The following is a 57,671-nucleotide window of genomic DNA, read 5'->3' on the forward strand; positions in this document are numbered from 1 at the left end:
CTCCTGAAGGAAGTTCAAATTCAATCCTACCATTTTCACCAGTCTTAAAAACATTATGCAAAGCATCATCCCATAAATCAACCATATCCTTCGGAAACCCAAGCTCTTTATGAGTTTTACCTATAAAATCCTCAGCTGGAATCCCTGTCACTTTTTCTGCATTGGGGTTGACATACAAATGCCTTAAATCTGAATCAAAAAGCATGATAGTATCCAACGAATTCTCAGTAAATGATCTAAACTTACTTTCACTATCTCTTAACGATTTTAGAACTTTTTCACGTTGAGAAATATCCCTAGAAAATGTGTATATCATCTCTTTTCCATGAAAATTCATGTAATTGGAATTTATCTCTACCGGGAAAATCCTTCCATCCTTAGTTTTATGACGAGTTTCAAAGGAAAATGAACCTTTCAAACGCAAATCTTCAGCAAAATTCTTCCATGTTTCCTGACTAAAATCAGGGACAACATCAAAAACATTCCTAGACAAAATTTCTTCCTTTGAAAAACCTAAAGAGTCACAAGCAGATTTATTAGCATAAATAAAATCACCATCCATATCTACCCAGTAGATTTCATCAGAAGCATTTTCAATAGAAAACTGACTAATTTGAAGATCTCTCTCCGCATCTTTACGTTCAGTGATGTCTGTTAATGTTATCAAATCTGCTGGTTGGCCATCGTAGATGATAAATCCTGCTGAAAGGTCAATGTTACGAACATCGCCAGATTTAGTTATAAATCTAACTTCATATCTGTTTGGGACTTTTTCTCCCTTTAGTCTTGCCTTTATACTTCCCATCATCAATTTTTGATCATCAGGATAGAAATTATCCCACAAATTCATTGTGTACAGTTCTTCTTTACTGTATCCACTCATCTGTACTGCAAAATCATTGGCATAAACCACTTTATCCCTTTGATAGACAACTATAGATATTGGAATATTATCTGCTAACACGCGAAACTTTTCTTCGCTTTCTTTCAACGCATTTTCGGTTTTTTTGCGTTCAGTTATATCCACCATTATTCCAATTATACCGGCAAGTTGGCCTTTTTCATTTTGAAATGTGGTTTTATTAAAAAGTACTAAATGCATAGTGCCATCGGCATATGGAACATATTCCTCATAGAACTGTGAACCTGGATTTTTAAATAGTTCTTTATCCTTTTCATGAGACATGTCAGCCGATTCCTTTAGAGTGATATCATGAACTGTTTTTCCCACAATTTCATCCTTAGGCAATCCAATTATCTCTTCAAATCGCTTATTACAACCCATATATACATAATTCATGTCTTTATAAAACACAGGGTAAGGTATGGTGTCTATTAAATGTTGTAAAAAACGATATTGATCTATTGCAGATTTTTCAGCCATTTTACGAACAGTGATATCTTTAATAGTTTCTAAAGATCCAATGATTTTTCCTTCAGAATCCTTAATTGCAGCTGCAGTGAGGTGTAACCATTTTCCTTCACCCACATGAGGGAAGAAATCTTCAATTTCATATGCATCTTTTAAATGTTCAGATTCTTTGAATTTACCTGAATAAAACTTATTAAGTTGATCTAAATTTCCTTGGACCATCAAATCAGCTAAACAAGGTCTTTTTTCACTGTAAAATGCTTTCCAATGGTTATTAGTTCCAATTATTTCTTCAGATGAGATTCCACTATAATCTGCCATTGCTTTGTTCCAATACATTACACGGTGATTTGTATCTATTACAAATTGTGGAACTGGGGAGCCATCAATTATGGCATTTAATTGACTTTCCCTATTTTTAAGCTCTTTTTCCATTTTTTTGCGATGAGAAATATCTGTGAACATGGCAAATGAACCGACAAAATCCCCATTATCATCCATTAATGCAGTTACAGAGATGATTGTGGAAACTTCAGAACCATTTTTATGCTTAAATCTTCGTTCATAAGTTTCAGGATGCCCTTTAATTCGTTTTTCAATATGTTTTTCGGCTTCTGGAATATCTTCTTCAAAAATGAAGAATGTCACATGTTTTCCTAACATTTCTTCCATAGTATAACCCAACATTTCAGCTAATTTTGGGTTAACATAATTTATATTGAAATTAGCATCTGTAGCCCATATACCTTCATTTGCAGTCTCTACAATAGATTTGTAACGTTTTTCACTTTCTTTCAACTTTTTTTCCATCTGATTTTTATAAAGAGCAAGCTCAATAGCGTATCTTAGTTCAAAAGGATCATAAGGTTTGATTAAATAACCATAAGGTCCAGTTACTTTTGCTTTTTGAACTGTATCCTCTTCAGAATGAGCTGTTAAATAAATTATGGGAATTTCTAATTCATTTATTTCATTAGCAGCTTCTATGCCATTTAACTCACCTTTCAATATTATATCCATTAAAATAAGATCAGGTAATTCTTTTCGTGCCTTTTCCACAGCCTCTTCACCACGTGAAGCAGTGCAAGGAACCTCATAACCAAATGATTCTAGGGTCCGCTTTATATCCATGGTTTCGATTGCATCGTCCTCCACTAGAAGGATTCTTTGTTTTGCCACCAAAATCACCGTTTTGTTCGCTGGTAAGTAAAAAATTTCCAAATATGAACTTTAACTTTCTAATAATACCTTTGTCTTTAATATTTTGTAAATTCTCTTATTTGATTTTATGTAAAAAAAGGAAAGTTAAAATAATCGAATATCATCTCCAGTTTATTTCCTATTTATAACTTAATAAATATTGAAAAGTAAAAAAAAATCATAGAAGCGTGTTTTTTGTCAAATTTACTAATATTAATTAGACTATTCCATTCCATTTTGTTTCAGGTAAAATCTGTTACAGATTTTCACGTTCAAAATCTAATATTTTTGAAACAACCATTCCAGGATCCTTCAATTCTTCTAAATCATAATAACGGCCACCAGCTGCCAGTGCAAGTTCCATGTTCACTTCATGACCATAACGTACTGATCTTTCGAAGTTTATTACAATAGTGTGAATTTCTTTTTCTTTAATCTTCTCTGCAATGTTAAGGGCATCTTTAATAGGGCCGTCCTCTAAAGCAACATTGGGCATGCCATCAGAGAGTATGAGCAGCATAGGTACGAATTCATCCTTTAATTTCTCTTTTTTAAGAAGTTCATAACTTTTTCTCATTCCGGCGGCAAGTGGAGTTGTTCCTCCAACTCGGATATTTTCTATTTGTTCTCTAAAGGATGTGGCCCGGCGGGTGGTGGGGATAATTATCTCTGCTTCTTCTCCTTTAAACCCTATCACACTAATTCTGTCCTGATGACGATTAGTGTCCTCAATAACACTATTTAATATTCCTTTTAATCTGTTAGCTTTCTTATCAGAAAACATTGACCCACTTATATCCACTAACATGACTATAGAAGCTTTAGCACCATGTTTACGAATTTTATGACGCAAGTCTTCACTTTTTACCTTAATCTTTCCTTTAGAGCTTAAAGCAGCAGCTCGTAGTGTTGCGTCAATTGCAACATCACCAGAAGAGTTTTTGGGAAGTTTACTTTTGATATAACGCCCTTTCTGTGTTTTTGAATCAACTCTCGTACCGTAACGGCGATTTTTCTTTTTTCCCTTCATTTTCAAGAGTTTTTTGACGTCCACTTCTTCTTCTATGGCTTCAACCTTTTGTTCCTCTTTGTTGAGGGTTTTAAGTTTCATCCCTCTCTTTTTTCCTTCATTTTCTAACTGGTTTGGGACTTTTTTTTATCATCCCCCTTATTTTCGTGGGATAGTTCATCAGCAGCAATTTCTATCTGTTTTTTAATTTTTTCTTCATTTAATTTTTTTTTCTGGAATCTTTCACCTAAAACCAGGGCAGCTGCCTCCTCAACATCAATAGATTCAACTTCCTGATGTTTGTAATATGCGGCAAGGGTTTTAGCAGTTTTTAGAATGGCAATGTCTGCTCTATGTCCATCAACACCCATATCAACACACAATTGGGCTATTACTTTCATGGTTTCTTGTGAAACATTTACTTTATCTAAAAACTTCCGGGCTTTGATTATGTTGTCCAATATCTGGTCTTGATATTTTTGAAATTCCTTCCGGAAGGAGGTGGGATCTTTTTCAAATGCTTCCCTTCTTTCCATGATTTTCACACGGTCCTCAATGTCCATAATACTCTGAACTGAGATTTGGAGCCCAATTCTATCAGACAGTTGAGGTCTGAGTTCTCCTTCTGCGGGATTCATAGTCCCTACCAGTATAAAGTTAGATGGATGGACCAGAGAAATGCCTTCTCGTTCGACTGTGTTTATTCCGTAGGCTGCAGCATCCAGAAGCACGTCTACTAGATTATCGTCCAGAAGATTAATTTCATCAACATAAAGTATGTTGCGGTTTGCATCTGCCAGTATTCCTGGTTCCAATGCTTTCATTCCTTCTTTTAGGGCTTTTTCAATGTTGATAGAACCAACCACTCTATCTTCGGTGGCTCCTAAAGGAAGTTCCACCACACGCATTTTCTTTTTTTCGATTTGAATATCTTCTGATCCGATATTTTTGCATGAATCACAGAGAGATTCGAAATCATCTGGATCACAATTGAATGGGCAACCTTTAACAGTTTTTAATGGGGGCAATAAATCTGCCAATGCACGTACTGCAGTGGTCTTTCCAGTTCCTTTATCACCTTTTATTAACACCCCACCAATTGAGGGGTTAATTGCATTTAAAACTAATGCTTTTTTAACTCGTTCTTGGCCAACAATAGCTGAAAATGGAAAAATCAAGTTTTTCAATAGTCTCACCAACTTAACAAAAAATCTTTCTTGAAAATAAATATTTATAGTTTTTTTATAATCAGACTTATATTGGATTTAATGGAATAAATAATGTGTGTTAACACCAAAATCCCCTTTTTTATGACTTTTCTTTTATTTATAGCCCTTAAATTATCCTAAAAATTAAATAATATCAAGAGCATAGAACTAGTGGTGATGCAAAATGTGTTCAGTTGGAGGCCCAATGGCTGATATTAAAATGAAAAAACTTAAAACCAAAAGATATCGATGTTTGGATTGTGATAATGAGTTTAAAGGGATTGGAAGGAGAATAGTGTGCCCAGCATGTCAATCTGACAATGTAGAGGAACTAGAGTAAGATTATGGTGCAGAAAATTTCTCTCCAAGATGATGAAATTATTTTTTTGAAAGGAAAATCTGGAACTGTAGGTGTGGCTAAATTTGCCAAAAACGGACACATATTCATAGGAACCCCTGACAAAGAAGAAATTGTGATTTTTCTTGAAAAAAAAGATATTATTGCAGTTTCTTCCTTTAATTCAGGCCCTGTAGCCGAAAATGGAATTAGGTCACTGATTTTTCTTTTAAGAGAGTTGGGATCTCCGTTAGTGGTTTTGCCAGAAAATCATCCCACCTCTCAAAGACTACCACTGGTTGCCAGTTGTGGGGAAAAAGTTCGCTTGGACTGTAACATCACCCCAGGGACCCATCCTGAACAGAACATACTATGTGCTTGTGATGATCTTTCCGGAGTTGAAATAAAAGCATCAAATGAAGGAATACAGATCAATGGATCATTTAAAAACTTCAAAATCGATAAAATCAATTTTTAGAGAAATTCTTTTCAAAAATTATCTTTAATTCTACCTCGTTGCATGATTTGGAAGAATTAAGTTTTGTTAATATTAAAATTAACTGGAATAATAACTAAATTAATATAAGATAAGCAAGAAAATTTATGTAGAATATCAAAATACATTCATTATACACTATGTATTTTTACCATTAATATTATCCGAATTTTAATGAAATTTTAATTAAGATACTAACTGATGATAACATGACTATCGCTGAATTTTACCAGATATTTGGCCAAGTTGTTTTAGCAGCTGGAATTCTTCTCTTAATTCTTCTATCAGTCACCCTCATACTAGGCCGAATGCTAATTGAAAAAGACCGCCTTGTTTTTCCTAAACTACTACTTTTCACCATGGATGTTTTTTATGGACTTTTCAAAAAATTCTCTGAAAGCATGGGTGTTGACGGAAAAATTGTTGATCATATTGGTGTAGAAGTACGAAACAAAGTCAATGAAAAACATTTCAAAAAAATTGAACCTAAAGACACAATATTAGTATTACCCCACTGTTTAAGACACTTGGAGTGCGAAGCAAAACTGGAAACATCAGGTTTAGCTTGTGAAAACTGTAAACGCTGTGTTATCGGTGTTTTAAAGGAAAAAGGAGAAAAGATGGGTTACACTGTATTTATCATTCCAGGTTCCACATTCCTAAAAAAAATTGTGGAACAAAACAAGTTCAAAGCCGTTATTGGTGTGGCTTGCTTCCAGGACCTTAATCTGGGTATGATGAAGCTTTCCAAATTCTCATGCCAAGGGGTGCCCCTACTCAGGGACGGCTGTGTTAATACCAAAGTTGATAGCCGTGCAGTGCTGGATACAATGGGTGTTAAGCTCAAAGAAGCTAAAAAATTAGTTCCAAAGAGTTCTTGTAGCGAAATTCCCGAAAAAAGAGGATCAATATAACTTCTTTTTATTTATTTCACTTTTTTTCTTTATTAGTTCCATACTTACTAATTGTTTATTAAATTCGGGTCGTGAAAATTAGTTTCAAGAATTAATTTTTGTCTTTGGAAGAAATGAATGTTTTCATTGGCACCATAATCACATTGTTCACAAATCAGGGTTATAGATAAAAATATCCTCAATTTGGACTTTAAAATATTTAGCTATATTAAAAGCTAATTTAAGAGATGGATCGTACTTATTTTTTTCGATGGCGATAATTGTTTGTCTGGTTACTCCTAATGCCTTTGCCAGATCTTCTTGTGTAATATCATTCATTGCACGAAAAACCTTCAATTTATTTTCCATAGTTCCGCCATACTCCTTCACTGAATTAATTAAGCTATTTCATCTTATAATAGTCCTCATAATGCTGTGTTTAAGATACTTGATAAATATCTGCAATAATGGAGACGCATTTATCATGTGAATAAACCATTTATACAAAATAATTTGCTTTTTCTTTATTTTAGAAAATTGTTTCATTACATACCCCCATCAAACATCATTTACTGAGCTAATTTTTTTTTTAGTTATTATACAATGTTACCTTACATTACTGGTTTTTTTGAATATTTCCTATCATAAGTCAATAATCCAATGTTAACAATTGCCATTGCAATGAAACCTGCCAGTCCTGTTGAACCCACAGTTAAATCACTGCCCCCTGTGGTGAAAAGTAAAGATAATCCAGCTGTTCCGTTTAGGCACCCATGCATAATAGCTGCGGCAATAACTGATCCTGAACGGATGCGGACATAGGCAATTAGCGGAGTGAAAAGTACACAAAAACCAATCATCATAAATACGCCTATAACTGGGTTTTGAGGATAATTATAACCCTGAATTATTATGGGAGCATGCCATAATCCCCAAATTATCCCAATTACCAGAGACATTTTCCAGAAATCCATATAACTACATTGTTTTAGTAAAAAACCTCTCCATCCCAACTCTTCACCAAACGCAGCCACAGCGTTAATGGTTGGACCAAATATTAAACCTTGAATTAGGGTAGAAATAAAAATTAGGTAAGGTGCACTTGCAATTTGTGTTTTGAATAGTTCTAATTGTTCTGAAGTCATAGATCCACTAAATCTAGCTATGAATCCTTCCATACCTGACGAATAATGGACACCCGGCATTATTAAACTAATCCCAAATGATAACAATGCTAAAAATAGTGGTAAAAGCCATGCTATCATCCACCATCGGTTAACTTTGAAATTTATGCCTAATATTTTCAATGAATCTTTGTAAATGAATTTTTGAAGGATAATGACCATAATCATTGGGATGAACATGTATAATATAGCCATATAAATAAATCCGATGTTATTTATCCTGCCACCCAATATATAGTATGTTGCAGCTAATAAATAGCTAAAAAAGAATGTTAAAATTATAAAAAAAAGCGCTTTCTTTTTCATTACTCTGAGTTCGACTTTGGATTCTGTTCTTTCAATATTGGAAGTATTATCCACAAAAACACCTTTAATTATTTCATTTCATATTTTTTTGGTCAAATTAGCTTTGATCAATATTTACGTTTATAATAAACTGTAGATAAGAAATAAATTACTAAAAATAGTGCTGTCACAGCAAATAAAGTATATCCTACTAGGGTAAATTGAGGGTAACTGTTTCTTAATGCCACAATTACTACACCCGCGTAGATGATTATTGCCAAGGATATTCCTAAGGCCATGTTTGATGCTTTTTCATATATTAAACGCGTTCTTTCATCTTCTATGATGAGATCATCTTTACCCTTGAACATTTCATCCAATTTATCCCTTTTAGCATAAACAACCGGAATTATTATAATTAGCATTACAATAGCCAGAGCAACTAAGTAAATATTTCCTACTATTAATCCTACCACCCATAAAGCGGTGATAAATCCAGATGTTATCTTTAAAGCATTTCCTAAAGTTTTCAAATTCATGACCTCACCACGTATAACATACTTTACATTATGTTATATAAACATTACTAAAAGTAAACTATGTTTACCATATTGGCATGAAAATTGAGAAAAAGAAAAAATGGCCATATAAAAAAAAATGTAAATGAACTATAAATGAGAAATATAAATGGAAAATCTAATTCATTTACCATAATCTTAAAGAATAATTCAAACAAATATTATTATAAATAATCCTAATTTGTTATAAAATACCCTAAAAATTTGAATATATTTTAGGATGGATTTTTTAATGAATAAAAATGCTGAAAATCTTGTAAAACTTATAAAAAACAATTTTATCCCGGAAAAAAGTAATCTTAAAAAGGGCACTAATTATTTTAATAATTTTTATCTTTCTTTCAGTTCTGATGGACCTTTAAAAATTCTGAAGGAAAAAGACGCCCCTGCACAGTCATATTGGATTGTAACCCCCAAAAGCAGTCCTGAAAAACTTATCTTATTTTTCCATGGTGGTGGTTTTAACATGGGATCTACCCATGGTCACCAAGACCTCTGCCAGATGTTATCCAAATACACTGGTTTATCAGTATTTAGCGTTGATTACCAACTTAATGAAGAAAATATTTTCCCTGCCGCAGTTGAAGACTGCTTGCAATCATATTTATGGCTCCTTGAAGAAGGTTTTCAAGGTAAAGACATAGTAATGGCTGGCATTTCATTTGGGGGTAATCTTACACTTTCCTCCCTGCTTGCATTAAAGAAAAAAGGGCTTGATTTGCCTTTTTGTGCAGTTTGCATGTCTCCTGTGGTGGACCTCACATTTCCGGTTGTATACAATCATTTGAAGGATGTAAAGGACTGGATCGACCATGAACAATTGGACAAATTCCGGGAATTCTATTTAAAGGACATGGATCCAAAAAATTCCTTGGTATCACCAATATACGGAGATTTAGAAGGCTTTCCACCCCTCATGCTCCAAGCAGGTAGCAAAGAACTTCTTTTATGTGACATAAACCGTTTCAGAGATCTTGCAGTTGAGAAAGAAGTGAAAGTGAATTTAGAAGTATGGCAAGACATGTTCCATTGTTGGCAGATGTTTCATTCTCATCTACCAAGTTCCGAAGCATCCATAAGGAGTATTGGAGAATTTGTAAAGACCTTAAGAAAGAACCAGCTCAAATAATCATTACTATAATTTTAAAAAATAATCGATCTATAGAAAAATTGAAAATATTAAGCGGTGTGAAAATGAATCTGGAACAATATCGTTACTTTTTAAAGGACTCCATAAGGAAAACTATAGATTTTTCTAAAACAGACCAGAGCAAGGGGATAAAAGCGCCTCCAATTGAGAAACCTTATTCAGCGAAATCTAACCGGATTGAACTTATCACTGCTGATTGGAAAAAAATTTTTAACACTAGTCTTTCAGAAGCCATTAAAAACAGAGAAAGTCGTAGGAATTATAATCAAAACCCCCTAACTCTCATAGAATTGTCATTTCTATTATGGGCAACTCAGGGAATCCGCATGTATGCTGGAAATTATGCTTTCCGCAATGTCCCCTCAGCTGGTTGTCGCCACGCCCTTGAAACATACTTAGCGGTTTTTAATGTTGAAACTGATGAATCCGGGGAAAAAATCGAACCCGGAATATATCGTTATCTTCCATTGACTCATGAACTGCTCTTTGAATTTTCGGAAGAAAATCTTAATGAAAAGATGATTAAAGGAACTTTCGGGCAGATATTTGCAGGAAAATCCGCAGTAACCTTCATATGGAGTGCTATTCCCTACCGGATGGAATGGCGCTATGGTTTAGATTCTCATAAAGTTATAGCCATGGATGCCGGACATGTGGGTCAGAATTTGTATCTGGCTTGTGAAGCTATTGGAGCTGGTACTTGTGCCATAGGGGCCTATGACCAGGAATACTTGGATGACTTGCTCCGTTTAGATGGTAAAGATGAATTTACTATTTATTTAGCCCCTGTTGGAAAAATTGATTGATATACAATCAGTGATAAAAAATGTTTCAATTTAACGAGGAAATCTATTATGAAGAAAGTTCTAATATTGTGCGCCAGTCCCCGTAAAGAAAGTAACACAATGCAGGTTTTGGAGGAATGTGCAAAAACTATAGAAGAAAACGTATTGAAACTGAAATAATATCCATAAGGCAAATGGAAATCCGTTCTTACATTGCTTGTGGAAAATGCTCAGAAATATATGAATGTGCTCTGAATGATGGTGTAAACGAGATTATTGAAAAGATAAAAGGTTCAGGTGGCTTCATTGTTGGATCCCCAGTTTACTTTGGAACTGCACGCGGAGATTTAATGTCCGCACTGCAAAGGATTGGAATGTTTAGTCGGTCCTCAGGAAACTTCTTATCTTGGGAAGTGGGAGGCCCCATTGCTGTAGCCCGTAGAGGTGGACACACAGCTACCTTACAGGAAATGCTAATGTTCTTCTTCATTAACGATATGATAGTCCCTGGAAGTACCTAATGGAACATGGTCTTCGGACATCAATCGGACAAGTGGAAGAAAACACAGATGGTATGGAAACCATCCGTAGATTTGGATACAACATTGCTAAACTCATAAAAAAGATAAACTAGCGGATAATAAAGTTAGTGCCTTAGAACTGATATGTTAAGGTAATAATAGAAAAGAAGAATAAATTAGGAAGAAAAGGTAAAATGGCAGAACAGGCACTTTACCGCAAATATGCCCTTTATTACGACCTTATCTACCAGTGGATGGATTATCCTGGTGAATCAGAATTCATTTTAATGGTTGTAAAACGATACAAAAAATCGGAAGGAATGGATCTTCTGGATGTGGCTTGTGGGACCGGGGGACATACCCAATATCTTCAAAATTATTTCAATATATTGGGATTGGATATAAACCCTGAAATGCTGGAGATTGCCCGAAAAAAAGTTCCTAAAATGGAATTCATTCAGGGAGATATGAGGAAAATTGATCTTCAACAGAGGTTTGACACTATTATCTGCCTTTTCTCGGCTATAAACTATCACAACACTTTGGATGAACTTAAAAAAACGTTCAAACGATTTTATGGTCATTTAAAACATGGAGGGGTTCTTATATTTGATCTGGGATTTTGTACTGAGAACTGGGAAGAAGGCCGGGTGTTTGTTGACGCAGTGGTTGAGGGAGATCTGCAACTGGCCCGGATATCACAAAGTCGCCTATATAATGGAGTTTTCGATGCTAATTTCTTATTTCTGATTAAAGAAGATGGTAAAATAGATTTTGAGATTGATAAACATCAAATTGGAGTTTTTTCCACACATGATGTTCAAAAAACTTTGGAAAATCTGGGTTTCAAGTGTCTGGTCTACGGTGGCTACCAAGAACAGTCATGGGATGAAGATGCTAATGAAAGACCAGTTTTTGTCTGTTTTAAACCATAAATTCGTGATTAAGGTTGATAAGTCTGTGAAATTATACCATTATTAATAGATGTTCTATTAAATCCTTGATAGGATATAACATTAATGAAATAGGAGGAATCAAATTATGAAGATTGCCGTTGCAACATCCGACCAGATCAATGCAGATCACTTTGGTAGAGCTAAAGGATTTGCCATATACCAGTGGGATGGGAATGATCCAGAATTTATCAAATACATTAAAACTAACATCGACCCTGAAGAAAAACACCAATGGCAGAAGGGACTCAGTTTGCTGGAGGACTGTGAAATCATAATCGCAGCTCAAGCTGGGATGAAAGCCAAATATGGGATAAAAAAAGCGAATTTGAAGCTGGTTGAGGAAGAAGGTACTGTGGAGGAAGTTCTGAAACGTTTCATAGATCATGAAAGATTCATGAGTAAACCCATCTAAAACCGCACTTTTCTGAATTATAAAATCGGCATAGTATAGTTTTTTCAATTATTTAGTATTTTTGTAGTTGCAAGTGGAAAATTGAACGAAACACTATTAAATCATGCAGATTTAAAGAACTTACTAAGGAATGATTTATCCTTCACTCACAGTTTGGCAATATTTATAAACCATGAATGAGATTTATAATAAATGATTCTAAACTTTTAGACTGGTTGTGATTTTTTGAATTTATACTAGAACCGCGAGTTCTATATAGAATCTTACGGAATCTTACCAAATAATACAAATAATAAGTGATTAGTATGGCTAAAGCAAGACGTAGAAGAGTAAGAGATACATGGAAAGACAAAAAATGGTACACTATTACTACTCCTAAAGAATTCGGAGATGCTGACATAGGCACCACTCCAGCCCGGGATCCTGATATGCTCCTCAAAAGAAGAGTTGAATCAACCATGAGAGAGTTAACCGGTGATTTCAGCAAGCAGTATGTTAAACTGAAATTTCAGATCAGTGAAGTTGCTGGAGATACAGCCACCACTCGTTTCATTGGCCACCAAGTCACCAGTGACTATGTAAGAAGTATGATCCGGAGAGGAACCAGCCGAATTGATTCCATAGTTAGTGTCCAGACCAAGGACGGTCAAAAAATGAAAGTACACGTCCTGACAATCACTATAAAAAGGGCTAAATCATCTCAACAACGTTACATACGGGAAACCATTGAAAAACTAGTGGGGGATGCTGCAGCTGAGAAAAACTTTGTTGAACTGGTGGAAGAAATTATAGGTGGAAAACTAGCCTCCTATGTTTACCATGAAACCAAAAAAATTTACCCCCTAAAAAGGGTGGAAATCATAAAAACCAAAGTAGTTGATGAAGAAAAATCCTGATCTGGGAGACAGATGATTATCTGGGAATATGTGGTTCTCCTGGTGATCATAGGGCTTATTACCTACGCAAAAAAAGCCCTGGATCTCTTGGGATCCATTTTTATGATCATAATGGGTGTGATCATCATATTTGTTGCCGGTGTTAACTGGCTTTTTTTAATTTTCTTATTTTTAATTCTGGGAGTAGGATTCACCAGATACAAAAACGATTACAAAAAAGAGATTGGAGTATACGAAGGAACTAGAACCCTAAAAAATGTAGTATCGAATGGAATTGTGGCATTTGTAATGGCTGCTTTTGGTAATTACGCAGGATTTATAGGTTCCATAGCCACCGCTACCGCTGACACTATGGCCAGCGAAGTGGGAGTGATCACAACTCCAAGACTCATAACCAACTTTAAAAGAGTTCCTCCAGGTACAGATGGGGGAATTTCAGTTGTTGGAACCATAGCTGGAATTCTTGGAGCAGGGTTAATTGGTTTGGCTGCCTATATGCTGGGAGTGTATCCTGATCTTGCAAAAACACTAGCAATTGCATTAGTAGCTGGATCTGTTGGTTGTTTTGTGGATAGTATACTGGGAGCCATGTTAGAGATTAAAGGGTATCTTAATAATGAACATGTGAATCTTCTTGCTACCCTAACTGGGGCTTTACTGGGCAATGTAATGGTATGGTTGTTATGGTGATAAAATGAAGGGAATCATAATGATAATTGATGGGATGGGAGATCGTCCTCTTGAAGAATTAGGGAATAAAACCCCTTTAGAAGCAGCAAAAACACCTAACATGGATTTAATGGCCAAATTAGGAGTTAATGGAATTATGGATCCAATAAAACCAGGTATACGTGCAGGAAGTGATACAGCTCACCTATCAATACTCGGCTATGATCCCTACACTGTTTACACTGGTAGAGGGCCTTTTGAAGCTGCTGGAGTTGGAATAGATGTAATGCCTGGAGATATTGCATTTAGATGTAATTTTTCAACTGCCAATGAAGCAGGAATAATCACTGACCGGAGAGCTGGAAGGGTAAGAGATGGTACTGATGAGTTAGCAAATGTTCTTAATTCAATGAAACTTGATGAAAATGTTGAAGTTATATTTAAAGAATCTACAGGTCACAGGGCAGTTTTAGTATTAAGGGGAGAAAATTTATCAGATCAAGTTTCTGATGCTGATCCCAAACATGATGGAGAGAAATTTCTAAAAATTTTTGGTTTGGATGGTTCTCCTGAAGCCGATGCAACTGCTGCAATTTTAAACAAAATTGTTGAAAAATCTTACGAACTTTTAAAAGACCATCCCGTGAACATAAAACGTGTTGAAAATGGAGAAAACCCTGCAAATATCATATTACCCAGAGGTGCTGGCGCAGTTCCTGAAGCAGAACCTTTTAATGATAAATATGGTCTTAAATCAGCGTGTATTGCTGAAACTGGACTTATTCAGGGGATTGGGAAAATAGCAGGCATGGATATCATCGAGGTAGAAGGAGCAACTGGTGGAGTTGACACCAACTTAGATAACATTGCCAATAGTATTATAAAAACTGCTTCACTTCATTATGATTTTATCCTTATTAACATAGATGGGGCAGATGAAGCTGGACATGATGGGAATTTAAATGAGAAATTAGAATTTATAGAAAAGGTAGATGAAGTTGTAGGTAGAATAATGGAAATTAAAGATGTTTATTTCATTCTAACTGCTGATCATTCCACCCCAATTTCCATAATGGACCACACCGGAGATCCGGTTCCACTGGTGATTAATGGCCCCAATCTAAGAGTAGACCATGTGAACAAATTCAATGAGAGAACAACTGCAAGTGGTGGACTTTGCAGAATAAGAGGTAGTGATATTATGAACATACTGATGGACCTTATGAATCGTTCTTCGAAATTTGGGGCTTAGATTATGGAAACTGAAATTCCTAAACTCTTCGGCACCTCTGGCATAAGGGGGAAAGTAGGGGATGAAATAACCCCAGAACTTGCTTTAAATGTTGGAAAAGCAATTTCAACCTATTTAGGTGAAGGAAATAATGTAGTAATAGGATATGACACCCGAACTTCTAACCAGATGCTAGAAAGAGCTGTCAGTTCCGGTATCTTACAAGGCGGTTGTAATGTTTTGACTTTGGGAATGGTTCCCACACCAGTGGTTGGGTATGCTACCATGAAGCTGGGGGCCAATGCTGGAGTAATGATTACTGCCTCCCACAACCAATCCCCAGATAATGGGATTAAACTATGGAATCCAGATGGTATGGCTTATCTTCAGAAGCAAGAAAGGATAATCGAAAAAATAATACACCAAAAGAATTTTATTAATGTTTCTTGGCAAGATATTGGAAAAATTGAAGATATTAGTTACGTTATTAATGATTATATCAAAGATATTCTCAACTTATTGAATCTCCAAACCGATCTTAAAGTTGTTGTTGATTGTGCCAACGGTGCTGCTAGTTATCTTTCACCTTTAATCCTTAGAAAAGCTGGTTGTCAAGTAGTGAGTTTAAATGCTCAACCTGATGGTTTTTTCCCTGGGAGGAAGCCAGAACCCTCTGCTGCTAATTTGCAAGAATTGATGAATGTGGTGAAGGCCGTGGGAGCTGATTTAGGAATAGCGCATGATGGTGATGCAGACAGAATGGTAGCAGTAGATGAAAAAGGAGAAATGGCCGATTTTGATAAATTATTAGCCCTAATATCAGGAAATATCGGTGGATGCGTAGTTACTACTGTAGATGCCTCAGTATGTGTTGATAATGCCATGGAAAAAGTTGGAGGCAGTGTAGAAAGAACCAAAGTGGGTGATGTCCATGTTGCAGAGATGATTCACAAAATAAATGCCACATTTGGAGGTGAACCATCAGGAACATGGATACATCCCGAGTTTTGTATGTGTCCAGACGGTATTTTATCTGCATTAAGAGTAATTGAACTGGTTCAGAGTAAAGGACCTCTATCAAAACTTTTAGACGAGATTCCAAGTTACCCTACTATTAGAGATAAAATTGATTGTCATAACGATCAAAAAGAAATCATAATGAAAAAGGCAGAATCTGAACTATCTCTAATCTTCGATGATGTGATGGACATTAACCTTAAAGATGGGGTTAGAATATCTTTTGCTGATGGTAGTTGGGTTCTTGTAAGGCCATCTGGTACTGAATCGTTTATTAGAATTACTTTAGAGGGGAAAACGGAAGAAAAAGCTAGAATGATACATGAGAAGTCTGCAAGGTTCATTAAAAAATTACTGTAAAACCTAAATTTTTTATCTGATCAATATATAATTATAATTGAATTAAGTGGGTTAGAAATTAATAGAGGAAGTCATATGAGAGCTGTGATACTTACTGCCGGTGAAGGGACTAGAATGAGACCCTTGACACTCACCAGACCAAAAACAATGCTCCCCGTGGGTGGAAAACCTCTCTTAGAATATAATGTGGAGGCATTAAGGGATGCAGGTATAAAAAACATCACCATGGTAGTTGGTTACCAAAAAGAATCTGTTGAAGAGCATTTTAAAAATGGAAGTGACTTTGGAGTAAATATTGACTACGTCACTCAAGAAGAACGTTTGGGAACTGCACACGCCATTGGACAAGTTGCAGATACTATGAATAAAGATGATGAAGCAATCATAGTGACTAATGGAGATATAATATTAGAAAACAAACTAATAAAAAATTTAATTAATCGATATAATGAATCTCAAGCCCAATCAATCCTAGTACTCACAAAAGTGGATGATCCTTCCTCATTTGGTGTTGTTAAACTGGAAGGAGACTATATTAAAGACATAATTGAAAAACCCCCCATTGAAGATGCTCCCAGTGACCTTATCAACGCTGGCATATACCTTTTTGACCGTAACATATTCCAAGCCATAAAAAAGACTGAAAAATCTGAACGAGGAGAATTTGAAATAACAGATTCTCTCAAAATCCAGATAAGTCAGGGCAAAAAAGTTTTAGGTCTAATTTCCCATGATAAATGGATTGATGTTGGAAGACCTTGGGAATTTTTGGAATTAAATGAACATTATCTGGAAGTCTCAGAATCCATAATTGAAGGAGAAATTGAAGAGGGAGTTACTATTCATGGACCGATCATACTGAAAAAAGGCAGCATCATTCGTTCAGGCACCTATATTATGGGTCCTGTTTATATTGGAGCCAACTGTGATGTTGGGCCCAACACATTCTTGCGTAGGCATACCTCCATTGGCGATGGAGTAAATGTAGGCAATGCTGTTGAAATTAAAAACTCTATAATCATGGATGGAACTAATGTAAATCACCTATCGTACGTTGGTGACTCCATTATTGGGGCTAATTGTAACATTGCTGCCGGTACAAATATTGCCAACTTGCGTTTCGACGATGAGGGTATTAAAGTTACAGTTAAAGGTAAAAGAATTGACAGTGGACGACGTAAAATGGGAGTTATATTTGCGGATGGAGTTAAAACTGGCATCAATTCCAGTTTCAATCCAGGAGTTACTGTTGGTTTAAATTCATCAATAGGCTCTGGTGCCATAATTTACCGAGACATACCCAATAATAAAGTTGTTATACATCATCAAACCCAGGAAATAAAAGAAAAAAAATGATTCACCTAAAATAATGGTTTTAAGAAATTTTTCTTAATTTATTTCTGTTATTTTTATTTTAGAAGGTTTTTAATGGTTTTATATAAATTGTTTTCCTTATGAAATGTTTTTATGATTAGAAAACATAAATTTGGATATGATAGATCGTACTGTTACAATTTTTCCCGGAGCCCACATTATCGGCAAGGTTTTTATGGGTCATAAATCCTCAGTATGGTATAATGCTGTGATTAGGGGAGATATTGAAACCATAACAATTGGAAATTATTCTAATGTCCAAGATAACTGTGTTTTACACTCTTCACAAGGTTTTCCGCTTGAATTAGGAAATTATGTTTCTGTGGGGCACTCCGCAGTACTTCATGGTTGTAAAGTTGAGGATAACTGTGTTGTTGGTATGAATGCAACAGTTCTTAATGGCAGTCACATCAAGAAAAATAGTATTGTTGCTGCGGGTGCTGTGGTAACTGAAGGAAAGATCTTCCCAGAATCTAGCTTGATAATGGGTGTGCCTGCTAGAGTAGTGCGAGAACTCGAAAACAGTGAATTTCAGAAGATCAAAGATAATGCTTTACGTTATTCGAAACTTGCAATTAAAACAAGGATTGAGGATAAAAATAAGTCTAAATGAATGGATTTGAATATTATCAAAGAAGGATTGATTTAATGGTAAAAATAAAAAAAACAGTAATGGAACTTGATCCATATGTCCCCGGAAGATCAAATGATGATTTGGCTCGTGCTTATGGTCTGGATCCTGCCAATATAATCAGAATGGGTTCCAATGAAAACCCTCTTGGTCCGTCACCCCATGCTATTAAAACCCTCGAAAAAAGTCTTCATTTGATAAATACTTATCCTGAATCTAATATTGATGATTTAAAAAATAAAATAGCATCGTATTCCGGTGTAAACCCTGAACAAATTATTGTTGGAGGAGATGGTGCCGATGAAATCCTTGATGTTCTGGCTAAGACCTTGATTGAACCTGGTGATGAATACATTGTACATTCACCCACCTACATGTACTATGAATTTACATTCAGCATATACGGAGCTACCCCAATTTATGCTAGATGGAATGTTGAAAAAAACTGTTTAGATGTTAAATCTGTATTAAAAGCCATATCTACAAAGACAAAAGTAATTTTTTTGTGCACGCCTAACAATCCAACTGGTGGATTAATTGAACAAAAAGATATTAGAACCATTCTTGAAAGTACTGATGCTCTGGTAGTTGTAGACGAAGCATACTGGGAGTTTTCAGGTAAAAACAATGTAAACCTTCTAGAGGAGTATGATAATCTTTTTATACTTAGAACTTTTTCTAAGGTAATGGGACTTGCTGGTATGAGGATCGGTTATGGGATAGGTCAAGAAAAATTCATAGAATACATGCACCGAGTTAAACCTGTTTTCAGCCTTATAAAACTATCTCATATAGCAGCATCAGCCACTTTAGATGATCCAGACTACCTTAAAGAGTCCACCGAATTATCTATTGAAAGTCGAGAATTTTTATATAATGAAATGTTGAAATTTCCTGAATTGAAAGTTTTTAAGTCATTTGCCAATTATATATTAGTTAACGTTCTCAATACTGGAATGAATTCCAAACAAATCACTGAAAAACTAATGCAAAATGGTATAATTGTTAGAGATTGTAGTTCTTTCCGCGGATTAGATGATTACTGGATTAGAGTAAGTGTCGCAACGATAAAAGAAGATGAGAAGTTTATTAACATCTTGCAAAGCATATTAGAATGATAAAATGGTGTGAAATCCCTACAAGTAGATGATATCACCGTAAAAACAAACCCATTTTCAGAAATTTTAAGATTCAAACTGCTGAATTTGATGGGGAAATAATTCAAGTAAATATGAAAAGTGGAACTTTGTTTCCATGAATCTATAAATAAAATAGAAGAAGATTAAATTATCTGTGAATTTATCTTACAAATTCGTACCATCGTAAACATTTACTATTCAAATATTGTTCATATCCTACTCAATTTATCTAATCATCAAATCGGAGGGTGTTAAATACCAATCTTGTTATTTGGAAGCCGCCACTTGGGTTTAATAACCGGTGACAAAACAACCACCATAAGAAAGATCTGGAAAACCCCATTATCACCAGGGGATCGTCTTCATTGCTACTGGAATTTAGTATCCAAGGAACGGGAAAAGCTTTTTGAAGCAGAAGTGACAGATGTAGAAGTAGTTAAGTTCGCTGATCTGATTCAAAACGATGCGTTGGCCCGTGAAGAAGGTTTTAAAAATGCTTCGGAATTAGAATCTGAGTTCCGGAAGATGTATCCTGAACATGTTAATGATGAATCACTTTATCAAGTGATAAGGTTTTTCAAACTACCTATTGAAGAGTGGGAAGGAACTCAGATCAATGAAAAAGCCATGATCACCAAAAGAGCCGATATTTTTTTTGATATTGGAAAATTTGATAAATCAGTGATATGTTACACTGCAGCCTTAAAAATTGACCCTAATGATGTTTATCTTTTAAATAAAAAAGGAGACAATCTTTCACGATTGGGAGAATTTAATGAAGCTCTAAAATGCTATGATCAAGCCTTAATTAAAGAACCAAATAATGAATATATCTGGAATAACAAAGCAATAGCTCTTTTAAATTCAAATAAACCAATAGATGCACTTAAAGCTAGTGACAAAGCTATGGAAATTAATGATAGCAATTTAGTGGTCTTATATTGGAGAGGTTTTATTTTTGAAATGTTAGAACAGTACGATAAAGCACTGGAATGTTACGATCAAATTTTAAAATTGAATCCAGATAACAGTGAGGCTTGGAATGCCAAAGGAAACCTTTTAACCCAAATTGATCGTGCAGAAGATGCGTTAGAATGTTATGATCGCTCTTTAGAGCTTTGTTTAGAAAGTGATCCTGATGCTTCCACTTGGAATCGAAAAGGAAACGCATTGATGGAGTTAAATCGTTTTAAAGAAGCATTAGAATGTTATAATAGTGCACTTTCTCTCGAACCAGAAAATGAAGTTTTTTTAAGTAATAAAGGCGTTGCGTTCATGGAATTAAACCATTTTGAAAAAGCAATGCAGTGTTTTAGAAAAGTTCTAATTATTAACCCTGAAAATGATGATGCCCAAATTTTGTTAGATGAATGCTTGGATAATCTTTAATCAAATTTTAAACCAATATTTTAAATTCATAAAACATCATGACAAAAAAAAGAAAAATCTAGTTTTTTAACTTTTTCCACTTAATAAACCTCCAATAGCTCCGCCGACACCCATTAAAACTATGTTAACAATTAATGAAGCAATTAAAATTGTTATGCCGGTTGTTAAACCTGCTGCAAAACCAGCAAGCCCAGCAAAAATAGTTCCCCCAATTATGAGTAATATTGCCAAAACAATGGATCCAAATGAACCAGCAACTGTTGCATTCCACAATCCCCCGATTATGCCTTCATGGACCCAGTATCCAACTATAAATCCTGATATAAATAATCCAAGGTTAACACCCCAATATTCATTAACATATATTCCAAATAAATTGCCAAGAACTAGAGCTAAAATAAAACCTACAACTACCGGTCCCCATTTCACCATTGTCATTCCCCCTGTTTTTGTGATTACAATTATTGGCACCTAAATACATCATTACTACTACACTAAATATTTAGATCCAAAGAATATTAAAATTTACGGAAGATTTAGTGAAGAAATGGTGCACCAAACATAGCCTTGTCTTTAAATTTTTGAAAATATAACATCCGAAAAATGTTATATTCATCCCACTGTTATGACCAAGCTGATGATTTCACTATTTCATCAGTACAGTGCCAACAGAAATTCTCATCATTCGAACTTTTAAAATCCCCTTTCCGAGCTTTAATCATAAACTAGTGGTGATCATATTCCATTTTTTCCCTCTCCCACTATTCACTAAATGTTTTATTTCAACACTACAGAATTACAAAAAAATCCAAAATATAAAATGTTGAAAAAATAGTTAGATGTTAATTAATACTATAAGGAGATTAAAATCTTTTTTCTTGAAAAAAAAGGCATTTTGATCGCCAGGAACAATTTCCACATATTTCATTAACTGTCTGCCCATCTAAATTTTTAGTAATCAATGAAATCTGTGAAGCAGAAACAATTGATCCTTCTTCAATTTTTAAGTTTTGGAGTACTAATGAATCCAAAAACATAACACTATTAGGGGATGATGACTCAGCATTGCATATCCCTTTATTATTATGAGGACAACATTCACAGATTAAATCAGCACCATTTACAATTTTAATAAAAGAAAAAGGGTTTTTTAGGATTTGTTCAGTAATTTTAGCCATGTTATCGGTGAATTCTTTACTGTAACCAAATCCCTGGAATCCCTGAATGCAGAGAAGGTGGTGGGCCCTGATCCTTAAAGGCTTAGAACCAACGCCATTTTCGACGTTTTTAACCATGAACAAAAAACCTCTGATAAGTTCTAGGTTTTAATATTCTTCTTTAGGAGTTATGGCTTTAGTAAGAGCAACTGCTCCGCCTATTTTCACCAAGTCACCCAAAACAAATGGTAAAAACCCCATGCTTAATAATGTTAAAACTGTAGGAAAGCTTCCTTCAACTATGTACATCCATAATCCCAATCCTAAAAGTCCAGGAATATAAATTAGAGCGAAATTGGCCAGGGAAATTAATCCCAGCATTGAATGGAAGTTACGGGATTCAGTGTATTTATCAGTGAAGTGACCCAAGAAAAGTGCAGCTAGAACAAAGCCAATAAAGTATCCGCCAGTTGATCCTAAAAAGATGCTGTAACCCCCGGTTAACCCAGCAAACCAGGGCACGCCTAATAAACCTATTGTCAAATAAATAAGTAGGCTGATTCCACCCCACCAACGTCCCAAAACCACACCTGCCATTAAAACAGCGAAGGTTTGAGCAGTGATGGGTACAGGAGTCCAAGGTAAGGGTATTATAACTTGTGCCATGATTCCAGTTATGCATGCCATGAAAAAGGCCATGAACACCTTATTTACCAGTGAAGTATTAGAACGCCATGCGAAAAGCGAGTATCTTTTCTGAAAATAATTTTCAATACTGATTTCCATTTTATCACTCCCATGCATGTTTAACAGTTTTATTGTGTTTCAAATTTATTAAGTCATTTAATTATATCTTCAAGAATTTAAATAGCAGATATGCTAATATGGCTGCTTTAATCACTTAATAATTCAAATGTTTAAAAAATCATTGCAACTTTTAATAAAGCTTTATAAATCTCCTTTACTACTTAGATTCAATGATTAATATATACTTATCCTAAGTTTAAATTACCTGCATTAAAAGATTTAAATTGAAAAATGGAAAAAATTAAAGAAAATTTAACAAATCGGATTTACAAGAAAATTCTGGTCCAAAATTGTATCATTCAATTGCATCTATCTAATTATCGATTTTAAATTCACCATACATTCCCATTGTATTAATAATAATATATTTATTGAATTGAAAAATATTTAAAGTAAAAATATTATTTTAAGTGCATTTTCCCCCATTGAACGTAGCAGAATTATTTTTAATTGGTCATAACTCCATTCACTAATTCACTAATACGCATTATTACAACACGATAAGGTGCATTATTGTAATGAGTCCATCTTTTATTGAATTATTACTTCATTTATTAGTTTTTTGATTTTTTTACGAGAATCCTGTAGTAATTTTTCACCATTGACGGTTATTTTATAATATTTCCTTATTTTTCCACGAACATTTTTTTTCCTACTTTTCAAAAAGCCTTCCTTTTCGAGAGAATGTAAAATTGGATAGATTGTACCAGGACTCACTTGGTAACCTAATTTTTTAAGTTCATCAATCATTTGAACTCCGTAAATTTCTTTTTTACTTGCACGATAAAGAATGTGAATCCTAATAAATCCCAGGAAGAATTTTCTATTTAACATAAATTCTGTACCCCTACTATTTTGATATCTATTTTCGATATTTAATTTAGATATCGAGTTTAGATATCTTATATTGATATTAACATATAAAATTTTTCTAATTTTTTCATGAAAAAAAATTAAACCCATACAACCTCAATTGAATAATTAAAATGTAAGCAACATAAGGATATGTTTGGTAGCCATATTATATTAATATATTTTTATATTTATTTAATAAAAGAATAATTAAATTCTATTTTTAAACCATATTCTCTAATCATAAAACACACAATGGTTAAAATATAAATAAGTTGAATTCCTTAAAAAGACGAAACAGCACTAATATTTGATGAATACCCCCTAATACCGCTAAAAATGAATTAAAAAGCTTTAAATTTCTTATAAATATTATAGGGATATTTAATTGAATATTAACAGTTCAAAACAACCACACTTGAACCTCACTTGCGTTTTTATAATTTTAAAGATAATTTATGCAATGATTCGTTGAAACTGATCGTTGAAAGATCAAAACCATTCCAAGCATTCAAAACATAAAATGCCGGAACATCAAAACCTTCATCAACCGTACTTTTGATAATCTTTATAAGCACGTAACCCTGAAATTGCCATATTTTAAAATAAGTTTTTACTCGTAAATCCCATGATTTAACTTATATTAATAATAACAATGTTAAAGCATTATTAAACTAATTTAGCACGATCATAAACATTCTTGAGTGTTTCCATATCTACACTGGTGTATATTTGAGTTGTTGATAGGTTAGAGTGGCCTAAGAGTTGTTGAATAGCACGGATATCCACACCATTTTTTAACAAATGTGTGGCAAAGGAATGCCGTAATATATGAGGAGTTACCTTCTTTTTTATGCCTGCAACCCTAGCATAGTCTTTTATCATCATTTGAACATAACGAGGGGTAAGATGGTTCCCTCTACGATTGACAAAAATATATTCACTGTCACAAGATCGTTTTTGAATATATTCTACCAATATTTCACGAGTAGCATCATCAAACAGGACAATTCTGTCTTTTTCACCCTTACCTCTGATTCGAATGGTTCTTTCATCAATATCAACGTGGTTAAGTTCTAAAGTGACTAATTCAGATACTCTCAAACCAGAAGAATATAAGAGGGCCAATATAAGTTTATTTCTGAGCTTTAAAGATTCAGATGATGGGGAATCTGAGTCCATGGGATGGTAACTATCTAGAGCATTTATGAGGGTTTTAACTTCATCCTCATTAAGAGATTTAGGGAGTGATTTGGTTCTTTTTGGAGTTTTCACCTCTTCAAGGATGTGAACCCCCCCAAATTCGAAAAATTTTTTTACCACGACTGTAACCAAGTAGATATAATTTTGTGACACTTTTTTTTCACGCTTTAAATGGCGTATGAAACGTTTGAAGCCCCTTAAAACTTGTTTTTCATTTTTTAGTTCTTTTTCGTCTTTCAAAAAATTGTGAAAATTTCTGATTATAGAGCGGTATGTTTTGATGGTATTATGGGAGTAGTTTCGTATTTCCAATTCAAAAAGATAATCTTCCATCATTTCCAGAAGATCATAAACTTCCAAAAAATTCTTCTCATTGGGGTAATTAGAAGTCTTACCTTCCAATTTTTCAAAATTGTTTGGATCTTCATGGGATAGTTTCCAGTTTCCCTTAGAATAATGGGTCATATTATCAATAATTAATTTTTTATAATTTTAAACCAACTTTAGGCTCTGTATATAAGAATATTTCTAATAAAATAATTAAATCTTTCCATTCTTCATCTAATATATACAAAATAGGATAATTTTTATAATAATAACTTTGACAGTAGATTAAGAAAAATAATAGTTAATATTAATTAGTTAATATCAAATATAATAAATAAAAAGAATGCTAATCCAAAATTATTTCTGGATCAGCCATTTTATGAAAAGATTCTAAAAAATTATTGGCAAAAATATATAGATTATCTGCCTGTAATAATTTTCAGAGGACTTGGTTTTTTAACCACTTCACTCATTCGAACAGCAACAATCTGTTTTACTCCTTTATCTTTGGCAATATCAATTAGCCTTTGACTTACAACACCATCAAAGACAATTGCATATGCACCTTCATTTTGTAAAGTTTTGAGTTCTTCATAAAGGGATTCTACTTTAACTTCCTTAAGAATGTTAAGAGCATCATCCAGGATTTCTGCGTTTCCTGAACCTTCCACATCTTTCAGTATTCCTTTAAGTAACTTGATCTTGTCAGGAGTTTTATCTGCTGCTTTTTTCTCAGGTTTATCCAGTTTTATCCCCATGTCATGGTAAATTTGTTCCACTGGTATTTTATCCCTTAAAGCTACCATAACTTCATCTTTGGTGAGATCTTCGACTTCTTTACCCCGGGGAGCTCTGGTTACATAATCTAGTTCCCCTACTTGGAGAAGTTCCTTTAAAATAAGGTCCCCGCCACGATCTCCATCTAAAAATGCAGTTACGGTCTTTTTCTTTGTTAATTCAGCCACAGTTTTTGGTACGCTAACTCCTTCAACTGCTATTGCATTTTTAACACCGTATCTAAGTAAGTTTAGAACATCAGCGCGTCCTTCCACAACAAGTATTGCATCAGAAGAAGCTACATTAGGACCGGCTGGGAGTTTATCATGTCCAAAATCAGTGATTTCGTGTATGCGCATGGCTTCTTTAACTTCTTCAATCATTTTGAGGCTTTCAGGAGTGACTTCTTCCATCATTCCTTTGTAAAGTTCCTTAGCACGGTCCACTACTTTCCTTCTTTTTACAGCCCTTACATCTTCTACTTTGTTAACTTGGATGTAGGCTTCGCATGGTCCAACTCGGTTTATGGTCTCCAATGATGCAGCTAAAATAGCAGTTTCCACCCGGTCCAAACTGGACGGGATAACTATTTCTCCTTTGGATCTGCCTGCTTTTGAGTTAATATTAACTTTAATTCGGCCAATTCGGCCAGTTTTTTGTAGTTCTCTTAAATCCAGATCGTTACTGAGAAGACCTTCTGTTTGTCCGAATATGGCTCCCACCACGTCCGGTTTTTCAACGATCCCGTTAGCATTTATTTGAGCATGAATAAGATATTTAGTTGTACTGATTTCTTCTTTAGTTCCCATATTATGGGCCTCCATCAATGTATAGATACTACTGATAAAATGAGGCTATCATACATGCAGCCTGAAGATCAGTATCTGGAAATACTATTAATGATAGTAATACCATTGCCCACCAGATGGGCTTTCTTGAAGTTCCAGTTGCTCCAGGTGCCGAGGGAGGCTCTCAATATCCTTAATAAAGCGACGGGTAATACCCATGATGGTTCTCCTGAAACTAAGGTCAGGGTGCGAACCAAGACTTTGAATATCTTCAGAAAGTCTTTTGGCAAGTTGATTGCCTTTTCGATCAAAGTCAGTTAGTATGACCACTCGTGATGATGATTGAGTTGCTATCTCTGCGATCTCGAATAGTTTAAGTCCTGATCCCGAAACTTTTAAAAAATTTCCATTTATCCCCAACTCTTTTAAGGCATTTTCATCCTTTCGGCCTTCAATTAGAACCGGGATTCCTTGTTCCACACAGATCTTAAGCTCTTCGATCACACTAGACAACTTTATAAAACTCATGATAAGCCCTATTGATGGTGCTAAGTAAGTATCTAATAAATATTATACATTATCTCCTATATAAAATTGAAGTTATTAAAACATTCATCTTTCCCACTTAAATTGTTTTAAACAAAAAAATAACAGAAAAAATTTATAGAGATTTAACTACTGATTAAAAGAAGCAAAAAACTGTCGAGCACTTTGCAATATGTCTTCATGATTATTAATTGTGTTTTCTGTAGGTATCGTGATTTGTGATGCTTGAATAAAAAATTTATATATGAATTATACATAATAATGTAAGTGAATATAGATGTTATAACATACTGGAGGGCCTAAGATTGGCAGAAGGTCTTATTCGAATAGTTTTAGATATTTTAAAACCACATGAACCAACAATACCTTATTTTGCTAAATTTTTAAGCGGAGTAAGTGGTGTAGAAGGAGTTAATATTACCTTAATGGAAATTGACAAGGAAACTGAGAACATTAAAGTCACCATGCAAGGTAATGATTTAAACTTTGAGGAAATTAGTCAAGCTATTGAACAGTACGGTGGCTCCATACACAGTGTTGACGAGGTTGTGGCAGGGAAAACAATGGTTGAAGAAGTAACCACACCTCAGGACTGATTTTATGACTGGAAAAATTGAAGTTTCCACTGATTATCTATTAAAAAAGTTCTCATCCAAAAAATATCATGACCCAACTGATGTTACAACGGAAAATGTCGATGTAACCACTTCCCAGATCTCAGATGCTTTGAAGAATTTAACTGGAAAATATGGAGTTATTCAAGGGGTTAAACCAATTAAAAAGAATTTGAAAATTAATGGTAGGGTTGTTACTGTTAAAACTAAACAAAATGATTGGGGAACCCCGCTTAAGGCCATCGAAAATGCCCAAAAAAATGATATTATTTTTATATCTTGCGATGGGGATGAAATTGCAGTGTGGGGTGAACTTTTCTCTAAGTACTCCCAAAAACGAGGCCTTGGTGGCACCGTTATCTTTGGGGCTATGAGAGATATAGAAGCGGTTTATAATCTTGATTACCCTGTTTTTTCACGTGCAATAGTTCCTAATGCAGGAGAACCAAAAGCTAATGGGGAAACCAACATCAATCTTGAGTGTAGTGGGGTAAAAGTTAAACCTGGGGACTGGATTTTTGGAGATGACTGCGGAGTGGTTGTAATAGATAAAGAACTAGTTGATAATGTAATTGAAGAGGCAGTTAAAATTAAAATGAATGAAGATGAAATTCTCAGCCAACTTGAAGAAGGCGCGTTTTTATCGGATATTTTAAGTATTTGATTTATCTAATCAATTTATCATGTAATGAATTGAGTTTAATTTTTCAACTTAACTTTATTTAATATAGCACAGAGTGATTGTTGCCGAAATTCTTTTTAATGAAGACTTAGAATCTTTTGAGGTGTTTATGCAAGACACGTACAAAGTTATTAGAAAATATAAATGGAAAATATTAACCACATTTGCAGTGGCTGCTTTTTTGATTTTTGCAATGACTTTCCTAATTGGCTTTGATGAAGTTATTACAACTTTAAAAAAAGCTAAATCCGAATGGATAATATTTAATTTTATTATAGAAGCCATAATAACGCTAGTTTGGACTGCTCGGTGGAAAATGATACTGGATGTGGTGGATACCGCCCCTAAATTTAGAACACTTTACATGATGCTTTTGGCTAGCTTGTTTGGAAACAATGTTACACCAAGTGCTGCAGGAGGAGAACCACTTAGAGCCTATCTTTTAAAAGAAATCGAAGGTACACCATTTGAAATTGGTTTTGCAACATCTACCGCGGATCGAGTTTTTGAATTTCTCCCATTCATACTAATATCAATTATCGCCGCACTATTTGTGCTTTCTTGGAAAATACCCCCTGTTACCCAAGTCTTAGTTATTGTAATGATCATCTTTTCTATCTCTTTATTTGGCATATTAATTTATGCAGGGCTCCGTAAAGAAATGACCCAGAAAATAATAATTTCTATTGCTAAATCAATCTATCCAACGGTTATCAGATTAACTAAACAAGATATCTCCTTTAATGAAATTCGAGAAAAAATAGTTGTTTATATAAATCGTTTTTCCACTGGATTTTTAACAGCCCTAAAAGATCGCGATGTATTTTTGGTAGCTTTTCTCCTCTCTTTTGCAATGTGGGGTTTAGATATGTTAAGGATGTATGTATGTTTTGGGGCTTTGGGAGTATATCCTCCATTAGTACCATTGGTGATTATATACACTATTGGAATCCTGATTTCCCTCTTACCCCTCCTTCCAGGAGCTTGGGGCATAAGAGAAGGAACATTAATCGCTCTTTTTGCTGTTGTGGGAGTTTCAGCAGATGTAGTAATGGCTGCCAGCCTCATCGATCGTTTAGCCAGTTATATTGTTCCCACAATAATTGGCGCCATTGCAGCCCTCTATTATGGTCAAAAAGTCAAAAACAAAAATAATTTCACACCATTAAACAATTAACTGAACATGATGCATTTTAGATATAATATGATCTTTTTTATAAATCTATCGAAATATTTATATAGTAGTTCTGTAAGAATATTAGTATATAAGATTTTCGGTTTTAGTGCATGAAGAAACTTGGGAATATACTGCATCTGTCTAACCGAGGGCGAATTATACTCCGATCACATCAAACCCCCGCATTGGGGTTGTCTGTTTTTAACTCTCGTAAAAAGAAAATAGGTTTTATTCACGACGTTTTCGGACCAACTAAGGATCCTTACATCTCAGTAAAGATTGATGCAAAAAATTCTAAAAACTTTGAAAACAGAGTTGGAGATAGTATTTATGTACCTAAACAAGCCAAGAAGAAATGGGGGCGACGGAAACGAAAGAAGAATTAATTGAAAACGTTCCCGAAATGACCAAAAAGACTGAAGTTTCGGGAAAAGAACAGATGAAACAGGACATGTCCGAGATTGAAAAAATCGAGACAAAATGTCCAGAATGTGAATCTGAAAAACTTATAAATGATCATGAACGTGGCGAGATCGTATGCGGTGCCTGTGGCCTGGTAATTGATGACAACCTGGTGGATATGGGACCAGAATGGAGGGCTTTTGACCATGAACAACGTGATAAAAGAACAAGGGTAGGTGCGCCCATCACTTACACAATTCACGATAAGGGTCTTTCCACCATGATCGACTGGCGGAACAAAGATATCTATGGAAGGGACATCCCCGCCAGGAACAGAGCGCAGTGGTATCGTCTGCGAAAATGGCAAAGAAAAATTAGGATATCTGGTGCAACCGAACGAAACTTAGCCTTTGCACTGTCTGAACTTGACCGTGACTCTTCTAGACTGGGACTTCCACGAAGTGTCAGAGAAGCTGCATCCGTAGTGTATCGTAATGCAGTAGAAAACAAACTCATTAGAGGACGTAGCATTGAAGGCGTGGTAGCAGCATCTCTTTATGCAGCTTGCAGAAGGTGTAATGTCCCCCGAACCCTTGATGAAATTGCAGAAGTATCCAGAGTTAGTAAGAAAGAAGTAGGTAGAACTTATCGTTTCCTTACCAGAGAACTCAATATCAAACTACCGCCAACTAGCCCAGTTGACTATGTGCCCCGTTTTGCCAGCGAATTGAATCTTTCAGGAGAAGTGCAATCAAAAGCCATAGAAATCATAGAAAAAGCCATGGAAAAAGGTTTAACTTCTGGAAGAGGGCCAACAGGAGTCGCTGCCGCAGCACTCTACATTGCCTCAGTATTACTGGGTGAAAGAAAAACCCAACGTGATGTGGCAGACATAGCAGGAGTGACAGAAGTAACTATTCGTAACCGATACAAAGAACTTACAGAACAGTTGGATATGGGTGTTACACTTTAATAATCCTTTAAGTAAATAGCGTGTGAAATATAGTTTCTATTTTTCACATTTTTATTTTTTATATGCATAGAAATTTCAGAGTTTAAAGATAAATGGATTAACGATTATTTAACTTAAAAATTCCAAAAAATCCGTAATTAGATTCATGAATAATAAACTAACCCAAGAACAAAAGGAGAAATAAATAATGTCTGTAGATTTTTACAAAAAAATTATGAAAATATCAAAGGTCATGGAAGAAAAAGGTGATGGAATTAGCTATATTCGTAACAAGAGTGATATTTACACCATTGGAACCAAAAAATATAGTGATGAAATAGCCAAATACCTTGATGAAAACGTTGAATCATGGGAAGGGTCTGAAGCCCAATTTTCCAAAAAGAAAGGTAAAAATAAACAATTAAACGGGAAAAAAGTAGGTTATCTGTGGAAAATACCCATAACTGAAGGAAAATAATTCCCCTCCATTTTTTTTAGCACTTAATTTCTTTAATTCTTACTATCAATCCATCTGAATAATCGATTTTTTCAAGAATATGTTATATTTTTGTTTCTATTCGAAAAAATTGAATAATTATTATAGTTTGTCTAACTGATTTTTGAGCACCTTATATAAGTTTTCTGCGCCGATTATCTTTTCAGATCCCATATCCCAACCAGAAGGGTGTAAAATGAATGGTTGGTTTTGTTCACCACCTAAACCACCATGACTACCCACCAGCTCTTCAAAAGCAGCCACTTCATTAGTTGCAGGATCGTAAAAGCTGTTAACCAAAATATCTGGAGCATATTTAAAACTATCGGTACGGGAAAGATGAATATCTGCTCTTGGTCCAAAAACAGTTAAGGGGTCTTCACCTTCAATTGTGCCGTCTTTAAGAAAGTGTACACCTTTACTTCCCATTGCCATTGGACCGAACTCTTGAGACCTTACCATTATAAATCCCACACCTTCATGTTGAACCAGACCTGGAATTAAATCTGGATAAAAAATCTTTATTTGTTCAAAATTTAGTCTTTCAACGTGTTCTGTGAGATAAATTAATCCCAAATTTCCTGATGCAAGGACAATAACTTGAGCTTCGCTAGATGATGGCGTTTTTTCAGGAATTTTACTATTATTATGACGTTGCAAGTAAGTTAAAACCTTTTCTTTTAACGAAGGAGAGTTATCAATCTTTTCCACAGCTTTATCAAAAAAATACTTAGTTTCATCTGCCACCATTTCACTTTTAACTTTAATATACTGTTTACTATCCTCAATGGGATTTTGAATCATTTGCCCGAAATGGTCTTCATTTGAGGAAAGTTCACTATAGATGGTAGTATCTGGAGGCATTAAGTTTCTGACTAAATCTTCTAAAGTCAACCCATACCTCTGCAAGAAGGTTGCACCATTGGTTTGGCCATGATCAGACTGCACCACTAATTCATAAGGACGTGGCGCATATTTTTTAGCATTTTCCAAACGATGCACTTGCCTGTCTAATTTTTTAAGGGCATAAAAAGCATCCCAGTCTCTAACTCCCGAATGATGAGCTATTTCATCATAGCCAAGATAAGTTACATAAGCAACATCAATTTCACCTTCTAACATATCCCCAATAAGAACTGCAGTAGTTATTTCACGTAAAAAAACGTTAGCCCCAGCTCTTACAAATGGATAAATAAAACCTCGCCTTATACGAGGTTTTTTATTTATTACCCAGTGTACAAATTGAGAAGCAAAATCCATGAAAACATCCCAACAGAATAGGGCCACAATACGAGTGAAATTTGAAGGATAAGAATATACATAATACCATGCACGTGTGTAAAACCTTTTCAAGTTTTTCAGTTGACTATATGTGAAAATAACATCAGCAGCATCACCAGAGAAAAGGTTACTTCTGCTGGCCCCCTTATTTTTTAAAAGACCATTTCCATCAGAAATCCGTTTTTCAATTAGGGGAGCATCAGAAAATCCGGTTGAAACCATTATTTTGTTGTTTTTATCCTTTTCAACCCATCGAAAAGCAGGAATATCCTGGTTATTTCCATGTAATATGCCTGCTTGGCTAGCTCCAGTCTGACTTGAAAGATCAGTTTCCCATCCAGTAACCTTATGAGTTCCTTCCTCTAACCATTTTTGGAGAGTAGGCATACAACCTTTTTCAATAGCTTCGTTTAATACGTTAAGAGAAAGTCCATCTATTTCCAGGAATATAACTCCTTTTTTTCCTTTAAGTTTGATTTTTCCTTTTTTAACTTTTCTAATAACACTACGATAATACGTGGCATCATCATCAATGGTTAAAATAGCTGATAAAAATGTTGTGACAGCAGCCATTGCAATGGGAGTGAGTATTAAAGCTGGGCCTCCAATGGTAAAACCATCTACAAAATTACTGGCCAACCATATTATAAAGCCATTTAGTAAGAGAGCTCCTATCCCCACAGTGAAAACCATGAATGGTAAGAGTATTTTTGTCAGAAGGGGCCAGAATAAAATATTTAAAAGTCCAACGAATCCTGCGGCAAAAAACGCCATATACCGATTACTGAAATGCAAACCAACCGAAAAATAGTCAATAATTAAAAAACCAAGGAAACCTCCAATCCACATAACTAGTATTCGGCCTAACCAGTAAAACCGGGAACGATCTTGAACATTATCTTGCCAATCCAAAACATATTTTTCCATATTTTCCATCTAGGCTACTCCATAGGACTATTCCAACCATTAATTATTTAACTGGACATTTAAGATTAAAAATAGTGATTTCAGGGTCACAGTTTATCCTCAACCAGAACACATTTGTTCCCAAGCCCCGGCTGGTGTACTGGACCATATCCCCCACCATATATTTCCCAACAGGATATTTAAGAAAATGAGGCCCTCTGACAAAGGTTCCCAAACCTGGGATGAGAAACTGCCCACCATGGGAATGACCAGATATTTGAAGGCTGAATCGTCCAGTGCTAGAGCTTATATCTGCAAAATCTGGTTCATGTGCCAGGAGTATGGCTGGACCTTCTTCTGGAAGTTTTTCCATAACCATATCCAGCCGATTCATACCCAACATAACACTATCAACACCAGCTATATGGAGTGGAGCGTCATAACGATAAATAGTATAAAAATCGTTGCTAACATCAATTATATTGCTTCTTTTCAATATTTTGCGAATTTTTTCAGCACCCAACCAGTGATCATGGTTTCCTAAAACTGCAATAGTGGAATCCTTGGGTTTTAACCTTTTTAACGAGTTTTCGAGATCCCAGGCAACATCATCCAAAACATATGAAATAAAATCTCCAGTTATGGTTATAGAATCTGGGTTTTCTTTATTGAGAATATCTATAACTCCATCAAGATGTTTAGGTGTAATCCATTGGCCTAAATGAATGTCAGAAATGTTTGCAATACAATAATCATTGAAAGAAGGATCCAATCCTTGAATTGTAACATCAACGTGTTCCACTTTGAAATCTTTATGATTGAATTCAGGTTTTCCTATTTTATTGCGCCAATGATTCATGCCTCTTTGAACCTTTTGCATGTATTTTAAAGTATTTGGATTTTTTTTCTTCATAATTGAATCATTGTCCCTAAGATATACTTGTTATAACTTGTGTGAACTGGAATAATTTTTTCAAAAAGATGAGAATATACGAAAAATGTATGTTGTGATTCATATTATATTTTTTTAAAAATGCCAAATTGCGATTTTTAACTTAATACCAAAATATGGGAATTATGAAACATTCCATACAACAATTGTAGTAAACCAAGTTCAAAATAAATAGTATTTTTTATTTCCATTTTATCACCAAATTTCCTTTAACCTTCTCTTTCTGCTGTTCTATAAGTAAAACTCCCTAATATGCTTCAAATGTTCCACCCGCATTGTCAGTAAATAAATCATTCATTGTGTGTCTAGGTGTTTTGGGTTGGGAGCCTTACATCTAAATGTTTCCACTTTTTGTTCCAGAATGCCCTTTGGAAAATTTTATCATCCAGCATATTCACCCATTTCCAATACACCCCATAGATTGATGCAATTATTATAATAAAAATTGCCATGTAAGTTATTGGATTTTAACTGCCATAATAGTGCATAGTGTAAATCATCATCCCTATTAGAGATAAGTATTAGGGGAGCATGGAATGCTGGATAAAAATAAATAAGAAAATTACCAATCCACAAATAATAAAAAAATCTAGGCAGTTTCTGTTGGGATAATAACTAAGAAAAGAAAAGGGAATTATAAAAAATTTAAAAGAAAAGAGAATGAGGTCTGCAATTGGAACAAAAAGGTTTCAAGGGGAATTTAATAAGATTTTTAAAACCCATTGGTAAACCACCATGGAAACATGCGCTTAAATCCATCTTTTTAATGGTTTTAGCTTGTTTATTAGCTAAATTTATCGGTTTTGATCAGGGAATAAAATTAATAGTTTTTACCACTCTTATAGCAACTATACTCATAGATGTTCAATTCCCATTACGTAAGATTATTCCTCTAACATTCATAGGATTTTTAATAACTTTTTTAGCTTTTATTAGTTCATCATTGGCCCTTACCAGCTTGCCTGTGTTTCTATTTTTCGCGGTTGTTTGGGCATTTTTCAGTCTTTCCCTGTACATTTTTAGCGAAACAATGGGACTTTTTGGATTCCTTATATTCAGTGGCTACTTCTTGTCAGTGCTGCTGGTAAACCCTGAGGTTTCCACTTGGGACTTGGCACTTTACATAATTTTTGCCTACTTGATTGGATCTTTTCTTTTCATACCAAAGTTCTTGGGAAGAAAAGAAGATCTTTTGAACATGATTTCCTCACCATTCAGACCAAGAACATCTCTGGAGCATGTTTTATCAGTACGTGAAGCATTATCAGACTTGCCTATTGATCGTAGGGATTATGAACTATTCCAAGTTGGAACTTTTCTTGTTGGCTTAAGAGAATACAGTAAAATTGTTTTAATCAAATTATCAGGAAAATCTCGTGATTTATTCCAGAATTTTATGGATACTGCCAATAAAACTAGCCAGGAAATAGCTTCCAGTGTAAAAAGAGATCCAAACCCAGTCCCCCTTGGATTATTGGATCAGAAAATAGAAAGTATGGAAAAAAAATTAACCAGCGATCCCAGTGGAAATACAGTTGTTCGTTTATCTAAAGATATACAAAAAATATTTACAAGAACTAATATACTATTACAAGCTGAATATCCTTCTTTAGAAAAAAATATGACATATTTGGCTAGTACTTCCTTTAAAAATGTTTTATCTGCAAATTTTAATCTTAATAACATGTACATACGCCACGCTCTGAGATTCACCTTAGCTCTTAGTTTAGGTCTTCTAACAGTCTATTTAGTCCATGACCCCGATATAATATGGATCATTATTGGTATTTTAATCATCTTCAAACCAGATGTTACTAGTACCCTCAACAACCTCATTTTAAGGGTTTCATTTAATTTTATAGCTATTATATTAGCAATATTAATTGGATTAATCTTCCCCAACTCCCTACTTATCATGATTGGTTTTTTGATGCTTGTTTTATTTCGAACGTTCTATCAAACCCAAATGGGCCTTTCTATTATGGCATTTTCTGTTTTCGTGGTATTTATTTGCCCAACAGGGTTTTTATGTGAGAATGCGCTTGCTAAGCTTTTTTACGTCGGTATTGGTGCTATTATTGCATTTATCTGTGCATATTTAATATTACCCAGTAAGATGACGATAAATCTTCCTGAACAGATTTCCAAGACCATCCGTGCCAACCGTGAATATATTAATACTGTAATCCCCCACAAAGAAATGAGTTATAATAATGACTTGGCAGTTTCATGTTTTAGAAATTATATTTTGGAAGAAAAAAATCTAGAATCAGCTATTAAAAAGATTGGAGATACGTTTGATGATGTTTATATGGATGTTGACCTATATAATCGATTGAATACATGTAATAAAAAATTGGCAGCAGATCTGACTGCAGTGGCAACTATCCTAGAATCATCGGAATATTTACCAGATCTAGACCGTTTCAAGGAACAAGTAATAAACGCACTTAATGAATTGGCTTTGTCAGTTGAAAAAAATGTTATTCTTCCCAAAGCAAACATTGATGTGTTAGAATTGAATTCAGAAGATAATAAGATTCCAGACGATCTTGAAAATTATTTAAATGTAATTGTTTATGATATGCGACACTTTCAGAACGAAGTTGAATGGGGATTCAAGGTTAGGGCTTTTAAAAAGTACAGAAATATAATTTGATTAATTGTATGATGTATTGAAAACATAAAAGATATTTGTTAAAAGAATTAAAGGAAAATCATGAATCGTAGATTGGAGTTGCTACTTGAAATAATTTTTATAATATTTATCTTTCTTGATGGTTTTTTACTTTTTATAAGCATTTTTTTACCCATAAAACCAACTTTATTCATAAATATTGTATTTTTTGACCTCATAACTAGCATATTACTCTTATTAGGCTATTTGATAAAAATACGAGGACATGAAAAAAATACTTATGTGAAACAGAATTGGAATGGTTTTATATCCATCGCTCCCTTTTACTTTATTGGAATTGTTCTTTTGGGGATGAATGAAACATCAATAATTCTCAAAATTTTATGTTTTATTAAAATATTTGCATTACTCTTTTCTGCTCGCCAAATAGGTAGGTATGTCGATGATTTCGTTGAAAGAAGTCGTTTGATATATGGTTTTGCATTTTTTGTAGTAGTGCTCTTATTTTGTTCAGTAGCCTTCTTTATGTTGGAAAAAGGTATTAATCCTGGAGTTAACACCTTTGAAGATTCATTTTGGTACATTATTCAGACCATAACCACAGTTGGTTACGGGGATGTTGTGCCAGACACGCAATGGGGGCGTTTAATTGGCATAATCGCCATGATCAGTGCAATAGGCATCACCAGCTTATTAACTGCCGCCACAACTTCCTCTTTAATGGATAAATTACGGGAAGATCGTGAAAAAATGGCTAAATCTAGCATTAATTATTTTAAAGAACTTGAAAATAAAATAAATGATTTAGAATCAAATTTAATCAAAAGAGAAAATATTGATGAAATTAAAACTGATTTAAAAAATATAAAAGCCGAAATGAATGAGATTAAAGGCATTCTAACTGAAATGAATAAAAAATAAGTAAAAAATGGGTAAAAAATTATTTGGGCATCTTTGAATAAATTCCCCTTTACTATTTTTTTAGGCCTATTCCTCAAATAAGGCTAGAACACCGTTAATTATCAGCCAAACACCTATTAAAATTCCCAAATAAACTGGATCAAAGGCTAATGTTCCCAATAGTATGTAAAGTAACCCCAGGACTATTCCAAGTATTCCTGCCCAAGTGGCATTTTTGTATGCGCTGCGAGAAAGTAGAGCTATTACACCGGCCGCTATCATGGATATTCCCACAATATATAGTAAGAAGGCAGTTAAGAATGCAAATAATGCAGAGCTGAATATCAGACCAATGCCTACAATCAGAACTATTATACCCAATATCACGTTCAAAATGCCTGCAGTTTTACTGATATCCATCTGAGAAGCGCCTACAATCAAAAGCCAAATAGCTATCATCAAAACTACAAAACCAGTTAACACACCAGCAGCGACAAGGCCTGCCAGTGGAAACGCTATTACTAATAAACCAAGAATTATCGCCAAAAGGGCCAATACAGGATTTTTCATCTTATTCCTCCATTTATTTTAGTTAAATCTTTTTTATTATCATCAATAATTTGTTTCTGAAAATATAAATTGTTTGCCTTAGATTATTTAGAAATAAATAAAATCTACGATTAAACGGAAAATGTAAAAAATGTTCCCCACTAAAACTAAAAAAATAATAATAGTGGAACTATATATATTTATAAATTTAAGATAGCAGATGGAGTGAAATGATGAATAACAAAATAAATGGAATTGTAATGTTGGCATTGGGTGTTTTACTTGCTATTATCTACTTTGCATTGCCCAAATTTTTGATATATACGTACTGGCTTGCAGTTGTATTACTAATTTTATATGGAATATACCTTTATCAAAAGAGAGGATAGTCAAATTATGTTCTTATACTTCCCCTCTGTTTATTAAGAAATGGGTTTTTTTAAAAAAAAAAAGAAATTTTTGCCAAGGAATTTAAGATTTGACAAAGTATAAATAAAGACCATACAATAAAATTATGATTACTGCTAACCAGTAAATCCAATATACCCAGTCAGGAACTGCTAAAATAAATATTGCTAGAACAATGGCAAGAATCATTATTAAAATACCATTTATTTTTTCGTTTAACATTTTCCACCTCAAATATTAATCTTAATTAGCTTGAATGGATTTTAATTATTATTTTGATTTTTATTATCTATATTTTTTTGGATTGTAATATGAAAATAGTATTAATTTTGTAGATTAGATCTTTTCCATAACCAATTTCAAGTGTGTTGGAATTGATTTTGTGGATAATGTAATTATCCAATAAAATGTAACTGAAAGACCCCACTAAAACAAGAATTATCTTTGATATTTTAATGAGTTACCACTGCCAGTCTAAATCAATGAGCTTAAAAGCAAATATAAAGTACCCACTGAAAAATAAGGATCTGATCTTGAAGATACCATCTCCCTATTCACATCCGAATCATAGAATAATGAAGTTTTCCTCGAATTTTAACAATGTATTAAAAAAAGAGAGTAAGGTGTTTGAAATATACTATTTCTGTTTAAATCAAAGTCAAATTGGATATTGATGTTATAAACGTTATCTACTTCTTAATTTAAAAAATTTTGATTTTTCTTATTTATTCATAAATAACAGCAGTCCCAGTGGCAGTTACAATAATAGCATTACCCATTAATCCTCCAATAGAATTATAGTCAATTAAAACTTCAATTACCGTATTTGCGCCTATTTCCTTGGCATTTTGAAGCATGCGAGTGAGAGCCGCACTTTTAACTTCATCCAAATTCATGTCTTGTAAATGGAGTTTCTTAGTGAGTTTAGATATTCCTTCAGAGTTTTCCATAACTATTGCCTCACCAGTTACCATACCGATGTGTTTAGTGATCTTACCTCCATCCATGTGAGGGATGGACACAATAGGAACCTCTAACTTATCAATTAAATTTTCAAATGTGTCTTCAGGAATCTTTTCAACACCTTCAGATTCAAGAGGTTTTTTACTGATTTTATCCATAGCTTTCGAGAGTAAATTCCCTAAAAACCCTATAATATAGGTTAAAACACCCAAAAAAACCACAAATACTAAATAATTTATCAAAATGGGGAATGCTGCTTGAATCATCAATGCCAGACCACCTAAAGTAAAAAAATTAAGTACAATAGGATCTTTGGGGAAAAGCCAAGCGTATGCATTTATTATTATAAATATTAAAAGTGCACTAATAGCTCCTGTGCTTTTACCATACATGCGACGAGCTATAAACGTTTCAACGAATCCGGCAATAAGGGGAGATACTATAAATAATATATTAAAGCCAAAAATTACTAAATGCCATTTCACACAGATAACTGCAGATAAAAAACCAACCCCGGTACCTATCAATACGGCAATGATTGCCCAGCGTTTTTCTACTAAATTATTTTTCACTGCTGCAAACAATCTCATCCCTTCCCTTTCTTTATACTATGGTCAAAAAAAGATCAAATTTCTATTCTTGATAAAAAACAGCAGTTCCAAACACAGTGACCATAATAGTGTTACCCATGGTTCCACCTAAATTATGATAGGCAACGCGCGCCCCAATTACTGCATTAGCCCCTTTATCTGCGGCTTTATCCTTCATACTCTTCAAAGCTACTTCTCTAGCCTTTTTAAGTTCTTCTTCATAGGCAGAAGTTCTACCTCCCACCACGTCCCTGACTCCAGAGAACATGTCTTTGTAAACATTTGCCCCCAATAGAGACTCGCCAGTTACTAAACCATAATATTTATTAATTTTCTTTCCCTCTATTGTAGGAGTGGTTAAAACAAGCATCGGAAAACCTCCAACATAGTCAATCGCTGATTTTTCTATTAAATATACTTATTATTTTATCTTTATAGTATTTGAGCTAGGTGGTTTAACACTATTTTACTTGTAAAATACTGGTAAAAACACCAAATTTATTATAATCTAAAAACAAAACAATTATTGTAGCCGTATCAGTAACTTCTATCTTAATTTGATAACATCGGACCAATTCATCAGACTTTATTCATTTAAATAAATTTGATCTAATCTAAATAGATATCTGCGGACTATGGCTTGAAATAGATTTTTAATAAAACATCATTTTAGGAGTTGTATGAATGAAAAACACAATTGTGGGTGTCATTGCAATAATTGTGGCTGTTATTATGATTGCCGCGCCAGTAGTAGGGTTAGCTACTATAGGGCTGATATCTGGAGTTTTAATATTGGGAATGGGAGTTTGGTTAGCAATTTTGGGTTTAAGTGAACGAACTTCCAATGATCTATGGTTATTCCCATTATTAGTAGGGTTTGCAGGAATTATTATGGGTTTAATATTCCTATTCAACTCATCTTGGATAATAAACTTGGGTTTTTGGGCGTATATAATTACCGGAGGATTACTCATTGTAAATGGATTCATAGCACTATTTGTTGGAGAAAAACAAAAATTTAAAGTGTATGCAGGAATATTTGGGTTGGTTTTTGGTTTCTTCTTTGTAATTATTGGTTATTACAATATTGATCCCAAAATTTTAGGATTAATAATAGGAATTGGGTTGTTAATTATTGGAATACTGAATATTCGCGAATGAAAATAAAAGAAAATCTGGCAATAAATGAAGAGGGAATGATAAATTTCTAGGAGTTATGCCAATTAGAGAATTAATCTTATTATTTTAAAAATAGGTGTAGTTTTAAAAAAAATGGGATTTAAAATTTTACAATCCAATTTTGCCTTTTAACATGAAAAATATCCAGACAAGTACAAATACTGCAAATAGAATGTACAGCATTTTTCGGGTTTTCTGAACTTTTTGCTGGTTTGCGCGTGCTATTTCTTCACAGTTAGGAGAACAAAACTTCTCACTCATGGGTATTGGTGTCCCACACATGGGACAGTGTTTGTGCTGTTCAATCATGAATATTGCCTCTTTCTTATATTTTTTAGAATTTATATAGGTTTGAATTTTTTTTATGAACAATAATAATTGATTATTTATGTGGAAAGGGAAGAATTATTCGGGATTAGGAATAATTAACGTACCTATTTTTTCATTTATAGCTTTTTTTAAGTTTTCTGGATTTTCACCATTTAATATAACTGTTCTTATTTTAGAACGAGCTATGATCTGTATAGCAGTTTTATCCAAAAATTCATAGGTACCTGCCTTCATATCCTTATCCGACAACATTTCCATCATATCTTTTGGAGTAATTTCTTCTATCATTTGAGCTTCTGGAAATTTATTGGGATCTTTATCAAATAAACCATCTACTGATGTGGCATTTAAAAGTAATTCAGCACCTACAAATTCAGCCAGAATACTTCCCACCGCATCAGTACTATGTGCAGGCTCTGTTCCACCCATAACCACTATTTTACCCAATGAAGAAAATTCATGGGCTTGACTGAAGTTATAGGGCACTCGTGGATAAGCATCTTCCCCTAAAGCTGTTATGAGCAGACGTGCGTTAAGCCGCGTTACTTCAATACCAATATCATCGCAAATTGCTTCTGAAGCTCCCATATCTCTGGCTATTCCAATGTAATCCCTTGCTGTACTACCTCCACCCACAACCACCATGACTTGGTGTTCTGCGGACATATCCCTTAAAACAGTAGCATAATCCTGAAATTTTTTGTAATTATGATCTTTTATTATTACAGATCCACCAATTGTGATCACTATTCGCATCTCATCACCAAACTAATTTCTAGTCTAATATAATATATAATTTTTAAAAAATAATCGTACAGTCTATATTCTACTTATTAAAAATCAGATACCAATTTCACCATTTTAAAAACATAAATAAGTATAATGTAGTGATTATGATTGTAGGCATGTGAAATTGTAAAGGTAGTTGTTATACACTGCATTTTATTAAAAATAGTTGTCACTACAATATTCTTATTAAAATTTCTTAATTGATTGTGCATTAAAGTAACACGTTATTTATGGGTTTTTATTCCCAAAAAGATTGAATTGTACTTTATTTATAGTGCAAAGGAGATTATGCTTCTGCAAACTCTTGCTTAAGTTTCAACCAATCAACTTTACCTATAAGAGTCGTGGGTAATTCCTTTCGAATCTCTATTTCCCTGGGAACACTCCATTTAGCTAAATATTCATTACATAAATCCATTATTTCATTTTTAATCCTATCAGAATCTGAATATCCCTCTTTTAATGTTATAAATGCTTTAATTTTCTCTATTTGGTATTTGTCAGGTACACCAATAACACAAGATAAGGATACTGCTTCATGTTTATTTATGACCTCTTCGATTTGATTGGGAAAAACGGAATAACCAGAACTTTTTATCATGCGTTTAATACGGGATTTGAAATAAAAAAATCCATCTTCATCCATGTAACCTAAATCACCAGTATGACACCATTTTAAACCATCAGGATGCAATTTTAACACTTTATCGGTTTCTTCAGGATTATTATAATACTTTAACATTACTGTAGGGCCGCTGATACAGATTTCTCCATCTTCACCTGGAGGAAGATCTTCAGTAGTTCCTACCTTAACGATCTTGTATAACATATCCGGCAGCGGAATACCCATACTACTCAATTTATCATTGGTATTTGGTATTAAACAGCTGACAGTAACAGTTTCAGTTAAACCATATCCTTCCTGCATGGTGACCATACTGCCCCTTTTCTGGATAAATTCATTAAATTGATTTTTTAATTCAATGGGAACTGAATCTCCACCTGCAAAAACACCTTTTAGGCACTTAAAATTCGATTTTTTCATTTTTTTACTTCTAAGCAATGCTTCATACAGTGTTGGAACTCCGGCAATGAACTGTGGTTTGTGTTTAGCAAACTGGTCGGCGAAAATAGTTGAATTAAATTTTGGGACTAAAATAGCACAAGCCCCTACACACATGGGAAGATGGACACAAACTGTGAGTCCGAATCCATGGAAAACTGGAAGGATGCACATTATTTTATCTTTTTTTATTTCTCCCAAGCGTTCGTCATTTAAATGAGCTAAGCATTGCACAACAAGGGCATTAAAGTTATCATTTGATAATAAAACTCCTTTTTGGATCCCAGTTGTTCCACCAGTATATAAGACTACAGCACCATCACCTGGTTTCATATTAGTTTTAATCACTTTATTGGAATTTAAACCAAGTTTATAAAATTTTTTCCATGAAATAAGTAATTCATTTTCTTTATATTTGATTTTTGGAATTTTACGACCTTCGAAAGCCCAAAAACCCATAGTCATCCTTTTACCTAAAAAATCGCTGATTTTGGCAACTATTATCTTATTGATTTCAAGACGTTCCTGAACCTTCTTTAAGTTACTATAAGAAAAATCACCAATTAAAATAAATTTACTATCCACATGTTTCAAGTAAAACTCAATTTCCTTGGGTGCAGATAAGGGGTGAATCATATTGGCAATGGCCCCTACTTTATTAACCGCATAAAACATGATAACTGCATGCGGAGTGTTGGGCATGCATATTGTCACTGCATCGTTTTCAGTCACACCTATCTCTAATAATGCTTTAGCACAATTATCTACTTGGGAAACTAGTTCTTTAAACTTAGTTTTTGTTCCCATGAACTCCAATGCAACAGTATTGGTATTTTCTCTTGCAGAATCTGCTAACATTTCATAAATAGTTTTATCAGGATAAACAAGATTAGCAGGCGTATTTTTATTATATGACTTAAGCCAAGGCCGGTTATAGTTTAATTTATCTGGTGCTTCTATTATCAAAGGTGAAATCTTCATAATAATACAACCTTATTTTTATAATGAGTCATCAATAGGGATGTGTTCCAATTTTTTTTCCAGTGCTTTAGGATTATTTAAAATTTTCTTAAATTCATTCATAGCCCTGATATAATAGAATCCATCACTTATACGTTCATCAATGGTGGTAGAAATTTCAACAAAATATCTTTCAATGAATTCTCCAGATTTTTCTTGGTAGATTTTCTCTTTGTGAATCTCCCCCAAGCAAATAAAAACAGAAGTTGTTCCTCGATCATATAAATGGTGATATGGAACATTTCTAAGGCCAATACTCCCCAAATTTGCGACAAATACACTGGCATGCATAGGATCTTCATTATAAATAGCTTTAGGATATTTACCAATGTAATTTAGAAAATTTAGTAAAGTGATGGCTAAATGAACTACTGTTTTAGGAAATTTGGCAAAAAAATTAAGTATATCCGTGGCATCATCATTATCTTCAGTTTTAACAACTTTAATCCCTTTATTTAATCTTGAAACAATTGACCATAAAGTTTCATCTCTTTGGAAGGATTTTTTAATTATAGTTTCTTCGCCTTCTTCTGTAAATTCCTTTTTTGCTACGAAAGCAACTTCAATTTTCTTTCTCTGATAAAATTTTCTTCCAGAAATAAAGCGATTCAAATGAGGCTTAACTGTAAAAAGCCTGATTAATGCGGCTAAAAAAACATTAAAGTATGTGATTTTTTCAACAGGCCCCTCAAGAGTTAAAACTGGATTGATAGATAATTCTTTATTTTTATTATGAATATAATAAACAAAATCAGTAACATCGATCTTGTCTTTAAAATATATTGCCGATGAGTTTCTGGAAGTCATTAAATGAGGGACAAGATTGGAAAATGGGTTTAAATTCTTTAATATCCAACCGTCTTTTCGATCTCCCCATCTTTTTTTCTTAGGATAATGTGATTTAAGATTGATTTGATCGTTATTCACAGAATCTTGAAAAACTTCTTTATTTTTATTTTCAACCGACATATTCCTCCCTAAACATTGTTGATGATATGATAAAAAGAATAATATAAATTTTTTTTCATATATAGGATTATTATTACAAAAAATCATAGGATATTTTCAGGACACTCCCCTATTTGTCAGCCATGATGAGAATTAAAGAGAATTATATTACTTGAAAATAGTTCCATAGTTCCTAATACCATAAATTTTTTGGAAATGTATGCCTCATACTATCGGGCTAGTTAAAATTACAAAAGATATTATAAATAAATTAATATAAAGTTTAGACACAATACAAATAACAAATCATATATTATTTATTAAAAAAAAGGCTATTTAAATGGTTTATTAAAAAAAATCGGATTAATTAAGATTTGTTGTTAATATAATTAATAGAGACATGAAAATTTCAATAAATTTTTTATAAAAGATTATCCCAGTTAGGAGCGATATAATTATGTCAGAACCATCATCAACTGAGCTTTACGAGGTAAAAAGAACCCTTAAAGAACTTTCTGAAAAAAAAGGGAGAGGTACCGAGTTAGTATCAATTTATATACCTCCAGATAAGCAAATCAGTGATGTGGTTAAGCACATGAGGGAAGAACTAAGTCAAAGCGCTAATATCAAAAGTAAACAAACAAAAAAGAATGTACAGTCTGCTATTGAAGTTATAATGCAACGTATGAAACTTTTCCCCCGCCCTCCTGAAAGAGGCTTGGTTCTATTTGTGGGAATGATTCCAAAAGGAGGTCCTGGAACTGAAAAAATGGAAACTTATGTTTTTGAACCTCCTGAACCTGTTCAAACCTACACATATCATTGCGATTCTCAGTTCTTCCTGGAACCACTTGAAGAAATCCTTGAAGATAAAGAAATATATGGATTAGCAGTCATAGACCGTAAAGAGGCGACGATAGCCATCATGAAAGGTAAAAGGGTGGATATAGTGAAAACATTGACTAGCGGTGTTCCAGGAAAACATAAAGCTGGTGGACAGTCACAGAGACGTTTCGACCGATTGATTGAATTAGCGGCTCACGAATTCCTAAAAAGAATTGGAGAACACATGAACGAAGCTTTTTTAGATATTGAAAATTTAAAAGGAGTTATAATTGGAGGTCCGGGCCATACTAAGGAGGATTTTTTAAATGGAGATTATCTTCACCACGAAATCAAACAAAAAATTATAACAACTGTAGATACATCTTACACCGGTGATTTTGGAATAAGAGAAGTTATAGACAAATCCATGGATGTGTTAACCGAAATTGACATCATGAAGGAGAAAAAACTAATTCAACGATTCCTTAATGAGTTGGTTGATGAAAATGGTTTGGCATCTTATGGTGAAGCTGAAGTCAGACAAAACTTGATGAATGGAGCAGTAGAAGTTTTGTTACTCTCAGAAGATATCAAATCCAAACGACAAACCTTTGAATGTCCTTCTTGCGGCTTTATTGGTGAAAAAACCATAAAAAATGAGACTGATGTTGAAGATAAAATCTGCAAAAATTGTGGTGAAACCATGAAACCTTCTACATCTCAGGATGTGATTGATGATCTTGTGAAGATGGCTGAAGAAGTTGGTTCGGAAGTAGAGATCATATCTACAGAAACAGAAGAAGGAATACAACTTTTACGAGCATTTGGTGGTATTGGAGCAATATTAAGGTATAGAGTATAATTAGTCCGTGATTCATAAAAAAATGGGAAAATAAAGAATAAAATTTTGTTACTCATTGATTAAATTAAAAATAAGCATGTTAAAGGTTATCCCAACCTACTAACCCTTATTAGAGATTCTACTGGGACTTTTTCAACCTCTAATAATCCTTTCTTATCTATGAGAACAACTGCAGCTAATGGTTCTGCTCCCAAACTTTTGAATACCTTTATTGCCTCCCCAATGGTCCCCCCACTAGTAATGACATCATCCACTATTATCAATTTTTTCCCCTCTACAGGGGCAAAATTACTACTAACTGCTCCTTTTGCATCTTTCCCTTTGCGGTGTTTGATAGGGTGAAACACGGCCATGTCTGCATCCAATATCTCGGCCATCATAGTGGCAAAAGGTATTCCACTAACCGTAATTCCCACTACTACTTCTATATCCCCATGTTGAAGTGCCATATCAGCCATAGCTGCCGAAACATAAGACATTCTGGTTGAACTTCCGCCTAAACTATTCCAATTAATTGCAAAATCGAGGGGTGCTTTTTCCTCTGATTTTTCCTTGGTTTTATCTGTCCCTTGGAGTATGAGCCATCTGGCAGTGTCTTTAGAAACATTGAGCTCGTCAGCTATTTCGCCTGTAGTAAATCCTCTGCTCCTAAGTTCAAAAGCCTTTTTAATCAGTTTTTGGTTCATATTACTCCTCCAAATTTTTTAAAAAGTATCATACACGCTAATTTTTATCCAAATATAATTTGACAACAGAATATCAATCAATTTTAATAGAAACTGGAATTTTCTCTTTAGCTGATTTCATAGCTGCAAGAACAGTTTTCAAAGCATGTATCCCATCTTCACCAGTGATTTTAGGTTTTTCATCCATTATAATAGCATTTAAAAATGAATCTAACTCCTCCATAAGTGGTTCATGGTGAGGTACCCTTACTTTTCTAGCATTTTTTCCAAAAACTTCCACATTCTGGTCAATATAATCCAGGGAGATAATTCCATCTGTCCCAGTAACTTCCAGTTGTCTTTTCTTATATGGTGTGAGCCAGTTGACCTCTAACATGCCAATAGCGTTGTTGTAGAATTCCATCATTATCTCGGCATGGTCTTCGAATTCACATTTCTGAAGCCTGCTGCCAACATGAGCATATACCTTAGAAACAGGACTGTCCAGTAAGTATGCCATCACATCCACTTCATGTATGGCAAGATCTATAGTAACTCCAACATCTTTAATACGTGGTGGGAAGGGCCCAACCCGTTTAGCAGATACGGAAACTACTTCTCCAATTAATTTATCTCTTAAAAGCTTTTTGGCCTCTAAAACTGCTGGGTTGAATCGTTCAACATGCCCAGTTGCCAGTTTAACTCCTTCTTTTCTGGCGGCTCGTACCATATCTTTGGCTTCTTTTAAGGTGAAAGCAATGGGTTTTTCCACCAATACATGCTTTCCCTGTTCTATGGCACTCATGACCACCTCATAATGGTATGTGGTTGGGACGCAGACACTTACTGCGTCTATTTCTGGCATTTTAAGCACATTGTCATAGTCAACGAACCCTACAGTGTTATATTTCTTGGAAACCTCTGCTAGAGTGCCTTTCATAAGATCAGAAACTGCCAAAAGATTGGCATTTTTTAGTCTAGTGTAAACTCGAACATGGTTGTGGCCCATGGCCCCTACACCAACAACACCCACATTTACCTTATTCACTAGCAATCCTCCATCATGCGTTTGGCAACCTCTAGACCAATGCTTTCAGCATTACTGATTGGACCTTTAATTTTATGTTTAGAGATAAGTTCACCCTTTTTAGTAAGCAAAATTGATTGGAGTTCCAATTCATTCCCATTTGTCCTTGCACACACACCAAGAGGCCATTGACAACCTACCCCCAACTCTGAAAGTACTTTTTTTTCGGCCATGACCTCATGATAAGATGCTGTATGAGTTAAAGCCTCTAATACCTTCCTTTTTTCAGTGTCTTTGCGTGCAACAACTGCCAGTGCCCCCTGGCCTGCTGCAGGAGTCATATAATCCAATGAAAATCTTTCTTTGATATGTTTAATGAGTCCTAATCGTTTAATACCGGCTTCGGCCATTAAAGTAGCATGATATTCACCAGATACTACTTTTTTTATCCGAGTGTCTATGTTTCCCCTAATGGGCCTTATATCCACATCTTTATGATGATATCTGCAAAAAGCTTCTCTTCTGACGCTACTTGTTCCAAGAGTTGCACTTTCAGGCAAATTATCCCATGTGTATGGTGATACTAATGCTTCATTAGGTGATTCACGAAGAGGGACAGCTATAATCTCCAGATCTTCTGTTAATTCACTAGGCAAATCTTTTAAACTATGGACTGCAAAATCCACTTCTTCCTCCAGCACTGCCTTATCCAGTTCTTTAGTGAATATTCCCTTCACATCCATATTATATAGTTGAGAATCTGTTATTTTATCCCCTGTGGTCTTTATAATTTTTATATCTATTTCTTCATTTGTTATATCTTTTAAAGAAGTGATTATGTTTTTGGTTTGAACCATTGCCAGACTGCTTCCTCTAGTACCTACTTGCAATACATCATCTCCGAGTGTGAGGCGAATTACTGAATTGGACCGTAATTGTTAATTTGAATAATGAGCATATTTATTATAGTTATAATATGGTATAAGAATCCTTAGTTGATTGATTTTGTATGATCTTTAATAAATGTTGTCATGGAATAAATAAACCACCTATCTTGTTTATCATTGCAAAAATTTTAAATAGGCCAATAATGAAACTATCTTTTACTTAAATCTGCAAAATTAGAACGATAAACAATTAATATGTTATTTAATCCTTCATCAATAGCCAGTTTAATTGCTTGATCTATTTGACTGCGATACATGAATTTTTCATCTATTTTTTCCCACAGACTCTTACCCAACTCACCAGTAAATACAATATAGAGATCATGCTGGATTTGACCTAAAAACGCTAAAAGACTGTCTTCATCAATTTCTTCACAAGTTACACCATAACTTCCCCCTAAAACTAGGGCGGGATTTTCATAATCTTTAATCATTGCTACTGACTTTTTTATGGCGGTGACATTGATGCCTGGATTTATTTCTTCAATTATGTTGATGGTTTGATCATTTGATTGGAAATGTTTTTTTGGAAAAAACGATTTATTTTGCTTTATATGATGAAAATATGTTTCTGCTGATGAAATATTGCGAAAAGAAGTTCTACCCGGCAACCCTCTGAAACGTTTGACACCTTTAATTATGGAACTAGGGGCGGTTCCTAAGGATAGTGATGCTGTTATGGCAGATAAAGTATTTTCCAAATGATGTTGAGCAGGGGCAAATGTTTTAACTTGAAAAGAATTGTTTACACATTTACCATGAACTGTTTGCAACCCAGTTACTTTTACTTGGAATGTAGTTTCATACAACCCATAATCAATATTAAATGCTTGAACATTTGATTTTTCTCCAACGGAATATGTATTTATTTTTTTATCGGTTAAAAGTTGATTATAATAATTATTTTCAGAATAAATCCAACGATAAGAATTTTGGTCACAAACCACTATTTTACTTCTAAACATTTGGGATTTGGCTTTACTAGCACTGCTATTTCCCTGTGAAATGGAGTAATCCTCAGCAATGTTGGTGATTACTCCCACACCAGCCATTCCTGTTCCACCCAGTGAACTTTCAAATAAACAAATACCTACATTTGTGTTTACATCATGTTTAGAAGGTTTTTTTTCTTTGTAAAAATCTTCAGCAAGTCTCCATGCTGTTATAATGCTTGCCGGAGTTATGCTTATGTCTTTTTGTAGAATTGTATCTTGGCCATTATCTACAATTTCCACACCAACGCTACTTAAAATCAAAGGATTTTGGTCGTAGTATATCTGTTTTAACATTGCTAAAGTACTGGTTTTTCCTTTCACACCAGTTATTTCAATTATAGGAACATTTATCCGATCCTTCAAGAGAAAGCCCACAGCCTCATGATGGGTCATGTCGGCCGAATAAGGTAGATTACAATGTACTGGAGCAATTACATTGATTTTATCGTTTTTTTCTGTTGTAGATCTCTTTTGATAATATTTCTCATAAAATAGATTGTCAACTAGTTTTATTCCCCTGAATTGAAGTGTCTTAATCTGTTCATGATTTAAGGTGTGGTAAATATCCCATGCGAAAACATTACAATCATTTATTTTGGCAAATTCAGATGCGAGTACGTAGCCCCCATGAGTCATATCCACAATGAGAACATTCATTAACTTATTCCACCTTTTGTTAGCTTTTCTCTTACTTTACGGTAGAAATCTTTAGTTAAACGGACGAAATAGGCACAGTTTTCAGATTTGCGGAATATTATTTCATCCATATAATTAATTTCCTCTTCAAACTGACCATCAATAACTGCAATAGCCTTTTTTCCCTCCCTTAAAAGTTTAACTTTAATAATACTTTCATCAGATACAACTGTAGGCCTAGCTCCAAGTTTAAAGGGACATATGGGGACGATTATAAAAGCTTTAACCCTTGGATCTATAATTGGACCACCTGCCGACATGGAATATGCTGTTGATCCACTAGGGGTGGCAATGATGAGCCCATCAGCACGTAATTCTTCCATTATCTCATCATCAACACTTATCTGGATGTGAAGCATCTTTGCAGGTTTACGAGTCATTAGGACTACTTCATTGAGGGCTGGGGGTAACTCCTTGTCATGCCATACTAAAAGCTGGTTTCGCCTTTCTACAAAGTAATTTCCTGCAAGGATCTCTTCTATTGCGCTGAAAGCATTTTCAGGGTCAATTTCTGTTAAAAATCCCACAGTTCCCATGTTGATTCCGATTAGTGGGATTTTTTTGTGATCGATGAAACTCTGTGTGCGTAGCAAGGTACCATCCCCCCCAATTGCAATCACCATGTCCACGTCCATATCTTCCAGTTTGCATGTTCTATCCTTAAATCTGCCCAGTTCATTAGCCAGGGGAAGATCAAGAACTATTTCGACTTTTTTTTCTAGTAAAAAATCAGCCAGTTCTCCGGCAAGTTTAACAGCCTCTTTTACATCACAGCGTGCTACTAATCCCATAATCATTTCATCCCCTCCAATATACCCATGATTTCCCCATGAATACTAGAATTACATGTGGCAATTAACGATGTTTTCTCCAAAACATTTAACTTACCATTGAGAGCTTTCCCATAACGGTCCGTTACTATACATCCACACTCCTCCAGAATCAGCTTGGCAGCAGCAATATCCACGATCCGTAAATTATTTCTTATATCAACAAATGCATCATAAGTTCCATCTGCAACGTAAGCTAATTCTAATGCCACTGCTCCTAATATTCGCATTCGTCTAACACTTTTACATAGAATTTCAATTTTTCCCATATCCATTCTGTAAACATAAGCCCCTAAGGATATTTGTGATAAATCATTTTTTGAAGATGGTTTAAGCTTTTCTCCATTAATAAAAGCTCCTTTTCCCTTTATTGCACTGTAAATATCTTCTGTGGCATAATTTTTCACCATACCCATCTGGATATCTTGAACAGTTACATTCACATTATGATCAAAAATAGGTGCTACTGCAACTGATATTCCATAGGCTGGTATATTTTTTACAGCATTACTAGTACCATCTAAAGGATCAACAACCATTATCACCTCGGGTTGACCATTACCAACCACAACTTGCCCAATTTCCTCACTAATAAGAATTAAAGGCCTGCCAACACCTTCAAGAACATCGATAACTCTTTTTTCAGCCATGTTATCAATTAAAGTAGTGGGAGTGCCATCAGCACCAATCTTGACAATTTGACCACCATCTTCTAAACCGATTAATGGAGATATGGCCTTTTGGGATTCAACTATTACCTCCTGACATACTTCACCCCAAAATTTCTGGTCTTTTTCATTCATTTACCCTCCTCCTATATCGCATTTAACCCAAATAATCATTCAACCAATCATAATAGTCCAAATGTGATTTTTGAAATTTCATCCAAGATAGACCACTGCAACAACAACAACAGCTTCTTTCTTTACTTTATGACTCTCATGGACTATGATGATTTCCCTGATGTCCAAACCTCTCACTTGCATCATATATCGAACCATAGATTCTGCTTCCTTTTTAATCTTTTCAGGATCCTTATTCAAGCCAGAATGTTCCACTACACAGCCAAAATCATCAGAAATAGCCACTGCAATTGCAGCACTTATTAAATCACCTTTTTGGTCCGAATGTTCGCAAGCCAATACACAATTTACCATCTTCCCCTCTTTAATAGGAGGTAGTTCCACTATCTTAGCACTTGCTGGGATAATGCTGGAAACAGGTATAAGATTCACATTACCAATTCCTGCATCAAGGAGGGCATTATCAAAAGCGTTCAACTTGGTAGGTCCTTCTGATTTTCCGGATGTAATTGAGACCTTCATAATAATCACTTACAATTCCAATTAAAAATTTAAATAGGCAAAAAAATATAGGCATTTCTATATCAGAGAGAGTTATCTATAAATATTTATACTCTTCAAAGGAGATTTATTTAAAACCAGATTGTAAAAATTATAAAATATTATAGATTCTAGTTCTAGGTTCTAAAAATTTTGATCCAAAACAGTCTGGATTATTCATATTACACGGAGGAAAGCGCATGTCAACTAAAGTAGTGGAAGTTAAAACTCTTAAAGTAGGCAAATACGTGGTTCTAGATGGTGAAGCGTCAAAAATTGTAAATATACAAACTTCATCCCCTGGAAAGCACGGGGCAGCCAAGGCCCGAGTAGATGCCATAGGAATTTTTGATAATCAAAAAAGAAACTTGGTAAAACCAGTGGATGCAAAAATAGAAGTACCCATAATTGATAAAAGAACAGCTCAAGTACTGGCTTTAATGGGTAGTGATGTTCAACTTATGGATTTAGAAACTTATGAGACATTTGAAGTACCTATACCCGATGATTTACGTGATGGCCTTATTGAAGGGGCGGAAGTAGGTTATATTGTAGCAATGAGCAACAAAAAGCTCATGAGAATTAAATAAATATCTGTAAAAGAGAATTATTTTTTGTAAAAAAAATTGAGGATTTAGAAAGATGTACCTATATACTGAAAATCCTCTTAAATTTGCTTTTTCAGAAGCAAATTTTGATGCTGCCCATCAAATTCAGGACTCTGGTTATGGTATTCTTGGAGTTCCTTTTGACAGCACCGTTACTTACCAACCAGGATCACGTTACGGACCTTTTTTTGTCAGGGAAGCTTCTTACAACTTCGAAAACTATAATCTATTTTTTAACAAAAACCTAAATGCAAATGTATATGATATTGGAAATTTGGAAACTATTCCAGGAAACATTCAAAAAACATGCATTCATCTTAAATCAGTTGTTTCTTCATTATTAGAGGATGGTTTAACCCCAATACTCATTGGTGGCGAACATAGTATTAGTTTAGGTGTGATTAGTGCTTTCAACATTCAGGATGCAACTATACTTCATTTTGATGCCCATATGGATCTTAGAGATGATTATATGGGAGAAAAATATTCTCATGCCACAGTGATGCGCAGAATACATGATAAAGGACCTTTTAAGATTATCCAAATGGGTATACGCTCTTCTTCGCTAGATGAAACAGTTTTTGCCAAGAACAATAATATTGATTTTTACACTCCAAATGACATCAAATTTAATATGGAAAAAATGGAAAGGATCATCCACAAAATTAAAGGCCCAATCTACGTCACAATAGATATGGATGTGTTGGACCCGGCATATGCCCCCAATGTTTCTACACCAGCACCATGTGGAATAAATCCGCAAGAACTGGAAAACCTAATTTCTTGTCTTGAAGGAAAAGAAATCATAGGATTTGATGTAGTTGAGGTGTCTTCAACCTCCATTGGAGATATTACTGCCATAAATGCAGCTAAAATAATTTTAGACTTATTATTTTTGAAATCATGAAGATTTTTTTAAATGATCCTAAATCGATCTCAATCAATTTTAAAAGCTCGTTTTTATACATTTCACAAATAAATATTTATAAAAAGCTGCCTAATCTAATAAATGAGTAATATATTAAAATTAAACAGATTTCAAACATATTCTAAGTGAAAATCATTTTATATTGCCATTTTCACCAAATCTTCGTGTTTTTTAGTGAATTAGGAGGAATATAATGTACACGAGAGAAGTTAAGCTTACTGGGCATATTATCGACTCCCTCACCCTACCTAAAGCATTGGACCTTATCATGGATATGGGAGGAGATTTTAAGATCCTAGAGTTTGAGGTGGGTAAACGAAAAAAAGATACCAGCCTTGCAAGAATTCGAGTTAAATCTGACAATGAACAACTATTAGGAGAAATTTTAGACGAACTGGCAGAAATTGGTGCAATGGTCGTTGAGATCCGAGAAGTTAATTTAGAGGCTGCTAGCAAGGATAAAACCTTGCCTCCTGATTTTTATTCCACAACTAATCATCCTACATTTATCCGCTACCAAGACGAATGGTTGCCTGTTGAAAATATTGAAATGGATTGTATGATCGTGGTAGACCCTCAAACTCGAAAAGCGATTATCAAGCCAATGGGTAAAATAAAAAAGGGAGATTTGGTGGTGATTGGTAGAGAAGGAATCAAAGTTATGGCGCCACAACGACCCAGGGGTAAAAAAGGAGTCTTTGAATTCATGGGAAGTGATGCATCATCAGAAAAACCACTGAGATCTCTTATAAAAAGTATAGCCGATGAGATAAAAGAAGTGAAAGAGCGTGGTGGTCAAATTGCAGTGGTTGGTGGGCCAGCAATAATCCACACTGGTTCAGGCCCTGTGTTGGCCGAGATGATTAGAAATGGAATTATTGATGTTATTTTTGCAGGTAATGCCTTGGCCACTCATGATATTGAAAGTGCACTCTACGGAACATCCTTAGGGATGAATGTAAAAACTGGTGAAGCTGTGGCACGTGGACATCGCCATCACATCTATGCCATCAACCAGATCAACCAAGCAGGCTCCATCAAGAATGCTGTAAAGCAAGGAGTGCTTAAAGAAGGCGTGATGTATGAATGTGTGAAAAATAATGTTCCATTCGTATTAGCAGGTTCTATACGGGATGATGGTCCTCTACCCGATGTTATAACTGATGTTATCGAAGCTCAAGATGAGATGAGAAAACATATCCCTGGTTTGGACATGGTTATAATGATCGCCACGATGCTCCATTCCATAGCAGTGGGCAACATGCTTCCATCCAAAGTCAAGAGTATTTGCGTGGATATTAACCCAGCCACTGTTACTAAACTGGGTGATCGTGGCAGTGCTCAAGTTGTTGGAATTGTTACTGATGTAGGATCATTCCTGCCCATGCTTTATCATGAACTCCAGAATAACGAAAAATAAATCTAATCACGATTAATAAATTTTTTTTAAAGACCTTATGAAATTTATAATCCGTGTATAGGTATCTCTGGTGAGGATACTGGCAACTTAGATGATAGATGTGGGGATGTATATAATGAAAAGCATCATAAAAGGGA

The 57,671-nt window shown here is 34.4% G+C and carries 58 protein-coding genes and 1 pseudogene (1 of these 59 running past the window's edge); 30 read left to right on the top strand and 29 right to left on the bottom strand.

All coding sequences use genetic code 11. The features are described 5' to 3' along the window. The 3 genes from GXZ72_07455 to GXZ72_07465 all read right to left on the bottom strand — a co-directional run. Positions 1-2,551: PAS domain S-box protein (locus GXZ72_07455; GenBank protein ID HHT19380.1), on the bottom strand; the 2,551-nt coding region annotated here is incomplete at its 3' end. A 277-nt stretch (positions 2,552-2,828) separates the two neighbouring features. Then, the gene (locus GXZ72_07460; GenBank protein ID HHT19381.1) at positions 2,829-3,683 is read right to left on the bottom strand and encodes a VWA domain-containing protein; all 855 of its coding nucleotides are present in this window, start codon (positions 3,681-3,683) and stop codon (positions 2,829-2,831) included. Positions 3,684-3,706: 23 nt separating this feature from the next. Beyond that, positions 3,707-4,768, bottom strand: coding sequence for an AAA domain-containing protein (locus tag GXZ72_07465; protein ID HHT19382.1), 1,062 nt, complete (start codon positions 4,766-4,768; stop codon positions 3,707-3,709). Positions 4,769-4,973: 205 nt separating this feature from the next. Here GXZ72_07465 and GXZ72_07470 point away from each other — a divergent pair, with 205 nt between their 5' ends. The 3 genes from GXZ72_07470 to GXZ72_07480 all read left to right on the top strand — a co-directional run bounded on the left by GXZ72_07470 (position 4,974) and on the right by GXZ72_07480 (position 6,536). Then, the gene (locus GXZ72_07470; GenBank protein HHT19383.1) at positions 4,974-5,129 is read left to right on the top strand and encodes a hydrogenase maturation nickel metallochaperone HypA; all 156 of its coding nucleotides are present in this window, start codon (positions 4,974-4,976) and stop codon (positions 5,127-5,129) included. A 4-nt stretch (positions 5,130-5,133) separates the two neighbouring features. Then, entirely contained in the window at positions 5,134-5,604 is a 471-nt protein-coding gene (locus GXZ72_07475) for a hypothetical protein (protein ID HHT19384.1), read from the top strand. A gap of 227 nt (positions 5,605-5,831) precedes the next feature. Next, positions 5,832-6,536: a DUF116 domain-containing protein gene (locus GXZ72_07480; GenBank protein ID HHT19385.1), complete on the top strand. Its 705-nt coding sequence runs from the start codon at positions 5,832-5,834 to the stop codon at positions 6,534-6,536. Between the two features lie 147 nt (positions 6,537-6,683). Here GXZ72_07480 and GXZ72_07485 read toward each other — a convergent pair whose 3' ends face one another. The 3 genes from GXZ72_07485 to GXZ72_07495 form a co-directional block, all read right to left on the bottom strand. Further along, positions 6,684-6,884 carry a helix-turn-helix transcriptional regulator gene (locus GXZ72_07485; protein ID HHT19386.1) on the bottom strand — a complete coding sequence of 67 codons (201 nt, stop codon included), beginning with the start codon at positions 6,882-6,884 and terminating at the stop codon, positions 6,684-6,686. A 242-nt stretch (positions 6,885-7,126) separates the two neighbouring features. Then, positions 7,127-8,059: a CPBP family intramembrane metalloprotease gene (locus GXZ72_07490; GenBank protein HHT19387.1), complete on the bottom strand. Its 933-nt coding sequence runs from the start codon at positions 8,057-8,059 to the stop codon at positions 7,127-7,129. A 53-nt stretch (positions 8,060-8,112) separates the two neighbouring features. Next, positions 8,113-8,523 carry a DUF2178 domain-containing protein gene (locus GXZ72_07495; protein HHT19388.1) on the bottom strand — a complete coding sequence of 137 codons (411 nt, stop codon included), beginning with the start codon at positions 8,521-8,523 and terminating at the stop codon, positions 8,113-8,115. 271 nt (positions 8,524-8,794) lie between these two features. Here GXZ72_07495 and GXZ72_07500 point away from each other — a divergent pair, with 271 nt between their 5' ends. The 13 genes and pseudogenes from GXZ72_07500 to GXZ72_07560 all read left to right on the top strand — a co-directional run bounded on the left by GXZ72_07500 (position 8,795) and on the right by GXZ72_07560 (position 21,092). Next, entirely contained in the window at positions 8,795-9,691 is an 897-nt protein-coding gene (locus tag GXZ72_07500) for an alpha/beta hydrolase (protein HHT19389.1), read from the top strand. Between the two features lie 65 nt (positions 9,692-9,756). Beyond that, the gene (locus tag GXZ72_07505) at positions 9,757-10,518 is read left to right on the top strand and encodes a SagB/ThcOx family dehydrogenase (GenBank protein HHT19390.1); all 762 of its coding nucleotides are present in this window, start codon (positions 9,757-9,759) and stop codon (positions 10,516-10,518) included. 48 nt (positions 10,519-10,566) lie between these two features. After that, positions 10,567-11,131 (top strand): annotated as a pseudogene (locus GXZ72_07510) (flavodoxin family protein). 81 nt (positions 11,132-11,212) lie between these two features. Beyond that, positions 11,213-11,953, top strand: a complete 741-nt coding sequence (locus GXZ72_07515; protein ID HHT19391.1) for a methyltransferase domain-containing protein — start codon at positions 11,213-11,215, stop codon at positions 11,951-11,953. Positions 11,954-12,059: 106 nt separating this feature from the next. After that, positions 12,060-12,386, top strand: coding sequence for a dinitrogenase iron-molybdenum cofactor biosynthesis protein (locus tag GXZ72_07520; GenBank protein HHT19392.1), 327 nt, complete (start codon positions 12,060-12,062; stop codon positions 12,384-12,386). Positions 12,387-12,691: 305 nt separating this feature from the next. Beyond that, positions 12,692-13,282 (top strand): 30S ribosomal protein S3ae, encoded by a 591-nt coding sequence (locus GXZ72_07525; GenBank protein ID HHT19393.1) that lies wholly within the window; start codon positions 12,692-12,694, stop codon positions 13,280-13,282. 12 nt (positions 13,283-13,294) lie between these two features. Continuing rightward, entirely contained in the window at positions 13,295-13,972 is a 678-nt protein-coding gene (locus tag GXZ72_07530; GenBank protein HHT19394.1) for a TIGR00297 family protein, read from the top strand. 4 nt (positions 13,973-13,976) lie between these two features. Next, positions 13,977-15,203: a 2,3-bisphosphoglycerate-independent phosphoglycerate mutase gene (locus GXZ72_07535; GenBank protein ID HHT19395.1), complete on the top strand. Its 1,227-nt coding sequence runs from the start codon at positions 13,977-13,979 to the stop codon at positions 15,201-15,203. Between the two features lie 3 nt (positions 15,204-15,206). Beyond that, positions 15,207-16,559 (top strand): phosphoglucosamine mutase, encoded by a 1,353-nt coding sequence (gene glmM / locus GXZ72_07540; protein ID HHT19396.1) that lies wholly within the window; start codon positions 15,207-15,209, stop codon positions 16,557-16,559. Positions 16,560-16,634: 75 nt separating this feature from the next. Beyond that, positions 16,635-17,915 (top strand): NTP transferase domain-containing protein, encoded by a 1,281-nt coding sequence (locus tag GXZ72_07545; GenBank protein ID HHT19397.1) that lies wholly within the window; start codon positions 16,635-16,637, stop codon positions 17,913-17,915. A 136-nt stretch (positions 17,916-18,051) separates the two neighbouring features. Then, complete coding sequence (locus GXZ72_07550) at positions 18,052-18,546, top strand: gamma carbonic anhydrase family protein (protein HHT19398.1); 495 nt, start codon at positions 18,052-18,054, stop codon at positions 18,544-18,546. A gap of 35 nt (positions 18,547-18,581) precedes the next feature. Further along, complete coding sequence (locus GXZ72_07555) at positions 18,582-19,682, top strand: histidinol-phosphate transaminase (GenBank protein HHT19399.1); 1,101 nt, start codon at positions 18,582-18,584, stop codon at positions 19,680-19,682. A 276-nt stretch (positions 19,683-19,958) separates the two neighbouring features. Continuing rightward, positions 19,959-21,092, top strand: coding sequence for a tetratricopeptide repeat protein (locus tag GXZ72_07560; GenBank protein ID HHT19400.1), 1,134 nt, complete (start codon positions 19,959-19,961; stop codon positions 21,090-21,092). Between the two features lie 66 nt (positions 21,093-21,158). Here the strand turns inward: GXZ72_07560 and GXZ72_07565 are convergent, their stop codons facing one another. The 7 genes from GXZ72_07565 to GXZ72_07595 all read right to left on the bottom strand — a co-directional run bounded on the left by GXZ72_07565 (position 21,159) and on the right by GXZ72_07595 (position 27,531). Further along, positions 21,159-21,524, bottom strand: a complete 366-nt coding sequence (locus GXZ72_07565) for a DUF5518 domain-containing protein (protein ID HHT19401.1) — start codon at positions 21,522-21,524, stop codon at positions 21,159-21,161. Positions 21,525-21,955: 431 nt separating this feature from the next. Continuing rightward, positions 21,956-22,387: a DUF1284 domain-containing protein gene (locus GXZ72_07570; GenBank protein ID HHT19402.1), complete on the bottom strand. Its 432-nt coding sequence runs from the start codon at positions 22,385-22,387 to the stop codon at positions 21,956-21,958. Positions 22,388-22,417: 30 nt separating this feature from the next. Next, positions 22,418-23,035 (bottom strand): biotin transporter BioY, encoded by a 618-nt coding sequence (locus GXZ72_07575; protein HHT19403.1) that lies wholly within the window; start codon positions 23,033-23,035, stop codon positions 22,418-22,420. Positions 23,036-23,587: 552 nt separating this feature from the next. Beyond that, positions 23,588-23,890 (bottom strand): helix-turn-helix transcriptional regulator, encoded by a 303-nt coding sequence (locus GXZ72_07580; protein HHT19404.1) that lies wholly within the window; start codon positions 23,888-23,890, stop codon positions 23,588-23,590. A gap of 687 nt (positions 23,891-24,577) precedes the next feature. Continuing rightward, positions 24,578-25,576, bottom strand: coding sequence for a tyrosine-type recombinase/integrase (locus tag GXZ72_07585; GenBank protein HHT19405.1), 999 nt, complete (start codon positions 25,574-25,576; stop codon positions 24,578-24,580). Between the two features lie 281 nt (positions 25,577-25,857). Next, entirely contained in the window at positions 25,858-27,024 is a 1,167-nt protein-coding gene (locus tag GXZ72_07590) for a DNA primase (GenBank protein HHT19406.1), read from the bottom strand. Between the two features lie 87 nt (positions 27,025-27,111). Continuing rightward, positions 27,112-27,531, bottom strand: a complete 420-nt coding sequence (locus GXZ72_07595) for a hypothetical protein (GenBank protein HHT19407.1) — start codon at positions 27,529-27,531, stop codon at positions 27,112-27,114. Between the two features lie 323 nt (positions 27,532-27,854). Between GXZ72_07595 and GXZ72_07600 the strand changes: the two genes are divergently transcribed. The 6 genes from GXZ72_07600 to GXZ72_07625 all read left to right on the top strand — a co-directional run bounded on the left by GXZ72_07600 (position 27,855) and on the right by GXZ72_07625 (position 31,854). Next, positions 27,855-28,145, top strand: coding sequence for a DUF211 domain-containing protein (locus GXZ72_07600; GenBank protein ID HHT19408.1), 291 nt, complete (start codon positions 27,855-27,857; stop codon positions 28,143-28,145). 4 nt (positions 28,146-28,149) lie between these two features. Further along, positions 28,150-28,827, top strand: a complete 678-nt coding sequence (locus GXZ72_07605) for an RraA family protein (GenBank protein ID HHT19409.1) — start codon at positions 28,150-28,152, stop codon at positions 28,825-28,827. A 127-nt stretch (positions 28,828-28,954) separates the two neighbouring features. Then, on the top strand, positions 28,955-30,022 hold the full coding sequence (locus GXZ72_07610) for a UPF0104 family protein (protein HHT19410.1): 1,068 nt from the start codon (positions 28,955-28,957) through the stop codon (positions 30,020-30,022). Between the two features lie 110 nt (positions 30,023-30,132). Next, entirely contained in the window at positions 30,133-30,408 is a 276-nt protein-coding gene (locus GXZ72_07615) for a hypothetical protein (protein HHT19411.1), read from the top strand. A 53-nt stretch (positions 30,409-30,461) separates the two neighbouring features. Then, positions 30,462-31,397 carry a transcription initiation factor IIB gene (locus tag GXZ72_07620; GenBank protein HHT19412.1) on the top strand — a complete coding sequence of 312 codons (936 nt, stop codon included), beginning with the start codon at positions 30,462-30,464 and terminating at the stop codon, positions 31,395-31,397. Positions 31,398-31,584: 187 nt separating this feature from the next. Then, positions 31,585-31,854 carry a hypothetical protein gene (locus GXZ72_07625; GenBank protein HHT19413.1) on the top strand — a complete coding sequence of 90 codons (270 nt, stop codon included), beginning with the start codon at positions 31,585-31,587 and terminating at the stop codon, positions 31,852-31,854. A gap of 120 nt (positions 31,855-31,974) precedes the next feature. Here the strand turns inward: GXZ72_07625 and GXZ72_07630 are convergent, their stop codons facing one another. Next, positions 31,975-34,089, bottom strand: a complete 2,115-nt coding sequence (locus GXZ72_07630) for a phage holin family protein (GenBank protein HHT19414.1) — start codon at positions 34,087-34,089, stop codon at positions 31,975-31,977. Between the two features lie 34 nt (positions 34,090-34,123). Next, the gene (locus GXZ72_07635) at positions 34,124-34,972 is read right to left on the bottom strand and encodes a metallophosphoesterase (protein HHT19415.1); all 849 of its coding nucleotides are present in this window, start codon (positions 34,970-34,972) and stop codon (positions 34,124-34,126) included. Between the two features lie 712 nt (positions 34,973-35,684). On the opposite strand from GXZ72_07635, the gene GXZ72_07640 reads away from it, so the two are divergent. Both GXZ72_07640 and GXZ72_07645 read left to right on the top strand, forming a co-directional pair. Continuing rightward, complete coding sequence (locus tag GXZ72_07640; GenBank protein HHT19416.1) at positions 35,685-37,670, top strand: hypothetical protein; 1,986 nt, start codon at positions 35,685-35,687, stop codon at positions 37,668-37,670. Between the two features lie 60 nt (positions 37,671-37,730). Further along, positions 37,731-38,570, top strand: coding sequence for a potassium channel-like protein (locus GXZ72_07645; GenBank protein HHT19417.1), 840 nt, complete (start codon positions 37,731-37,733; stop codon positions 38,568-38,570). A gap of 66 nt (positions 38,571-38,636) precedes the next feature. Here GXZ72_07645 and GXZ72_07650 read toward each other — a convergent pair whose 3' ends face one another. From GXZ72_07650 to GXZ72_07660, 3 genes are all read right to left on the bottom strand, one after another. Next, a complete protein-coding gene (locus tag GXZ72_07650) occupies positions 38,637-39,119 on the bottom strand; it encodes a DUF308 domain-containing protein (GenBank protein HHT19418.1) in 483 nt (160 codons plus the stop codon). A gap of 1,112 nt (positions 39,120-40,231) precedes the next feature. Next, entirely contained in the window at positions 40,232-41,053 is an 822-nt protein-coding gene (locus tag GXZ72_07655) for a heavy metal-binding domain-containing protein (protein HHT19419.1), read from the bottom strand. A 49-nt stretch (positions 41,054-41,102) separates the two neighbouring features. Further along, on the bottom strand, positions 41,103-41,429 hold the full coding sequence (locus tag GXZ72_07660) for a YbjQ family protein (protein HHT19420.1): 327 nt from the start codon (positions 41,427-41,429) through the stop codon (positions 41,103-41,105). Positions 41,430-41,743: 314 nt separating this feature from the next. Between GXZ72_07660 and GXZ72_07665 the strand changes: the two genes are divergently transcribed. Next, a complete protein-coding gene (locus GXZ72_07665; protein HHT19421.1) occupies positions 41,744-42,220 on the top strand; it encodes a hypothetical protein in 477 nt (158 codons plus the stop codon). A 126-nt stretch (positions 42,221-42,346) separates the two neighbouring features. Here GXZ72_07665 and GXZ72_07670 read toward each other — a convergent pair whose 3' ends face one another. From GXZ72_07670 to GXZ72_07685, 4 genes are all read right to left on the bottom strand, one after another. After that, positions 42,347-42,547, bottom strand: coding sequence for a DUF2116 family Zn-ribbon domain-containing protein (locus GXZ72_07670; protein ID HHT19422.1), 201 nt, complete (start codon positions 42,545-42,547; stop codon positions 42,347-42,349). Positions 42,548-42,643: 96 nt separating this feature from the next. After that, positions 42,644-43,324: a UMP kinase gene (gene pyrH / locus GXZ72_07675; GenBank protein HHT19423.1), complete on the bottom strand. Its 681-nt coding sequence runs from the start codon at positions 43,322-43,324 to the stop codon at positions 42,644-42,646. Positions 43,325-43,643: 319 nt separating this feature from the next. Next, positions 43,644-45,401 carry a long-chain fatty acid--CoA ligase gene (locus tag GXZ72_07680; protein HHT19424.1) on the bottom strand — a complete coding sequence of 586 codons (1,758 nt, stop codon included), beginning with the start codon at positions 45,399-45,401 and terminating at the stop codon, positions 43,644-43,646. Between the two features lie 18 nt (positions 45,402-45,419). Next, a complete protein-coding gene (locus GXZ72_07685; GenBank protein HHT19425.1) occupies positions 45,420-46,409 on the bottom strand; it encodes a hypothetical protein in 990 nt (329 codons plus the stop codon). Between the two features lie 436 nt (positions 46,410-46,845). Between GXZ72_07685 and prf1 the strand changes: the two genes are divergently transcribed. Beyond that, on the top strand, positions 46,846-48,075 hold the full coding sequence (prf1, locus tag GXZ72_07690; GenBank protein HHT19426.1) for a peptide chain release factor 1: 1,230 nt from the start codon (positions 46,846-46,848) through the stop codon (positions 48,073-48,075). Between the two features lie 86 nt (positions 48,076-48,161). On the opposite strand, the gene GXZ72_07695 is transcribed toward prf1, so the two are convergent. From GXZ72_07695 to GXZ72_07725, 7 genes are all read right to left on the bottom strand, one after another. Further along, positions 48,162-48,761, bottom strand: coding sequence for an orotate phosphoribosyltransferase-like protein (locus GXZ72_07695; protein HHT19427.1), 600 nt, complete (start codon positions 48,759-48,761; stop codon positions 48,162-48,164). A 73-nt stretch (positions 48,762-48,834) separates the two neighbouring features. Further along, entirely contained in the window at positions 48,835-49,788 is a 954-nt protein-coding gene (locus GXZ72_07700) for a Gfo/Idh/MocA family oxidoreductase (GenBank protein ID HHT19428.1), read from the bottom strand. Beyond that, the gene (gene hemC, locus GXZ72_07705) at positions 49,788-50,657 is read right to left on the bottom strand and encodes a hydroxymethylbilane synthase (protein ID HHT19429.1); all 870 of its coding nucleotides are present in this window, start codon (positions 50,655-50,657) and stop codon (positions 49,788-49,790) included. Before hemC ends, GXZ72_07700 begins: the two co-directional genes overlap by 1 nt. Positions 50,658-50,863: 206 nt before the next feature. After that, complete coding sequence (gene cfbE, locus GXZ72_07710; protein HHT19430.1) at positions 50,864-52,366, bottom strand: coenzyme F430 synthase; 1,503 nt, start codon at positions 52,364-52,366, stop codon at positions 50,864-50,866. Beyond that, positions 52,366-53,202: an NAD(+) kinase gene (locus GXZ72_07715; protein ID HHT19431.1), complete on the bottom strand. Its 837-nt coding sequence runs from the start codon at positions 53,200-53,202 to the stop codon at positions 52,366-52,368. The genes cfbE and GXZ72_07715 overlap by 1 nt, the downstream gene beginning before the upstream one ends. Next, the gene (locus GXZ72_07720) at positions 53,199-54,038 is read right to left on the bottom strand and encodes a bifunctional fructose-bisphosphatase/inositol-phosphate phosphatase (GenBank protein HHT19432.1); all 840 of its coding nucleotides are present in this window, start codon (positions 54,036-54,038) and stop codon (positions 53,199-53,201) included. The genes GXZ72_07715 and GXZ72_07720 overlap by 4 nt, the downstream gene beginning before the upstream one ends. A gap of 78 nt (positions 54,039-54,116) precedes the next feature. Continuing rightward, positions 54,117-54,560: an arginine decarboxylase, pyruvoyl-dependent gene (locus GXZ72_07725; GenBank protein HHT19433.1), complete on the bottom strand. Its 444-nt coding sequence runs from the start codon at positions 54,558-54,560 to the stop codon at positions 54,117-54,119. 218 nt (positions 54,561-54,778) lie between these two features. On the opposite strand from GXZ72_07725, the gene GXZ72_07730 reads away from it, so the two are divergent. The 4 genes from GXZ72_07730 to ade all read left to right on the top strand — a co-directional run. Next, entirely contained in the window at positions 54,779-55,168 is a 390-nt protein-coding gene (locus GXZ72_07730; protein HHT19434.1) for a translation initiation factor IF-5A, read from the top strand. Positions 55,169-55,220: 52 nt separating this feature from the next. Next, positions 55,221-56,093 (top strand): agmatinase, encoded by an 873-nt coding sequence (gene speB / locus GXZ72_07735; protein HHT19435.1) that lies wholly within the window; start codon positions 55,221-55,223, stop codon positions 56,091-56,093. Positions 56,094-56,307: 214 nt separating this feature from the next. Next, positions 56,308-57,534: a TIGR00300 family protein gene (locus GXZ72_07740; GenBank protein ID HHT19436.1), complete on the top strand. Its 1,227-nt coding sequence runs from the start codon at positions 56,308-56,310 to the stop codon at positions 57,532-57,534. 115 nt (positions 57,535-57,649) lie between these two features. After that, positions 57,650-57,671 carry the start of an adenine deaminase gene (gene ade, locus GXZ72_07745; GenBank protein ID HHT19437.1) on the top strand. 1,595 nt of this gene lie beyond the right edge of the window, so 22 of the gene's 1,617 nt are visible here — the first part of the coding sequence; the start codon lies at positions 57,650-57,652; the stop codon falls past the right edge of the window.

The organism is Methanobacterium sp. (genome assembly GCA_012838205.1).
Classification (GTDB): domain Archaea; phylum Methanobacteriota; class Methanobacteria; order Methanobacteriales; family Methanobacteriaceae; genus Methanobacterium.

Excerpts from the sequence above, each read along its gene's own strand:
- GXZ72_07460 (HHT19381.1), bottom strand. The coding sequence starts at position 3,683 with ATGAAACTTAAAACCCTCAACAAAGAGGAACAAAAGGTTGAAGCCATA.
- GXZ72_07470 (HHT19383.1), top strand. The coding sequence starts at position 4,974 with ATGTGTTCAGTTGGAGGCCCAATGGCTGATATTAAAATGAAAAAACTT.
- GXZ72_07475 (HHT19384.1), top strand. The coding sequence starts at position 5,134 with ATGGTGCAGAAAATTTCTCTCCAAGATGATGAAATTATTTTTTTGAAA.
- GXZ72_07480 (HHT19385.1), top strand. The coding sequence starts at position 5,832 with ATGACTATCGCTGAATTTTACCAGATATTTGGCCAAGTTGTTTTAGCA.
- GXZ72_07485 (HHT19386.1), bottom strand. The coding sequence starts at position 6,884 with ATGGAAAATAAATTGAAGGTTTTTCGTGCAATGAATGATATTACACAA.
- GXZ72_07495 (HHT19388.1), bottom strand. The coding sequence starts at position 8,523 with ATGAATTTGAAAACTTTAGGAAATGCTTTAAAGATAACATCTGGATTT.
- GXZ72_07500 (HHT19389.1), top strand. The coding sequence starts at position 8,795 with ATGAATAAAAATGCTGAAAATCTTGTAAAACTTATAAAAAACAATTTT.
- GXZ72_07505 (HHT19390.1), top strand. The coding sequence starts at position 9,757 with ATGAATCTGGAACAATATCGTTACTTTTTAAAGGACTCCATAAGGAAA.
- GXZ72_07515 (HHT19391.1), top strand. The coding sequence starts at position 11,213 with ATGGCAGAACAGGCACTTTACCGCAAATATGCCCTTTATTACGACCTT.
- GXZ72_07520 (HHT19392.1), top strand. The coding sequence starts at position 12,060 with ATGAAGATTGCCGTTGCAACATCCGACCAGATCAATGCAGATCACTTT.
- GXZ72_07525 (HHT19393.1), top strand. The coding sequence starts at position 12,692 with ATGGCTAAAGCAAGACGTAGAAGAGTAAGAGATACATGGAAAGACAAA.
- GXZ72_07530 (HHT19394.1), top strand. The coding sequence starts at position 13,295 with ATGATTATCTGGGAATATGTGGTTCTCCTGGTGATCATAGGGCTTATT.
- GXZ72_07535 (HHT19395.1), top strand. The coding sequence starts at position 13,977 with ATGAAGGGAATCATAATGATAATTGATGGGATGGGAGATCGTCCTCTT.
- glmM (HHT19396.1), top strand. The coding sequence starts at position 15,207 with ATGGAAACTGAAATTCCTAAACTCTTCGGCACCTCTGGCATAAGGGGG.
- GXZ72_07545 (HHT19397.1), top strand. The coding sequence starts at position 16,635 with ATGAGAGCTGTGATACTTACTGCCGGTGAAGGGACTAGAATGAGACCC.
- GXZ72_07550 (HHT19398.1), top strand. The coding sequence starts at position 18,052 with ATGATAGATCGTACTGTTACAATTTTTCCCGGAGCCCACATTATCGGC.
- GXZ72_07555 (HHT19399.1), top strand. The coding sequence starts at position 18,582 with ATGGTAAAAATAAAAAAAACAGTAATGGAACTTGATCCATATGTCCCC.
- GXZ72_07565 (HHT19401.1), bottom strand. The coding sequence starts at position 21,524 with ATGGTGAAATGGGGACCGGTAGTTGTAGGTTTTATTTTAGCTCTAGTT.
- GXZ72_07570 (HHT19402.1), bottom strand. The coding sequence starts at position 22,387 with ATGGTTAAAAACGTCGAAAATGGCGTTGGTTCTAAGCCTTTAAGGATC.
- GXZ72_07575 (HHT19403.1), bottom strand. The coding sequence starts at position 23,035 with ATGGAAATCAGTATTGAAAATTATTTTCAGAAAAGATACTCGCTTTTC.
- GXZ72_07580 (HHT19404.1), bottom strand. The coding sequence starts at position 23,890 with ATGTTAAATAGAAAATTCTTCCTGGGATTTATTAGGATTCACATTCTT.
- GXZ72_07585 (HHT19405.1), bottom strand. The coding sequence starts at position 25,576 with ATGACCCATTATTCTAAGGGAAACTGGAAACTATCCCATGAAGATCCA.
- GXZ72_07590 (HHT19406.1), bottom strand. The coding sequence starts at position 27,024 with ATGGGAACTAAAGAAGAAATCAGTACAACTAAATATCTTATTCATGCT.
- GXZ72_07595 (HHT19407.1), bottom strand. The coding sequence starts at position 27,531 with ATGAGTTTTATAAAGTTGTCTAGTGTGATCGAAGAGCTTAAGATCTGT.
- GXZ72_07605 (HHT19409.1), top strand. The coding sequence starts at position 28,150 with ATGACTGGAAAAATTGAAGTTTCCACTGATTATCTATTAAAAAAGTTC.
- GXZ72_07610 (HHT19410.1), top strand. The coding sequence starts at position 28,955 with ATGCAAGACACGTACAAAGTTATTAGAAAATATAAATGGAAAATATTA.
- GXZ72_07615 (HHT19411.1), top strand. The coding sequence starts at position 30,133 with ATGAAGAAACTTGGGAATATACTGCATCTGTCTAACCGAGGGCGAATT.
- GXZ72_07620 (HHT19412.1), top strand. The coding sequence starts at position 30,462 with ATGAAACAGGACATGTCCGAGATTGAAAAAATCGAGACAAAATGTCCA.
- GXZ72_07625 (HHT19413.1), top strand. The coding sequence starts at position 31,585 with ATGTCTGTAGATTTTTACAAAAAAATTATGAAAATATCAAAGGTCATG.
- GXZ72_07630 (HHT19414.1), bottom strand. The coding sequence starts at position 34,089 with ATGGAAAATATGGAAAAATATGTTTTGGATTGGCAAGATAATGTTCAA.
- GXZ72_07635 (HHT19415.1), bottom strand. The coding sequence starts at position 34,972 with ATGAAGAAAAAAAATCCAAATACTTTAAAATACATGCAAAAGGTTCAA.
- GXZ72_07645 (HHT19417.1), top strand. The coding sequence starts at position 37,731 with ATGAATCGTAGATTGGAGTTGCTACTTGAAATAATTTTTATAATATTT.
- GXZ72_07650 (HHT19418.1), bottom strand. The coding sequence starts at position 39,119 with ATGAAAAATCCTGTATTGGCCCTTTTGGCGATAATTCTTGGTTTATTA.
- GXZ72_07660 (HHT19420.1), bottom strand. The coding sequence starts at position 41,429 with ATGCTTGTTTTAACCACTCCTACAATAGAGGGAAAGAAAATTAATAAA.
- GXZ72_07665 (HHT19421.1), top strand. The coding sequence starts at position 41,744 with ATGAAAAACACAATTGTGGGTGTCATTGCAATAATTGTGGCTGTTATT.
- GXZ72_07670 (HHT19422.1), bottom strand. The coding sequence starts at position 42,547 with ATGATTGAACAGCACAAACACTGTCCCATGTGTGGGACACCAATACCC.
- pyrH (HHT19423.1), bottom strand. The coding sequence starts at position 43,324 with ATGCGAATAGTGATCACAATTGGTGGATCTGTAATAATAAAAGATCAT.
- GXZ72_07680 (HHT19424.1), bottom strand. The coding sequence starts at position 45,401 with ATGAAGATTTCACCTTTGATAATAGAAGCACCAGATAAATTAAACTAT.
- GXZ72_07685 (HHT19425.1), bottom strand. The coding sequence starts at position 46,409 with ATGTCGGTTGAAAATAAAAATAAAGAAGTTTTTCAAGATTCTGTGAAT.
- prf1 (HHT19426.1), top strand. The coding sequence starts at position 46,846 with ATGTCAGAACCATCATCAACTGAGCTTTACGAGGTAAAAAGAACCCTT.
- GXZ72_07695 (HHT19427.1), bottom strand. The coding sequence starts at position 48,761 with ATGAACCAAAAACTGATTAAAAAGGCTTTTGAACTTAGGAGCAGAGGA.
- cfbE (HHT19430.1), bottom strand. The coding sequence starts at position 52,366 with ATGAATGTTCTCATTGTGGATATGACTCATGGGGGCTACGTACTCGCA.
- GXZ72_07715 (HHT19431.1), bottom strand. The coding sequence starts at position 53,202 with ATGATTATGGGATTAGTAGCACGCTGTGATGTAAAAGAGGCTGTTAAA.
- GXZ72_07720 (HHT19432.1), bottom strand. The coding sequence starts at position 54,038 with ATGAATGAAAAAGACCAGAAATTTTGGGGTGAAGTATGTCAGGAGGTA.
- GXZ72_07725 (HHT19433.1), bottom strand. The coding sequence starts at position 54,560 with ATGAAGGTCTCAATTACATCCGGAAAATCAGAAGGACCTACCAAGTTG.
- GXZ72_07730 (HHT19434.1), top strand. The coding sequence starts at position 54,779 with ATGTCAACTAAAGTAGTGGAAGTTAAAACTCTTAAAGTAGGCAAATAC.
- speB (HHT19435.1), top strand. The coding sequence starts at position 55,221 with ATGTACCTATATACTGAAAATCCTCTTAAATTTGCTTTTTCAGAAGCA.
- GXZ72_07740 (HHT19436.1), top strand. The coding sequence starts at position 56,308 with ATGTACACGAGAGAAGTTAAGCTTACTGGGCATATTATCGACTCCCTC.